We start from the raw sequence: 56,427 nt of genomic DNA on the forward strand, positions 1-56,427 counted from the left end.
CCCGCGCGCGGGCCGCGGCGGGGACGGTCCTGGCGCTCCTCGCCGGGTTCGCTGTCCTGTTGCTCGGCGCGGCCGGACCCGCCACCGCCGCCGACAACGGGCAGTGGTCCGTGCTGCCCGCTGCCAACAAGCTCGGGCAGCGCCCCTACTTCTACCTCTCCGCCGCCCCCGGGCAGACCGTCACCGACTCCGTCACCGTCGCCAACCGCACCGACCGGCCCCGCACCTTCCGCCTCTACGCCGCCGACGCCTACAACACCGCCCGCGACGGCGGTTTCGCCCTGCGCGGCCCCGACGAGCCGCGCACCGCCACCGCCGCCTGGACGAAGCTCGACCGGGAGCGGATCACCGTCCCGGCGAAGACCGCCCTCAGCGTCGGGTTCACCCTCGCCGTCCCCGACCGGGCCGAGCCCGGGGACCACCCCGGAGCCGTCGTCGCGCTGGAGGACCGGCCGGCCGGCACGGCAGCGCAGGGCATCGGCGTGCAGCAGGCCGTCGCGGCCCGGGTCTACCTGCGGGTCACCGGGCCCACCGCCCCCGCCCTCGCCGTCGAGGACCTCCGCGCCACACCTCGCGGCGCCGGCGGCGCGGAGATCACGTACACCCTCCGCAACCTCGGCAACGTCACCCTGCGCCCCCGCGCCGTCCTCACCGCCACCGGCGCACTCGGCCGCCCCCTGCTCTCCCGGACCCTCACCGGGCTGCCCGCCGAGCTGCTGCCCGGTCAGGAAGTCCGGCTCGAAGCCCGCTGGGAGGACCCGCCCGCGCTGGAATGGACGCAGGTCACGGTGGCGGCCGGAGCCGAGGGGGCCACCTCCCGGGCCGCCGTCGGACATGCCGCCCATCCCGCCCTGAACGGGCTGCTCGGGGCCGCTCTCGCCCTCGTGGCGGCGGCCTGGTCGGCGCTGGGAGCCGCATCGGGGAGAATGGCCCGTATGAGCGATCGTTCCCCCGAGACCACCAGCCCGCACCGTGCGGGCTTCGCCTGCTTCGTCGGCCGTCCCAACGCGGGGAAGTCGACCCTGACCAACGCGCTCGTGGGTACCAAGGTCGCGATCACCTCCAACCGGCCGCAGACCACCCGCCACACGGTCCGCGGCATCGTGCACCGCCCCGACGCCCAGCTCGTCCTGGTCGACACGCCCGGCCTGCACAAGCCGCGCACCCTGCTCGGCGAGCGCCTGAACGACGTCGTGCGCGCGACGTGGACCGAGGTCGACGTCATCGGCTTCTGCCTGCCCGCCGACCAGAAGCTCGGCCCCGGCGACAAGTTCATCGCCAAGGAGCTCGCGGGGATCAAGAAGACCCCCAAGATCGCCATCATCACCAAGACCGACCTCGTCGAGTCCAAGCAGGTGGGCGAGCAGCTCATCGCCGTGCACCAGCTCGCCGAGGAGCTCGGCTTCGAGTGGGCCGAGATCGTCCCCGTCTCGGCGGTCGGCGACAGCCAGGTCCAGCTGCTGGCGGACCTGATCGCACCGATGCTGCCGAAGAGCCCGCCGCTGTACCCCGAGGGCGACCTCACCGACGAGCCCGAGATGGTCATGGTCGCGGAGCTGATCCGCGAGGCCGCACTGGAAGGCGTACGCGACGAGCTCCCGCACTCCATCGCGGTCGTCGTCGAGGAGATGATCCCCCGGGAGAACCGCCCGGCGGACCGCCCGCTGCTCGACATCCACGCGAACCTCTACATCGAGCGGCCGAGCCAGAAGGGCATCATCATCGGCCCGAAGGGCGCCCGCCTGAAGGAGGTCGGGATGAAGTCGCGCAAGCACATCGAGGCCCTGCTCGGCACCCCGGTCTTCCTCGACCTGCACGTGAAGGTCGCCAAGGACTGGCAGCGCGACCCCAAGCAGCTGCGCAAGCTCGGCTTCTGACCTCGTGAGGCCCCTGCCCCGGCAAGATCCGAAAGGGATCGCCTAGGGCAGCCGCCGCACCTTCACCGCGTTGTCCGTACGGGTCCCGGGCCGGCCGTCAGGCTGGTTCTGGACCCGTACGTGTTCCTCCGCCAGGAGCACCTCCCAGGCGCCGGTCTCGAGCTCCAGCCGGGCGAGGACCTCGCCGGGGGTCGGCATGGCGATCTCCGGGCGGTCCTCCTGCCAGGGGGCCCAGCCCGCGTGGCCGACGACGAGGAGCATCCCGCCGGGGGCCACGGCCGCGGCGGCCCTCCGCAGGATCCGCTCGCGCGGGAAATCGCCGAAGGTGTGCAGGAAGCACGCGGAGACCAGGTCGTACTCCCCGGCCGGGAAGGACTCCGCGAGGTCGTGCCGCTCCCACGAGGTGCGCTCCGCGACACCGGCGTCGGCGGCGTGCGCCGCCGCCCGCTCCAGGGCGACCGAGGAGATGTCCGTCCCGGTGACGTGCCAGCCCCTGCGCGCGAGCCACACGGCGTCGCCGCCCTCTCCGCAGCCCAGGTCTAGGGCGCGCCCCGGAGCGAGCGAGGAGACCTCCCGCGCCAGGGCCGCATTGGCTTCGCCGCTCCAGATCTTCTCGCTCTCGCGGTAGCGGGCGTCCCAGTACTCCTCGCCCGCGAAGCCGGCGGACTCGGGGAACCGGTGGTGGTGCTCGTGCGACATGGCGGCCTCTTCCGGTCGGTGCGGTTGCCTGCCCCCGATGCTCGGGCCGCCCGCCCCGGCTCGCCAAACGACGTTGCCGTTCCGGCAACCCCGCCCTGTGAACCGCGCCGTCAGAACCGTTCCGTCGGAACCGCGCTCAGAACCGCGCCGTCCGGAATCGGAATATCACAGGGGGCGGTCCGCGATCAGGGCCGTGCCCGCCGGGCGGAAGCCGAGGCGGGCGTAGAGGCGGGCCACGTCCTCGTCACCCGCCGAGAGGAAGACCGTGCGGGCCCCGCGGGCCAGGGCGTCCGCGACCAGGGCAGCCGTCACCCCGAGGGCCAGGCCCCGGCGGCGGGCCGACGGGAGGGTGCCGACGCCGACGACCTCGGTGACGTCACCGACCGGGTTGTGCTGGCCGGAGCACAGGACCACGCCGTCGCGCGAGGCCGCCGCCAGGGCGGTGCGGCCCGACGCGATCATTGCGGAGACCCGGACCCGGCGGCCTTCCGAGGCCGGGTCCCGCTCCGCCACCGCGAGCTCCGCCGGGCCCGCCTCGCCCACCGCCGTGCCGGGCGCGGCGAAGGCCAGCATCGGCACTGTCACCGCCGCGCGCAGCAGCGGGTCGGCCGCGCCGAGTACGCGTACGTCGGGATGCACGGGGAGGCGTACCGCGGAAGGGTCGAGCACCATCAGCGGGTGGGCGTGGACCTGGAGCCCGGCGGCCTCCGCCGCGGCCCGCAGGGAGGGGGTGGTTTCGGCCACCCACTCGAAGGTCTCGGGGACCTTCAGCTCCCGCTGCCGGGCCAGCACCCGCTCCACGTCGGCCGGCGAGACGCCGCCGGCCGAAGCGCCGCCGAGCGCGGGCCGCGCGTAGTACGGCCAGCCCGCGCCCTCCTGGACGAACAGGGTCAGCGGACCGAAGTCCTCGGTGCGGGCCCCGCCCACCCGGGGTGCCGCGTCGTAGTAGCGCTCCAGCTCGGGCAGGCAGTCGGAAGTCGTAGTCATCCGGCCATCCAAGCAAGCGGTCCGCGGCTAAGCACCTTCTTTCAGGACGCGCGAGATCAGCGAGCGCTGCGCCTCCGTCAGGTGCGGGTCACGGCAGAGCACCGTCCGCCCGTCCACGGTGATCCGGTAGGAGAACCCGTCCCGGATCCGGTCCGCCGGATCCCCCGGTGGGCCGGGCCGCAGGGCCCGCTGGGCCATGGCCTGCCACTCGGCCTCCTCGGCGAGGCCCGAGGTGTCCACCTCGGCCCGTCGCTCGATCCCCGCGAAGCCGCCCGTCCGCACCACCTGAATCCGCATGACCGCCCTCCTACCCCACCCCGACCGCCGACCACGCCTTCTGGAGCGCCTGGTGTTCGGCGCCGCCCTCCCCGTACCGGGACACGGCCGAGGTGACGGTCAGGGCGGCGAACTCGGCGAAGTCGGCCCTCGGGCCGAGCTGCCCGCCGGTCAGCGTGTCGTACCAGATCCGCCCGGCCCGCTCCCAGGCCTTGCCGCCGAGCTCGGTGGCCACGATGTAGAAGGCGTGGTTGGGGATGCCGGAGTTGATGTGCACTCCACCGTTGTCGCGGGAGGTGCGGACGTAGCCGTCCATCGTCGCGGGCTGCGGGTCCTTGCCGAGCTCGTCGTCCTCGTACGCCGTCCCGGGGGCCTTCATCGACCGCAGGGCGGAGCCGCTGTCGACGGACGGACCGAGCAGCCCGGCGCCGATCAGCCAGTCGGCCTCCTCGGCCGTCTGGTCCAGCGAGTACTGCTTGATCAGGGAGCCGAAGACGTCGGACATGGACTCGTTGAGCGCGCCGGACTGGCCGTAGTACTCGAGGTTGGCGGTGTACTGGGTGACACCGTGGGTCAGCTCGTGCCCGATGACGTCGACGGAGACGGTGAAGTCGAGGAAGAGGTCCCCGTCGCCGTCGCCGAAGACCATCTGGCTGCCGTCCCAGAAGGCGTTGTTGTACAGCCGGTCGTAGTGGACGCTGGCGCTCAGCGGCAGGCCGGCGTCGTCGATCGAGTGGCGGCCGAAAGCCTTGAGGTACAGCTCGAAGGTGGCCCCGAGCCCGGCGTAGGCACGGTTGACGCTGGCGTCCTTGCTCGGGTCGCCGCCCTCGCCGCGGACCTTCTTCCCCGGCAGCCGGGTGTGGTGCTGCGCGTCGTGAATGGTCCGTTCGGGGGTGTCGGGGGCCGCCTCTCCCGGGGAGGGGAGGACCGCCATCAGGCGCCGGACGCGGTGGGAGGCGTCCAGCTCGAGGGTGCGCCGGGCGGCGGCCGCGCGGGCGGCGTCCTCGGACCGGGCGATCTTGTCCAGGAGGTGTGGGGGCACCACGGTGCAGAAGGCGGGGTGGCGGTGGGCGTGCGAGGCATCCATCCCGGCAATCTGGCAGCGAGTGATCGGAATGTCACTAGCGGCCACCATGATTCATTCGGTTGTCTGAAAGTGGCCGCGCCGCGTTGACGGATCACCCGGGCCCGGGGCGGGTCTCGCACGGGCGGGCGAGGCTTAGCTCACAAAGGGTACAAAACGGACCTGCCGGTCTTGCATACTGAAACAGGTCCCGGATTACGGGGCGGCTCGGTTAGGCTCGGCCCATCATGCGTTTCGGGCTGCTTCTCCTTAGCTGCCGCGGCGAGGGCCTGTAGTCGTAGGCCGACCCCCTCCCCGCGGAGTTTGGTGTTGCGGTTTTGCGACCGTCGTCGGCCGTCCCAGCGAACTACACGCGGACACGCGAGGAGCCCTACGTCATGAGCCAGCACACTTTTGTCGGTCGCCCCACGCCCATCACGAACGCGACCCACACCCAGAAGCCCTCCGGGATGCCGATCCACAAGTACGGCTCGTACGAGCAGGTGGACATCCCCGACCGCACCTGGCCCGAGGCCCGCGTCACCAAGGCGCCCCGCTGGCTGTCCACCGACCTGCGCGACGGCAACCAGTCGCTGATCGACCCGATGACCCCCGCCCGCAAGCGCGAGATGTTCGACCTGCTGGTGCGCATGGGCTACAAGGAGATCGAGGTCGGCTTCCCCTCCTCCGGCGAGACCGACTTCGCCTTCGTGCGCTCCATCATCGAAGAGGGCGCGATCCCGGACGACGTCACCATCTCCGTACTGACCCAGGCCCGCGAGGACCTGATCGAGCGGACCGTGGAGTCGCTGGCCGGCGCCAAGCGCGCCACCGTTCACCTGTACAACGCGACCGCGCCGACCTTCCGCCGGGTCGTCTTCCGCGGCTCCAAGGAGCAGATCAAGCAGATCGCCGTCGACGGCACCCGCCTGGTCATGGAGTACGCCGACAAGCTGCTGGGCCCGGAGACCACCTTCGGCTACCAGTACAGCCCGGAGATCTTCACCGACACCGAGCTGGACTTCGCCCTGGAGGTCTGCGAGGCCGTCTGCTACGTGTGGCAGCCGTCCGAAGGCCGCGAGATCATCCTGAACCTGCCCGCCACCGTGGAGCGCTCGACGCCCTCCACGCACGCGGACCGCTTCGAGTGGATGGCCCGCAACCTGACCCGCCGCGAGCACATCTGCATCTCCGTGCACCCGCACAACGACCGCGGCACGGCCGTGGCCGCCGCCGAACTGGCCCTGATGGCCGGCGCCGACCGCATCGAGGGCTGCCTGTTCGGCCAGGGCGAGCGCACCGGCAACGTCGACCTGATCACGCTGGGCATGAACCTGTTCTCGCAGGGCATCGACCCGCAGATCGACTTCTCCCAGATCGACGAGATCCGCCGCACCAGCGAGTACTGCAACCAGATGGAGGTCCACCCGCGCCACCCCTACGCGGGCGACCTGGTCTACACCGCCTTCTCCGGCTCCCACCAGGACGCCATCAAGAAGGGCTTCGACGCCATGGAGGCCGACGCGGCCGCCCAGGGCAAGACCGTGGACGACATCGAGTGGGCGGTCCCGTACCTGCCCATCGACCCCAAGGACGTCGGCCGTTCCTACGAGGCCGTCATCCGGGTCAACTCGCAGTCCGGCAAGGGCGGCATCGCGTACGTCCTGAAGAACGACCACAAGCTGGACCTGCCGCGCCGCATGCAGATCGAGTTCTCGCGGATCATCCAGGCGAAGACCGACTCCGAGGGCGGCGAGGTCACCCCCAAGGCGATCTGGGACGTCTTCCAGGACGAGTACCTGCCCAACCCCGAGAACCCCTGGGGCCGCATCCAGCTGCGTTCCGGCCAGACCACCACCGACAAGGACGGCACGGACACGCTGACCGTCGAGGCGGTCGTGGACGGCGTGGACACCGTGCTGAACGGCACCGGCAACGGCCCGATCTCGGCCTTCTTCGACGCACTGGCCGGCATCGGCATCGACGCCCGCCTGCTGGACTACACCGAGCACACGATGAGCGAGGGCGCCTCCGCCGTCGCCGCCTCGTACATCGAGTGCGCGATCGACGGCCGCGTCCTGTGGGGCATCGGCATCGACGCGAACACCACCCGCGCCTCCCTGAAGGCGGTCATCTCCGCCGTCAACCGCGCGGGCCGCTGAACCCCGTCCGGCTGATCCCCGTTCCGCCGGTCCCCGCCGTACGTGCGCTGAGATCCCCCGTCCCTCCTTCCGGAGGGGCGGGGTCACGCCGTTTTCGCCCGCCTTCGCACCCCTACCGGCAGGGGCGCAGATCGGCCAAGTACGGGGGGCCGGCGGATGTTGTCTTGTCACACGCCTGACGCATCCTCACCGATGTGGCTAACATCACGCCAACCCGGCGATGCTGCCGGAAGGTTACGGAGGTGCGACGTGCTGCCAGTTCGGGGTGGGGACGGCCGGAAGCTGACGGTCTGGGGCATCCGCACCACCTGGAGCACCGTGGGGGACGGAGAGTTCTTCTGCCCCGACTGCGGTGGGGACCGCAATTACCGCCGGCGCACCGGTCGCCGCCGGTTCACCGTCCTCGGGGTGCCGCTGCTGCCGCGCGGGCAGCAGGGCCCGGTCGTCGAGTGCCAGGGCTGCCGCGAGCGCTTCGCCACCGAGGTCCTGGACCACCTCACCGCCACCCGCTTCTCCGCGCTGCTGCGCGACGCCGTGCACACGGTGACGCTGGCCGTGCTGGCAGCCGGCGGGACGGCCTCGCGCAGCGCGCTGGAGGCCGCCGTGGGCGCCGTACGGTCCGCCGGGTTCCAGGACTGCACCGAGGAGCAGCTGGAGTCCCTCGTGGAAGCCCTGGCCACCGATGAGGGGCGGCTCGGGCTCTACGACGGACCGGACTGCTGCGGCGCCGCCCTCTCGATCGAGCTGCACGAGGTCCTGGAACCGCTGGCTCCGCACCTGGCCGCCCCCGGGCGCGAATCGATCCTGCTGCAGGGCGCGCGCGTGGCGCTGGCGGACGGCCCGTACATCCCCGCGGAGCGCGAGGTGCTCGCGACGGTGGGGGCGGCGCTGCGGATCGACGCGGACGAGGTGGCGCGGCTGCTGTCGGCGGTCCGGGCGCCGTAAGGACCTGCCGGGACGGGGCGCTGCGCCCGGGGCCGCCCCGCGGGACGGGCGAAAACGGCGCATTTCGAGATAACAATCAGGCCTCACGCCCCCGATTTCGCGCCTCCGGCGCGCTCGGTGAACCGCGGAGCCCTGTCATCCGTGTGCGGTGATTCCAGCAGGTGGACGGTCGGAGGGGCGCCGTCTCGTTTGCGGTGCCCCGCGGTGCGAAGTGTCGGCCCGCAGGTCATCCCGTAGGGCCTTCGCTTTCGCGTAGAGGAACCGGCCGTCCCGTGAGGTCTTGGCCATAGCCGACCCCGACGGGTGTCCGCCACTGGAGAAACCTCCAGATCGAACCCTCCCACGCGTCAACACTTTGTGGAAGTCGACGATATCTGTGAGCGGCCCCACAGGCGTTCAATTCCGGTCACACGACGAGACGCCGGCGGTAACACCGCGGGGCTTCGATTCACGTGAACGCACTGACAACCCCGGCGGACCAACGGGTTAGCGACCCACTCCGGCCAGGGACAACCAGCTTCCTCTCGGTTACCTACCTCATTGAAGGGCAAGGCAGAGATGGCACGTGTCGCCGCACCGCTTTCCGCCAACGGAGAGCAGAGCACGCACCCGGTCGACGAGGTGCTCCCCCTCCCCAAGCTCGCGCTGTACGGCTTCCAGCACGTACTCGCCTTCTACGCCGGTGCGGTGATCGTTCCGATCATCGTCGGTGGCGCCCTCGGGCTCACCACCGAGCAGCTGGTCTACCTGATCAACGCCGACCTCTTCACCTGCGGCATCGCCTCGATCATCCAGGCGTGGGGCATCGGCCGGATCGGCGCGCGGCTGCCCCTGATCCAGGGCGTCACCTTCACCGCGGTGTCCCCGATGATCGCCATCGGTCTCGGGGCCGGCGGCGGGACGGCGGGTCTGCTCGTCATCTACGGCGCGGTCATCACGGCCGGCATCGCCACCTTCGCCTTCGCCTGGCTGCCGCCCAAGGCCTTCCGTACCGTCATGAGGCTCTTCCCGCCGGTCGTCACCGGCACGGTGATCACGGTCCTCGGCATCGTGCTGATCCCCGTCGGTCTGGGCGACGCCGCGGGCGGCGTCGGCAGCCCCGACTTCGGTGACCCCAAGCACTTCGCCTACGCCGGCGGCACCATGCTCTTCATCCTCGTCCTGATGAAGCTCGGCAAGCCCTTCCTCAACAGCATCTCCATCCTGCTCGGCCTGGTGGGCGGCACCGTCGTCGCGTTCCTGCTCGGCGACGCCAAGTTCGGCGACGTGAGCAACTCGGACTGGATCGGCATCACCACCCCGTTCCACTACGGAGCCCCGAAGTTCGCGTGGTTCCCGATCCTGCTGATGCTCGTCGTCATGCTGATCACCATGGTCGAGACCACCGGTGACACGTACGCCGTCGGCGACATCGTCGGCAAGGAGATCGACAGCGAGACCGTGGCCCGCGCCCTGCGCGCCGACGGAGCCGCGACCGCACTGGGCGGCGTCCTCAACTCCTTCCCGTACGTGGCCTTCGCCGAGAACGTCGGCCTGGTCCGGATGACCAAGGTCAAGAGCCGCTTCGTCGTGGTCGCCGCGGGCGTCTTCATGATCGTGCTGGGCCTGATCCCGAAGGCCGCCGCGATCGTCGCCGCGGTCCCGCACGGAGTCCTGGGCGGCGCGGCGACGGTGATGTTCGCCATGGTGGCCCTGGCGGGCATCCAGACCCTGGCCAAGGTCGACCTCAAGGAGGAGAAGAACGCGCTCGTCGTGGGCGTCTCCCTGGCCTTCGCGCTGCTCCCCGCCACCGTCCCGGTGCTCTTCAAGGACCACATGGACGCGGACCTCTCCTCGCTCCTCAACAGCGGTGTGACGCTGGGCGCCACGGCCGCCATCGTCCTCAACCTGATCTTCAACGGCCTGGGCAAGGACGACGCCCACAGCGCCCCGCCGCCCGCCGCCGAGGCGGCGGCGGACGAGGCCACCGCAGCCATACCGGCCCAGTCGGCCGAGGGCGAGCACACCGCCCCGACGCCGACCGCCTGATCCTCCCGAGGCATGCCCCCGCCCGGCCCCCGCCCGGCGGGGGCCGCCGCCGTTCCGGGGACCCGTCCTGTCGGCGGGGTACGGGACAATGGGTCGCATGAGCCTGTTCCGCGACGACGGCATCGTGCTGCGCACCCAGAAGCTGGGTGAGGCGGACCGCATCATCACGCTGCTCACCCGGGGCCACGGCCGGGTTCGGGCCGTCGCCCGCGGGGTCCGGCGCACGAAGTCCAAGTTCGGCGCCGGGCTGGAACCTTTCTCCCATGCCGACGTGCAGTTCTTCGCGCGCGGCAACGAGCTGATCGGCCGCAGCCTGCCGCTCTGCACACAGACCCAGATCATCGCCCCCTACGGCAACGGCATCGTCACCGACTACGCCCGCTACACCGCCGGCACCGCGATGCTGGAGACCGCCGAGCGGTTCACCGACCACGAGGGCGAGCCGTCCGTGCAGCAGTACCTGCTGCTCGTCGGCGCCCTGCGCACCCTCTCGCGCGGCGAACACGCGCCGAACCTCATCCTCGACGCCTTCCTGCTGCGCTCGCTGGCCGTCAACGGCTACGCGCCCAGCTTCGAGGACTGCGCGAAGTGCGGGATCCACGGCCCCAACCGGCACTTCTCCGTCGCCGCCGGCGGGGTCATATGCGGCGACTGCCGCGTCCCCGGCAGCGTCGTACCCTCGTCGGAGGCCATCGCCCTGCTCAGCGCGCTGCTGACGGGCGACTGGGGGCATGCCGACGCGTGCGAGGCGCGTCACGTGCGGGAGGGCAGCGGGCTGGTCTCCGCCTACTTGCACTGGCATCTGGAGCGCGGGCTACGCTCCCTTCGATACGTCGAGAAATAGGAGCTGGGCACATGGCACGACGCGGGATTCTGGGACGCTCTCGCCGCGAGTACAAGGTTCCCGAGCCGCACCCGTCCGGTGAGCGCCCGCCGAAGATCCCCGGCGAGCTCGTCCCGAACCACGTCGCGGTCGTCATGGACGGCAACGGCCGCTGGGCCAAGGAGCGCGGGCTGCCGCGTACCGAGGGCCACAAGGTGGGCGAGGGCGTCGTGCTCGACGTGCTCAAGGGCTGCCTGGAGATGGGCGTCAAGAACCTCTCCCTCTACGCCTTCTCGACGGAGAACTGGAAGCGCTCGCCCGACGAGGTGCGCTTCCTCATGAACTTCAACCGCGACGTCATCCGGCGCCGACGCGACGAGATGAACGAGCTGGGCATCCGCATCCGCTGGGTCGGCCGCATGCCGAAGATGTGGAAGTCCGTCGTCCAGGAGCTGCAGGTCGCGCAGGAGCAGACCGTCGACAACGACGCGATGACCCTGTACTTCTGCGTCAACTACGGCGGCCGTGCCGAGATCGCGGACGCGGCGCAGGCGATCGCGCGCGACGTGGCGGCCGGCCGGCTCGACCCTGCGAAGGTCAATGAGAAGACCTTCGCGAAGTACATGTACTACCCGGACATGCCGGACGTCGACCTCTTCCTGCGGCCGAGCGGCGAGCAGCGCACCTCCAACTACCTGCTCTGGCAGAGCGCGTACGCCGAGATGGTCTTCCAGGACGTCCTGTGGCCGGACTTCGACCGCCGCAACCTCTGGCAGGCCTGCTACGAGTACGCCCAGCGCGACCGCCGCTTCGGCGGCGCGGTCCCGAACCAGGGGGAGCCGGGCACCTCGGCCTGAGCCTCGTCTACGCTCACGTGTCATGCATATGGGTGGAGATCGGGCGGAGCGGACGGAGCAGGCCGTATTCGTGTACCGGCCGGAGCTCGCGGATCTCCAGGGGGCCGTCCGGGCCCGCGCCCGCCGGACGGCAGCGGGCCGGGCGGAGACGGCCCTGATCCCGCTGATGACGACCGGCCTCGTGACGGCGTTCGGACTGCTCCGCGGAGTCCTGCCGGTCGTCCTCGTGGTCAGCGCGGTGCTGGGCCTGGGCGTCGGGCTCATCGGAGTCGCACGCGGCCGACGCGGCATGGCGCGCCGGATCCACGGCGTGGCGGCCCAGTACGGGCAGTGCCGCACGGTGGTCGACGAGCGGGGCACCGCGACGACCGGCGAGAGCATGTCGTACACGGCCGACTGGAAGCTCTTCAACGAGTACGTCGAGACGCCGGAACTCTTCGTACTGCTCGGGGGACCGCGCGCGATCTCCCTCGCGGCGCTGCCGAAGAGGGGAGCCCAGGAGCCCGCCGACGTCGACCGCCTGCGCGCGATCCTGGACCGGAACCTGCGCAGGCGCTAGGCGCCAGCGCTAGGCGGAGGCGGCCGCCGCGCAGTCCGCGCAGGTGCCGAAGATCTCCACCGTGTGGGCGACGTTCACGAATCCGTGCTCGGCCGCGATGGTCTCCGCCCACTTCTCCACTGCCGGGCCCTCGACCTCGACCGCCTTGCCGCACTTGCGGCAGACCAGGTGGTGGTGGTGGTCCCCGGTGGAGCAGCGCCGGTAGACGGACTCGCCGTCGCTGGTGCGCAGGACGTCGACCTCGCCGGCGTCCGCGAGGGACTGCAGGGTGCGGTAGACGGTGGTCAGGCCCACGGAGTCGCCGCGGTGCTTGAGCATGTCGTGGAGATCCTGGGCGCTGCGGAACTCGTCCACCTCGTCCAGCGCCGCCGCGACGGCGGCCCGCTGCCGGGTGGATCGTCCTCGTACTGGCGCGGTATTCGTCTCGCCAGGCGCAGTCGCCACCGGTTCCTCCTCGTTTCGGCCTCGGCCCATTGTGCCAGGCGGCCGTGGGCCTCAGGCCTTCAGACTTCCACACCTTCCCGCGTACAGGCTGCCTCGGTGGCGCGGGCGGCCTTCGCCCGGCGCCGCGCCAACGGGGTGGACAGGGCCGTCATGACCATGAAGACGGCGATGGCGAGCAGCACGATCGCGGCGCCGGACGGCGCGTCGATGTAGTAGGTGGCCGCCGTGCCGGAGAGGGAGACCAGGACGCCGATCACCATGGCCACCGTCAAGGTGGCGGTGAAGCCCCGGGTGACGCGCTGCGCTGCGGCGACGGGGATCACCATCATCGCGCTGACCAGCAGCAGGCCGACGATGCGCATCGCGACGGTGACGGTGACGGCGGCGGTCACGGCCATGAGCAGGTTCAGGAAGCGCACGGGCAGGCCGGTGACCCGGGCGAACTCCTCGTCCTGGCAGACCGCGAACAGCTGACGGCGCAGCCCCAGGGTGACGGCGACGACGAACAGGGCGAGGATCACGACGGCGGTGATGTCCCCGGCCGAGACGGTGGTGATGGAGCCGAAGAGGTAGCTGGTCAGATTGGCCGTCGAGCCGCCCGGAGCCAAGTTGATGATCATGACGCCGCCGGCCAGGCCGCCGTAGAAGAGCATGGCGAGCGCGATGTCCCCGCTGGTCTTGCCGCGCGAGCGGATCAGCTCCATGCCGACCGCGCCGATGACCGCGACGAGGGTGGCCATCCACACCGGGCTCGCGTTGAGCAGGAAGCCGAGTGCGACACCGGTCATGGCCACGTGTCCGATGCCGTCGCCCATGACGGCCTGGCGGCGCTGCACGAGGTACGTGCCGATCGCGGGGGCCGTGATGCCGACCAGGGCGGCCGCGATCAGCGCGCGCTGCATGAAGGCGTAGTCGAGGAGGTCCATCAGCTCAGCAGTCCCGTCCGCAGGGGCTCGGCGTCGTGCGCCGCGTGGGGGTGTACGTGGTCGTGGCCGGGCAGCGCGTGCTGGCCCACGGCCTCCGGGGGCGGGCCGTCGTGCGTGACGCAGCCGTCGCGCAGGACGACGGCGCGGTCGATGAGGGGCTCCAGAGGACCCAGTTCGTGCAGCACGAGCAGCACGGTGGTGCCGGCGGCGACCTGGGTGCGCAGGGCGTTCGCGAGGACCTCCTGGTTGGCCAGGTCCACGCCCGCCATCGGCTCGTCCATGATCAGCAGCTCCGGCTCGACGGCGAGCGCGCGGGCGATGAGCACCCGCTGGTGCTGCCCGCCGGAGAGGGCGTTGACGGAGGCGCCGGCATAGGAGCCCATGTCGACCAGGTCCAGCGCCCGCTCGACGGCGGCCTTGTCGGCCTTGCGCAGGACGCCGAAGCGGGTGCGCGCGAGGCGGCCGGCGGAGACGACCTCGCGGACGGTGGCGGGGACCCCGCTGGCGGCGGTGGTGCGCTGGGGGACGTACCCGATGCGCGACCAGTCGCGGAAGCGCTTGAAGTCGGCGCCGAAGAGAGACAGGGCGCCGTCGCTCAGCGGGACCTGTCCGACCACGGCGCGCACGGCCGTGGACTTGCCGGATCCGTTGGCGCCGAGGAGGGCGACGACCTCACCCCGGCGGACGGTCAGGTCGACGCCGCGCAGCACGGGGCGCGAGCCGAGCGAGGCCGTGGCCCCGCGCAGGGATATGACGGGCTGGTCCAGTGCCTGCTCTGGCTTGGACTCCATGGCTCGCGCCTCCGTTGCTGCTACTGCTGCCATTACTTGTCGCCGAGTGCCTTCTGGAGGTTCTTCAGGTTGGCCCGCATGACCTCGAAGTAGTCAGCGCCCTGGGACTTGTCGGTAATTCCCTCGAGGGGGTCCAGGACGTCGGTCTTCAGGCCGGTGTCGGCCGCGAGGGTCTTGGCCGTCTTGTCACTGGCCAGCGTCTCGAAGAACACCGTCGTCACATTGTCCTTCTGCGCGACGCTCTGGAGTTCCTTCATCCGTGCCGGGCTCGGCTCGGACTCGGGGTCGACGCCGGAGATGCCCTCCTGGTCGAGGCCGTAGCGCTCGGCCAGGTATCCGAAGGCGGAGTGGGTGGTGATGAAGGTCTTGGAGGCCGTGTTCTTCAGGCCGTCCTTGAACTCGGTGTCGAGCGCGCCCAGTTTGGCGACCAGCTCGTCGGTGTTCTTCTTGTAGTCCGCCGCGTGGCCGGGGTCGGCCTTCTCCAGGGCCGCGCCGACGCCCTTGGCGATCTCCGCGTACTTGACCGGGTCGAGCCAGACGTGGGGGTCCTCGCCGGCTTCGCCGTGGCTGTGGCCGTGGTCGTGGCCGTCGCCCTCGGTGTGGCCTTCCTCGGCGGCGTGGTCGTGGCCCTCGTGTCCGGAGGTGCCGTGCGCTTCCAGCGTGGTGAGGGTGGCGGCGTCGACGATGTTCTTCACGCCGGACTGGGCGACTGCCTTGTCGACGGCGGGCTGCAGCGTCTTGAGGTAGAGGACGACATCGGACTCGCCGAGCTGGGCGGTCTGCTTCGGAGTGATCTCCAGGTCGTGCGGCTCGACGCCCGGCTTCGTGAGGCTGTCCACCTTCACGTGGTCCTTGCCGATCTGCTCGGCGAGGAACTGCATCGGATAGAACGACGCCGTCACGCCGAGTCTGCCGTCCTTGTTCCCGTCGGCTCCGGCGGCGCCCGAGCAGGCGGTCAGGGCCGTGGCGGCGAGGGCTACGGCTCCGGCGAGGGTGGCGGTGGGTATGAGGCGTCGTACGTTCATGACATCCATTTTCATCAAAGATGGAAACGATTGTCAAAAACCCTGGTGGGGCGGGGTGCGGAGCGCCCGTGGACGGGGTCCCGATTTGAAAGGGGGGGTGCGGGCGCCGGTAACCTTGAGGCTTCGCCGTTCGTCCTCGTAAATGAAGAGAGCACCGTGGCCGCCGACAAGATCGAAACCATCGTCAGCCTGAGCAAGCGCCGTGGCTTCGTTTTCCCGTGCAGTGACATCTACGGCGGCTCTCGGGCTGCCTGGGATTACGGTCCGCTCGGTGTCGAGCTCAAGGAGAACATCAAGCGCCAGTGGTGGAAGGCGATGGTCACCGGGCGTGAGGACATCGTCGGCCTCGACTCGTCCGTGATCCTGGCCCCCGAGGTCTGGGTGGCCTCCGGTCACGTCGGCACCTTCTCGGACCCGCTGACCGAGTGCACCTCCTGTCACAAGCGCCACCGCGCCGACCACCTGGAAGAGGCGTACGAGGCCAAGCACGGCCGCACGCCCGCCAACGGTCTCGCCGACATCAACTGCCCCAACTGCGGCGTGAAGGGCCAGTTCACCGAGCCCAAGCAGTTCTCCGGCATGCTGGAGACCCACCTCGGCCCGACCCAGGACACCGGCTCCAAGGCGTACCTGCGCCCGGAGACCGCCCAGGGCATCTTCACCAACTTCGCCCACGTGCAGACCACCTCGCGCAAGAAGCCCCCCTTCGGCATCGCGCAGATGGGCAAGTCCTTCCGCAACGAGATCACGCCCGGCAACTTCATCTTCCGCACCCGCGAGTTCGAGCAGATGGAGATGGAGTTCTTCGTCAAGCCGGGCGAGGACGAGCAGTGGCAGGAGTACTGGATGCAGGAGCGGTGGAACTGGTACCGCGACCTCGGCATCCGCGAGGAGAACATCCGCTGGTACGACCACCCGAAGGAGAAGCTGTCCCACTACTCGAAGCGCACCGCCGACATCGAGTACCGCTTCAACTTCGGTGGCAATGAGTTCTCCGAGCTCGAAGGCGTGGCCAACCGCACCGACTTCGACCTCAAGGCCCACTCCGCCGCCTCCGGCCAGGACCTCGTCTACTTCGACCAGGAGACCAAGGAGAAGTACACCCCGTACGTCATCGAGCCGGCGGCCGGTGTCAACCGCGCCATGCTCGCCTTCATGCTCGACGCGTACAACGAGGACGAGGCTCCCAACGCCAAGGGCGTCATGGAGAAGCGCACCGTGATGCGCCTCGACCCGCGCCTGGCCCCGGTCAAGGTTGCCGTCCTGCCCCTGTCCCGCAACGCGCAGCTGTCGCCGAAGGCCAAGGGCCTCGCCGCCGACCTGCGCAAGCACTGGAACATCGAGTTCGACGACGCCGGCGCCATCGGCCGCCGCTACCGTCGTCAGGACGAGATCGGTACGCCGTTCTGCGTCACCGTCGACTTCGACACCCTCGACGACAACGCGGTGACCGTGCGCGAGCGCGACACCATGAAGCAGGAGCGCGTCTCCCTGGACCAGATCCAGAGCTACCTCGGCAGCCGCCTGCTCGGCTGCTAGTTCCCGCGGTGCGAAAAGCGGTGGCGCCCCCCGCGGTGGCGGCCGCCAGGGCCGCGGCCCTGGCCTGACCCTCGGCCTGCATCCGCTTCGAGAACCGGATGGTCCAGAAGATGAGCGAGATCAGAAAACCGTAGATCAGGACGGGGCTGATCACGACCATCGTGTCGACGCTCAGCTGGTACGTCAGCGCGATGCGCAGCGAGGCCTCCACCAGGTACGCGACGCCCCAGACGGTGGTCATCCGCCGCATCGCGCCGCGGAAGTCGGGGTACTGCCAGAGCCCGTTGAAGTACGCCACGCCCTCCTTCGTCCCGTCCGTGCCGAACTTCCGGCCGAAGTAGAACATCAGCGGCCGGGGGGTGATGAGGGTGGTCAGGCAGAGTGCGCCGAACAGAGCCGTCACCCCCGAGTCCTTGATGAGCAGGGCGCGCGCCGAGTGCGCGCCGATCAGAGTGACCAAGGCGGTGATCACCAGGAACACCAGGGTGACCACGGCGAATTCGTCGATCTTGCGTCGCCAGGCGAGGTGGACGGCGGAGTCGACCACCGGCCAGACACCGCTGGCCAGCAGCGCGGCGAACTCGCTCCAGCCCCGGTCGGTGAGCATGTTGTACGTGAGGATGGGTGCGACCACGTTGAACCCGATGGTCAGGATCCAACCGATCGCCGCGGCGGCTCCGGACCGGGCCGGTGGCCCGGACTGCGCTGCCGATGTTGCCTGAGCGGACAAAGTTCCCCCTGGAGCGGACCTAATGGTGTGCTGTAAAGGGAACGTAAGAACACGGCAGGGGCGCGACAAGGGCCCGGCGCCCCAAAAGATGATCAAGATCTCCGGAGTGTCCGATTCCGGACGTCAGGCGCGCAAGCCTCGGATGATCAAGGCCGAGACCGCCTCGAACTCCACGGTGATGTCCGGCGACAGCCAGTCCGCCGCGTACTGCGGATCGTGGAATCGGCCGGTGGCGTTGAACACCGCACGGGCCGCGGCCGGTACGTCGGGCGCGCTGAGCGATCCCTCCGCGACGCCCTCGCCGATGATCCGGGACAACTGCTCGATCAGCTGCGTCAGGTGGTGGTCGACCACACCGCTGTTCTCGGCGAGCAGCACCGTGTACGTCGCGAACAGTTCCGGGTCGTCACCCGCCTTGTGGCGCTTGGCCTCGAACAGGGCCTCCAGCCACGATTCCAGCTTCGAGGGGGCCGGCTCGGCGGGCGCCGAGGCGATCTCCTCCAGCATGCTCACGCTCTTGGTGAGCCAGCGGTCCGTGACGGCTTCGCGCAGCGCCGCCTTCGAGGGGAAGTGCCGGTACACGCTGCCGTGACTGACGCCCAGGGCTCGCGCCACGTCCACCACGGTCGCCTTGGTCGGACCGAAGCGGCGCAGCACCTCCTCGGTGGTTTCGAGGATGCGCTCGGGAGTGAGGGGCTCGGCAGCTGCGGGGGGCATGAGTACGACCGTACAGCCGGATCAGTGCTCGCTGTCCAGGTGGGCCATCTGCGCCGCCGGATACCGCTCGCCCGCCGCGGCCCCGGCGGGGACCGCCTCCTCGATGGCGGCAAGGTCGGCGGCGGTCAGCGTCATCTCCATGGCACCCAGTGCCTCCGTGAGCCGGTCGCGGCGGCGGGCGCCCACCAGGGGAACGATGTCCTCGCCGCGCGAGAGCACCCAGGCGATGGCGGTCTGGGCGACGCTGACGCCCTTGTCGTCGGCGACTTTGCGCAGGGCGTCGACCAGGTCGAGGTTCCGGTCGAGGTTGTCGCCCTGGAATCGGGGGCTCATCCCGCGGAAGTCGCCCGGGGCCAGAGCCCGCCCTCGGGCGAAGTGCCCGCTGATCAGGCCGCGGGACAGGACCCCGTACGCCGTGATGCCTATGCCGAGCTCGCGGGCGGCCGGCAGGATCTCCCGCTCGATGCCGCGCGAGATCAAGGAGTACTCGATCTGGAGGTCGGCGATCGGGGCCACGGCGGCGGCTCGGCGCAGGGTGTCCGCGCCGACCTCGGAGAGACCGATGTGCCGGACGTGCCCGGCCTCCACGGCCTCGGCGATGGCTCCGACGGTCTCCTCGATGGGGACGTCCGGGTCCACGCGGGCGATGCGGTAGACGTCGATGTGATCCCGGCCGAGTCGCTGGAGCGAGTAGGCCAGGAAGTTCTTGACGGCCTCGGGCCGCCCGTCATAGCCGGTGAAGCCGCCTTCGACTGTCCGCAGCGCGCCGAACTTCACGCTGGTCAGCGCCTGCTCGCGGGCCGCGGCGGGCGCGGTGCGCAGGGCTTCGTTGATGAGGAGCTCGTTGTGCCCCATGCCGTAGAAGTCGCCCGTGTCGAGAAGGGTGACGCCGGCGTCGAGTGCCGCGTGGATGGTGGCGATGGATTCGGTTCGGTCGGCATCGCCGTAGAGGGCGGACATTCCCATGCATCCCAGACCCAGCGGGAAGACCGAGGGGCCGGTGGTGCCGAGGGTGCGCTCCACGTGGGTCGGGGCCGTCGGGTAGGTCGTCGCGTAAGCGCTCTCGTTCGTCGTCATGAAACGAGAATGGCATGACGGGTGACAGATTTCAATATCTGTCACCCGTCCGTGTGTGGCGAGGCGTGCGTGTCGGTGTGATCGCAGAGGCCTTCAGGCCTCCGGGTGTGCCAGGCGGCTCAGGAGGGCGATGGCGTCATCGCGGGGAACCGGCCGGAAGAACTCCGTGTCGACCGCTTCGACGGCGGAGATGGCCCGCGGCGCCAGCTCGGCCCCCGCCTCGGTGACGCGCAGCCGCTTGGCGCGCGTGTCCGCGGGGTCGACCTCGCGTGCGAGCAGCCCCTTCTGTTCCAGGGTCCGCACCACCTGGGAGGTCATCTTCACGTCGGTGCCGGCCTGGCGCGCCAGCGCCTGCTGGTTGGGGTGCTCGCCCTGGCCGTTGAGCCACCACGCGCAGGCGAGGAGGACGAACTGCACATGGGTCAGGCCCAGCGGGCCCAGTGCCGCGGCGATGCCGCGCTGCCAGCGCAGGGTGGCGTGCCACAGCAGGAACCCGGGACTCTCGCCCGGCGCCAGGGCCATCAGGCCCGAGCCGCCGTCCGGACCAGCGCGGCCATGGTCTCGGGCCAGTCGGCGGTGACGGCCGGGCCGATCTGCGGGCCGGCTTCGGCGGCGCCCTCGCCGCTGATCTCCATCCGGTACACCACCCGGCTCAGGTCGGCACCGAGCCGGTCGATCCGGTGGCTGGTCCGCAGGACCAGCGCGCCGAAACGCGCCTCGTCGGCGAACACCTCGCCCTCGACCGCCTCGACGACGCGCAGTTCCACCGGGTCCTGGCCCGCCGGGGTCATGGTGATCTCCGCGCCCGCCGCGAAGGCGCCCCGGAGCTCGATGTTCTCGATGTCCGCGTTCCAGGCGCCCCAGCCCTCGACGTCGGCCCACAGGGACCAGATCGCCTCGGGCGCGGCGGTGGTCTCGACGCTGTGCTCGTACTCCCACATGGCTGCCTCCTGGTTGTTCAGATGTTCTGTGCGCAGACTATCTGCGCACAGAATAAATGTCCACGAGGTGGGACGCCGGGCGTGGGGCCGTCGTCGGGACGTCGCGCGCCGGTCGTCAGGACGTCGCGCGCAGGATCAGGGCGCCCAGCGCGAACGCGGTCAGGGCGGCCGCGGGGGCGAGCTCGCGATCCTTCGCGCGCAGGTGGGCGACGACCGCGCCGACGAAGTAGAGCGAGACGCCGGTGGCGGCGGCGATGCCCAGCGGCATCAGCCACAGGCCCGCGATCAGGCCGATCGCGCCCGCCGCCTTGAGGGCGGCCAGTCGCGGCAGCCAGGAGTCCGGGACCCCGACGTTCCGCATGCTCGCCGTGACCGCCGGGTTGCGCCGGAGCGTCAGGGTGGCGGACGCCGCGAGGGTGAGGGCGAGCAGGGTGGCGACGACGGCGTAGGCAGTGAACATGATGAACTCCAACAGTCGATAGTGGTGAATCATTGAATACCATCAACGATCGACAGGAGGCAATCATTTCCTCGTTGTTACGATGTGGCCATGACGGCGCCTCAGGACTCCCCGCACCCTCCGCAGCGGCTGGGCCTGCTGCTGGCCTGGCACGGATCGGTCACCCAGACCCGCATGAAGAAGGCGCTCAGCGCGGCCGGACTCACCCCGCGCCACGCGATGACCCTGATGCACCTGTCCGGCGGCCCCATCGGGCAGCGGGCCCTCGCCGAGCGGCTGGAAGTGGACCCGAGCGTGCTCGTCGGAATCCTCAACGACCTCGAGGGCGGCGGGCTCGCCGAGCGCCGCCGCGACCCGGCCGACCGGCGGCGCCACAACGTCGCCATCACCGACGCCGGAACGGACGCCCTGACCAAGACCAACGCGGCTCTCGACGCGGTCGAGCTCGGACTGTTCGCGGGGCTGTCCGAGCAGGACCAGGACGTGCTGCGGGGCCTGCTGGCACGGATCGACTCGCACGGCGACGACTTCGACTGCGCGGAGTAGCCGCTGCGGCGCGGCACAGGGCGATACGGCTCTCCGGCGCTACGGCGCGGCCAAGGGCGCTACGGCCCCCGCGTGCGCTCCGAGGCCTCGGCCCGGCGCGGCCCCTCGCGGGTGCGGCTCGGCTCTCCGGCCGCCTTCCCTTGTCCGCCTGATGATCACGGGTTAAGGTCCCCGGGCACGTATCGGGGGATCACAGCAGGTGGGGGGACATGGCCGACGATTTCGACGCGCCCAACAAGGGCGTGGCCGCGGTGGGGCAGGCCATTACGGCCCTGGCGCTGGTAGGGGGACTCGGAATCGGTTTCTGGACGACCGCGCAATCGTCGGCCGACACCAGTACGCCGCCGCCGCGGCCCGCCACCTGCTCGGGCGGGGAACCGGAGAAGCCGTCGGCGGAGTCCGGGGCCGCCCCGCGCGTCTCCGGGGCGCAGCTCTGCACGGCGCTGCACCGTCCCGACCTGGCGGAACTGCTCGGGACGCCGGGGGAGAGCGCGAAGAGCGCCGGCGGCAGCGAGGGCTCGTTCCGGCCCGCGGGGGGCGAGGAGATCGCCGCTCCTTCGGCCAGAGTCGAGTTCGGGACCTACACGGTGACGCTGAGGGTCGGCTACGACCGTTTCCCGGTGTCGACGACCGCCGCCCTCCTGGGGGAGGAAACGCCCGGTCGGATGGTTCTGGGCCGCCAGGCGGCCCTGTACTCGGACCGCACGATCAGCATCAGCTTCCGCCTCGACGGGAGCGACAGCCAAAGCCGCCCCGGCGTACCGGCCCGCGTCCTCGCCGTGGCCCGGGACGCACAGGACAGCGGCGGCTCCTACGACGTGACCCTGTGGCGAACGGACGGCTTGGTTCCGGACGACGCCGTGCTGCTCCGCGTCGCCGAGACGGTGCTGCCGACGATCCCGGGATGGTCCGCCGCGGGGTGACGGCCGTCGGCGTCGCCGGCAAGGCCCGGCCCCCGCCCCAGTCCGGCCCCCGCCCAGTCCGGCCCCCGCCCAGTCCCCCCGCCCCAGCGCCCCACGGAGCCCACCCCCTGCCACCCACGGCGCCCGGTCAGGCCTCCGGAGGCGTCTTGGAACGGCGCGCGGGCGCGGCCGAGGTCATGGAGAGGGCGTCAGCCGTGCGCAGGGCCGTGGCGTACGCCCAGGGGCCGCTCGTGGCCAGGCCCACCAGCAGGACCAGTACGCCGCAGGCCGTGATGATCCACCAGGCGGGCCGGGCCGCCGCGACGAAGTCGGACGGCGCGGCGGTCAGGCCGGCGGCCAGGACCGCGCCGACTATCGCCACGCCCAGGGTGCCGCCGGTCTGGCGGCTGGTGGAGGCCACCGCCGCGGCCACGCCCGCTTGGGCGCGCGGCATTCCGGAGACCGCGGTGTTCGTGATCGGTGCGTTGACCATGCCGAATCCGAGCCCGAAGAGCACGTACCCGGCGAAGAGGAGCGGATCCGAGGACTCCGCCGAGAACGCCGCGAAGAGCAGGCCGCTCGCCGCCATGCCGGCCCCCGCGACCGCGAGCGGCAGCCGCGGCCCCCGCGTGCCGACCAGTCGGCCCGACAGCGGGGCGCAGACGAAGGCCAGGGTCGCCATGGGCAGCATGTACAAGCCGGCGTCCAGGGCGTCGAGGCCCCGTGCCTCCTGGAGGTACAGGGTGTTCAGGAACAGGAACCCGGACAGCGCGGCGAAGGCGCTGACCGCGATCACCGTGGCGCCGCTGAAGGGGGCGCTGCGGAAGAACCGCGGGTCGATCAGGGGCTCCGCCCGCCTCGGTTCGTACACCAGCAGTCCGGTCAGGGAGGCGACGGCCAGCGCCGCGCAGCCGAGGATCAGCGGGGAGGACAGGCCGGCGGACGGGGCTTCGATGATCCCGTAGGTGAGGGAGCCGAGCAGGGTCATGACCAGCAGCTGCCCGACGGGATCGGGGCGGCGCGGGTGCTCGGCCCGGGACTCGGGGACGTAGCGCAGGGTCAGGACGAGGGCGAGCGCGCCGACGGGGAGGTTGACCCAGAAGATGGACCGCCAGCCGACGGAGTCCACGAGCAGGCCGCCGATCAGGGGGCCCGCGGCCATGGAGATGCCGACGACCGCGCCCCAGGCGCCGATGGCGCGGGCGCGCTCGCGCGGGTCGGTGAAGGTGTTGGTGATGATCGACATGGCGACCGGGTTGAGCATCGAGCCGCCCACGGCCTGGACCATCCGGAAGGCGATGAGCCACTCCAGGGTCGGCGCGAGCGAGCAGAGCAGTGAGCCGAGCGTGAAGAGGACCAGGCCGACGGTGAAGACCTTGCGGCGGCCGATCCGGTCCGCCGTGGAGCCGGACAGCATCAGGAGCGAGGCCAGGACCAGCGTGTAGGCGTCGATGGTCCACTGCATCCCGGCCACCGAGGCGTTCAGATCGCGCCGCATGGAGGGGAGGGCCGCGTTCAGGGCCGTGTTGTCGAGACTGACGATGAGCAGGCTCATGCAGCAGATCGCCAGGACGAGCGAGCGCCTCCTGGGGCTCAAGTCGGGCATGGTGCCGATAGTACGTCTAACTAAAGAAATATGACGTGCGGCTCGGCTGCGCGACAATGGGGGGATGACCACGCTCCCCCCTCCTCTCGCGATCGGCCCGCACACCGTGCAGCCCCCGGTGGTGCTCGCGCCGATGGCCGGCATCACCAATGCCCCGTTCCGAACCCTGTGCCGCGAGTTCTCGGGCGGCAAGGGGCTCTTCGTGAGCGAAATGATCACGACCCGGGCCCTGGTCGAACGCAACGAGAAGACCATGCAGCTGATCCACTTCGACGCGAGCGAGAAGCCGCGGTCGATCCAGCTGTACGGGGTGGATCCCGTGACGGTCGGCAAGGCGGTCCGCATGATCGTGGAGGAGGACCGAGCCGACCACATCGACCTCAACTTCGGCTGCCCGGTCCCCAAGGTGACCCGCAAGGGCGGCGGCTCGGCCCTCCCGTACAAGCGCAACCTGCTGCGCGCGATCCTGCGCGAGGCCGTGGCGGGCGCGGGCGGCCTTCCGGTGACGATGAAGATGCGCAAGGGCATCAACGACGACCACCTCACCTATCTCGACGCGGGCCGCATCGCCGTCGAGGAGGGCGTCACCGCCATAGCCCTGCACGGCCGCACCACCGCACAGCACTACGGGGGCACCGCCGACTGGGACGCCATCGCGCGGCTCAAGGAGCACGTGCCGGAGATCCCGGTGCTCGGCAACGGGGACATCTGGTGCGCCGAGGACGCGCTGCGGATGGTCCGCGAGACCGGCTGCGACGGCGTGGTCGTGGGACGCGGCTGCCTGGGGCGGCCGTGGCTGTTCAACGACCTCGTCGCGGCCTTCGAGGGGCGCCCCGAGGACTTCCACAAGCCGACGCTGCGCGAGGTCGCGCGCACCATGCTCCGGCACGCCGAGCTGCTGGGGGAGTGGATCGGCGACGAGGCGCGCGGGGTGATCGACTTCCGTAAGCACGTGGCCTGGTACACCAAGGGGTTCTCGGTGGGTTCGGAGATGCGGCAGAAGCTCGCCGTCACCTCTTCCCTGGCCGAGCTCGACGCTCATCTGAGCGAGCTCGATTTGGATCAGCCCTGGCCGGACAGCGCGGACGGTCCGCGCGGCCGGACGTCCGGAAACAACCGGGTTGTCCTGCCTGAGGGCTGGTTGAAGGATCCGTACGACTGCGCGGGCGTGGGCGAGGAAGCCGAACTGGACACGTCCGGAGGCTGAGAATTCACTGGCAAAACGCGCCAGCGGCGGCGTGACATACGCCACGCATGGGTGAGGTTTCGCTCAGATGAGCGCAATGGTCACGGGTAAGACTTTCAAAGGGTGGCACTGGGTGCCACCCTTTGTGTGTTCAAGACTTGAACGCAAATGTATCGATGATCGCTCATCGGAGCGACATTGAGCCTCGGTGGGGCTCTCATCCTTCGGAACGTGAAGGCTCTTCGTATGTTCGGGCTACTCGACAGTTACTTTCGATGTGCTGGCGCGTGGGTGGTTACGGGCGCATGACCGCCAAGTGGACGTACCCATAAGCCTTCGATCTGGGTATGTTCCTGGCCGTCAGGGCAGCCACCGAGCCTCGAGGAGTCGAGACCCGTGTCGGAAAACAAAGATCAGAAGTTCGTCTACGACTTCACGGAGGGCAACCGCGACCTCAAGGACCTTCTCGGTGGCAAGGGTGCCAACCTCGCCGAGATGACCAACCTGGGTCTGCCGGTCCCTCCCGGCTTCACCATCACCACCGAGGCCTGCAAGGTCTACCTCGACAGCGGCGAGGCCCCGGCCGAGCTGCGCGAAGAGGTCAGCGCGCACCTCGCCGCCCTCGAGGCGAAGATGGGCAAGAAGCTCGGCCAGTCGGACGACCCGCTCCTGGTCTCCGTGCGCTCCGGTGCCAAGTTCTCGATGCCGGGCATGATGGACACGGTCCTCAACATCGGCCTCTCCGACGTGTCCGTCACCGGGCTCGCCAAGCAGGCCGGCAACGAGCGCTTCGCGTGGGACTCCTACCGACGCCTCATCCAGATGTTCGGCAAGACCGTCCTCGGTGTGGACGGCGAGCTCTTCGAGGAAGCCCTCGACGAGGCCAAGGCCGCCAAGAAGGTCACGGTCGACACCGACCTCGACGCCGCCGACCTGAAGAAGCTGGTCACCCGCTTCAAGAAGATCGTCGCCAAGCAGGCCGGCCGCGAGTTCCCGCAGGACGCCCGCGAGCAGCTCGACCTCGCCGTCGAAGCGGTCTTCAACTCCTGGAACACCGACCGCGCCAAGCTCTACCGCCGCCAGGAGCGCATCCCGAGCGACCTGGGCACCGCGGTCAACATCTGCTCCATGGTCTTCGGCAACCTCGGCCCCGACTCCGGTACCGGCGTCGCCTTCACCCGCGACCCGGCCAGCGGCCACGCGGGCGTCTACGGCGACTACCTCCAGAACGCCCAGGGCGAGGACGTGGTCGCGGGCATCCGCAACACCGTCCCGCTGGCGGACCTGGAGTCGATCGACAAGACCTCCTACGACCAGCTCATGACGATCATGACGACGCTGGAGACCCACTACAAGGATCTCTGCGACATCGAGTTCACCATCGAGCGCGGCCAGCTGTGGATGCTCCAGACCCGCGTCGGCAAGCGCACCGCGGGCGCCGCCTTCCGCATCGCCACGCAGCTCGTGGACCAGGGCCTGATCGACGAGGCCGAGGCCCTCCAGCGCGTCAACGGCGCCCAGCTCGCGCAGCTGATGTTCCCGCGCTTCGACGAGGACGCCAAGACCACGCTGCTCGGCCGCGGCATCGCCGCCTCCCCGGGCGCGGCCGTCGGCAAGGCCGTCTTCGACTCCTACACGGCGGTCAAGTGGTCCCGCTCCGGCGAGAAGGTCATCCTGATCCGCCGCGAGACCAACCCCGACGACCTCGACGGCATGATCGCCTCCGAGGGCATCCTGACCTCGCGCGGCGGCAAGACCTCGCACGCCGCCGTCGTCGCCCGCGGCATGGGCAAGACCTGCGTCTGCGGCGCCGAGGACCTCGAGGTGGACACCAAGCGCCGCCGGATGACGGTCGGCGGCCAGGTCGTCGAAGAGGGCGACGTCGTCTCCATCGACGGCTCGACCGGCAAGGTCTACCTCGGTGAGGTACCCGTCGTACCGTCCCCGGTCGTCGAGTACTTCGAGGGCCGCATGCACGCGGGCGCCGACGACGCCGACGAGCTCGTCGCCGCCGTCCACCGGATCATGGCGTACGCCGACCGCGTCCGCCGGCTGCGCGTGCGCGCCAACGCCGACAACGCCGAGGACGCGCTGCGCGCCCGCCGCTTCGGCGCCCAGGGCATCGGCCTGTGCCGCACCGAGCACATGTTCCTCGGTGAGCGCCGCGAGCTGGTCGAGCGCCTGATCCTCGCGGACACCGACGAGGAGCGCGAGGCGGCGCTGAGCGCCCTCCTGCCGCTCCAGAAGAAGGACTTCGTCGAGCTGTTCGAGGCGATGGACGGGCTGCCCGTCACCGTCCGCCTGCTCGACCCGCCGCTGCACGAGTTCCTGCCCGACATCACCGAGCTGTCGGTGCGCGTCGCCCTCGCCGAGTCCCGCAAGGACGCCAACGAGAACGACCTGCGCCTGCTCCAGGCCGTGCACAAGCTGCACGAGCAGAACCCCATGCTGGGTCTGCGCGGTGTCCGTCTCGGCCTGGTCATCCCCGGCCTGTTCGCCATGCAGGTCCGGGCGATCGCCGAGGCCGCGGCCGAGCGCAAGAACGCCAAGGGCGACCCGCGCGCCGAGATCATGGTCCCGCTCGTGGGCACCGTCCAGGAACTGGAGATCGTCCGCGAGGAGGCCGACCAGGTCATCGCCGAGGTGGAGGCCGCCACCGGCACCAGCCTCAAGCTGACCATCGGCACCATGATCGAGCTGCCGCGCGCCGCCCTCACGGCGGGCCAGATCGCCGAGGCCGCGCAGTTCTTCTCCTTCGGCACGAACGACCTGACCCAGACCGTGTGGGGCTTCTCCCGCGACGACGTCGAGGCCAGCTTCTTCACCGCCTACCTGGAGAAGGGCATCTTCGGGGTCTCGCCCTTCGAGACCATCGACCGCGACGGCGTCGGCTCGCTGGTCCGCAGCGCCGTCGAGGCCGGCCGGGCCACGCGCCCCGACCTCAAGCTCGGCGTCTGCGGAGAGCACGGCGGCGACCCCGAGTCCGTCCACTTCTTCCACGAAGTCGGCCTCGACTACGTCTCCTGCTCGCCGTTCCGGATTCCGGTCGCGCGCCTGGAGGCCGGCCGCGCCGCCGCCGAGGCGAAGGGCAGCGACAGCCGCTGACCGCCCTCGGGCCCCCGGTACCGGGGCCCCACATGGACCGCGCCTGCCCCCGGGTTCCCTGACACCCGGCGGCAGGCGCACCTATTTCCCGGGCGCCGCGCGGCTTCCGACGGTTCCGGTTTCCGTGGCTTCCGCGTTGGCGTTCCCCGGCCGTCCCGTCTCGGCCGTCCGGCCGTTCCCGCCGACGCAGCCGGACGATATTCGTTCAATGTTGTTCCACACGCCTTAACGGCAACAGGCGGTGGACGGATCCCCACCCGTCCACCGCCTGTCGCCAATCCGCCGGACACGTCGGCGCTTCCCGGTGCGACCGACCGCCAGGCCCCGCAAAGCCCCCCACGGCCTTCGCGGAGCGTTTCGGTCGCGCCGGAGTGTGCCCGGCGGAGTACAGGATTTCGGTTGTCACGCCCCCGCCGAAAGGGGTTTCAACTGTGGCTGAAAGGCCATGGTGACCACGTGTGACGGCATGCATACTCATAGGGCGGGGGGATTGCGGTTGCACAGGTGGGGGTTCGGTGCTGCGTATCCATTTCACTGGAGTGGACCTGGCACGCGTACGGATGGCAGGGCGTCCCGATGCGTTGTGGGAAACGATTTTGAGTTTTCACCGATTAAGAGACCGGCGGGATGCCCGGCTCTTCGGTGATTGGCGTACGGAAACCCGGAGCAGGTTGAATGGTGAAACACGGCTTCTCGGCGCACTGATACCGAGCCGGGGATATTTCCCCGATTTCCTCACACCCGTCGAGGGGCAGTACGGATGGGACGTCGGCCTCGACGCCCTGCGCGCGCTGCGCCCCGAGCGGATGCGGCGCGAGCTCGTGCTGCTCGGCCAGGGCGCGGGAGCGGGCTCCGGCATGGCGGCCGCCTTCGGGATGCCCTCGGCGGCGGGCACGGGCGGCGGCGCCGACGGACCGGTCCCCAGGCGGCTGCGGGACTTCATGGAGGGCGCCACCGCGCACCTGCCCCGGCTCCTCGGAGAACTGCGCGGCTACCACCGCGCGGCCGTGGAGCCGTACTGGACCCGCATCCAGGCCCAGATCGAGGCCGAGCGGGCCGCGCGGGGCCGGGCGCTGCTCGACGGCGGAGCGGACGAGCTGCTCGACTCCCTGCCGTCGATGCTGCGCTGGAGGGCTCCCGTGCTGGAGTGCGACTACCCCGTGGACCGTGACGTACGGCTCCGGGGGCGCGGGCTCCTGCTCCAGCCGTCCTTCTTCTGCCGGCGCACGGCGGTGACCCTGCACGATCCGGAGCTGCCGCCGGTGCTGGTCTATCCGGCGGCGGCGGAGCTCGGCTCGGCCCAATCCGGCTGCGAGGCGACCCGCCCCGCGGAGGAGCGGCGCCAGTACCGCCAGCGCACCCTGGGCAAGCTCGTAGGGCACACCCGGTCGGTGGTGCTCGAGGCCATAGGCGACGGGGCCACGACGAGCGAGCTGGCCCGCCGCGCCGGGGTCTCGCTGGCCTCCGCGAGCCAGCACGCCGGGGTGATGCGGGAGGCGGGCCTGGTCACCACCCTGCGCCACGGGAACGCCGTGCTGCACACGGTGACCCCGCTCGGAGCCGCGCTGCTCAAGGGCGGGGCCGTGGCCTCGTGACGGCGGCCGCACCCCGACGGGACGAACCCGCCGGGGTGGGGGCCGCGCCCGCGGGTACGGCGCCGTCGCCCGGCCCCGCCACGACGGGCCTTAGGGGCCGGATCCGGTCAGACCCGGAACGGGCCGGTCACCTCGTAGGTGATGCCGCCGGTGGAGCTGCCGCTCGTGCCGCGCTGGCTGCTGAAGTAGAGCCGGTTGCCGGCCGGGGAGAAGGCCGGGCCGGTGATCTCCGAGGAGGACTGGCCGGTGACCCGCAGGAAGGGGGCGACCACGTCGTCCGGGGTGATCACGCAGATCTCCAGGTTGCCGCCGTCCTCGGCGACGTACAGGTCGCCGAAGGAGGACCCGGTGACGTTGTCGACGCCCGTCAGGGGGGCGGCGCCGCCCGGCACCAGGGAGTCGTCGTAAGCCAGCTCGTAGGTGCTGTTCACGAGGTCGAGCTGCCAGACGCGGTTGTCGCCCTTGGTCGTGAACCAGACGGTGTCGTTGGCGTAGTGGCAGCCCTCGCCGCCGCTGAACTTCTTGGCGCCGGAGACCTGGGTGCGGGTGGTCGCCGGGGAGCCGTCGGGGTCCGGGACGGTCTGCCAGGTGAAGGAGCCCGAGGCGGCCGTTCCGGCCTTGAGGACCTGGAGGGTGCCGGAGGACAGGTTGCCCCAGGTGGTGGGGATGAAGCGGTAGAAGCAGCCGTCGGTCTCGTCCTCGGTCAGGTAGACCACCCGGCGCACCGGGTCGGCGGCGGCCGCCTCGTGCTTGAACCTGCCCATCGCGGGGCGCTGCACCGCCGCGTTCACGCCGTACGGGTCGGTCTCGTACACGTACCCGAGGCTGACCTCCTCGCAGGACAGCCAGGTGTTCCAGGGGGTCTTGCCGCCCGCGCAGTTCTGCCGGGTGCCGGACAGGATCCGGTAGGCGCCGGTGACGGCGCCCGAGGAGTTGAACTTGACGGCGCTCGCGCCGCCGGAGGGGTTGATCTCCGAGTTCGACACGTAGATCCAGCCCGTGCCGTCGGCGAAGCAGGCGCCGCCGTCGGGGGCACTGTGCCACTTGTACGTGGTGGGGCCGACGTTCTGGCCGGAGCGGGCGATCACCCGGCTGCTGAAGCCGGCGGGCAGCATGATGCCGTTCGCGTCCGCCGCGCCGAGCGCCCCGTAGGGGCCCGCGCCGGGCTGGGCGGGGGCCGCGTAGGCCGCCCCGTGCATCAATGTGCCGCCGAAGGCGGCGGCCGAGGACCCGATGACGGCCCCGCGCAGGAAGGTACGACGTTCCACGGTCACTCCTGTGGGAGGAGAAGCTCCGCGCCCGGCCGGGCGGGGAGTCGCACTCGCGTGGAGGAACTTAGAAGCGCCGCGTTGCCGTGACGCCAATTCCACATGGCGCGGGGGCGACCGGCTCGGGGTCAATCCGAACGGTGGATTCCGGGAAATCGAGGTATCGGGGGACCTTCAGCCCTGGAGGGGGCCCGCGTGCGGGAGGATGGTGGACTCATGAGCCACCACGCCGCCGTCCACGACATCTCCGGCCGCGCCGACCTGGACGTCGTGCTGCGCCGCTTCTACACGGCCGCCTTCGCCGACCCGCGGATCGGGCCGTTCTTCACCGAGATCGCCGGCACCGACCTCGACGTGCACCTGCCCCGGATCACCGATTTCTGGGAGCGGGCCCTCTTCCGCAGCGCCGACTACCGGCGCGACGCCTTCGCCCCCCACGCCGGCCTCCACGCGGCCCGCGAGATGACCGCCGGGGACTTCGGCCGCTGGGTGCAGCTGTGGCGCGCCACGATCGACGGACTGCACCGCGGGCCCACCGCGGAGCGCGCCAAGGCGCAGGGAGAGCGGATCGCGCTGGCCCTGCACAAGCGGCTCGCCGGCGCGGACGCGGAGCTGCTGCGCGGCAGGGGCACGGTGGGCTTCGTACCGCTGGCGGCCCTGGAGCTGCGCTCCTTCGCCTGATCCCTGCCCGCCGCGCAGACCCCGCACGGGCGTCGGCGGACCAGTCCGACCTGGGGGTTCGTCGCGCAGCGAAGGACTTCGAAGAAATTCCGCCGGGAGCGATGAGTTCTCCGGGGCGCCCCGGTCTACCTCTCGAAAGCGACGGGAACACACCGAGAGAAGAGGGACCGCGATGTCCTCCACCATGATCTTCGTCAACCTGCCGGTCAAGGACCTCGACGCGACGAAGGCCTTCTGGGCCGGGCTCGGCTACTCCTTCAACGCCCAGTTCACCGACGAGAACTGCGCCTCGATGCCGATCAGCGACACCATCGTCGCGATGTTCCTGACCGAGGCCCGCTTCAAGGACTTCACCCACAAGGCCATCGCCGACACCGCCGCCACCACCTCGGTGCTGCTGTGTCTGAGCGCCGAGAGCCGCGCCGCGGTGGACGAGCTCGTCGACGGGGCCATCGCCGGCGGCGCCACCGAGCCCCGCGCCGCCCAGGACTACGGCACGATGTACGGCCGCGCCTTCGACGACCTCGACGGCCACACCTGGGAGATCATGTGGATGGATCCGGCGATGGTCCAGGCCTGAGCCTCACGCCGAGGTCGCGGCGGTGCGCACCGGGTAGGTGCGGACCGCCACCTCCTCGTCGTCCAGGCAGCGCCCCGTCTCCAGGTCGAAGCGCTGCTTGAGCAGCGGCGAGGCCACGAAGGTCCGTCCCTCGGCCGTGCCGAGCAGCCCGCGCGAGAGGACGTACGCCCCGGTGAAGGGGTCCCGGTTGGTGATGGCGTACGGGCGCCCCTTGCGGTCGAGGAACACCGCAGCCTGGCTCCCGTCGGGCAGCAGGGCCGCGACCCCGCGCCCGGGGACGAGCTCGGAGAGCTCGCACACCGTCAGCCAGCCTTCGTTCACCTGCAGTTCGACGGTCATCGGGTGCCTCCCAGGGATCCAACGGGCTCAAGGGTGAGGATGGTCAGGTCGGGCTTGACCTGGTCGCGTTCGGGGACGAACTTCACGGTCGGGTCCGGGGCGCCGGGAGCGTTGACGAAGGACACGAACCGGCGCAGCCGCTCCGGGTCCTCCAGGGTCTCGGCCCACTCGTCGCGGTAGTGCGCCACGTGGTCGGCCATCAGCGACTCCAGCTCCGCGCACAGCCCCAGCGAGTCGTGCACGACCACGTCGCGCAGGTGGTCGAGGCCGCCCTCCAGCCGTTCCAGCCAGGTGGAGGTGCGCTCCAGCCGGTCGGCCGTGCGGATGTAGAACATCAGGAACCGGTCGATGAGCCGGATCAGCTCGGCGTCGGACAGGTCCTGGGCCAGCAGGTCGGCGTGGCGCGGGGTGGCCCCGCCGTTGCCGCCGACGTAGAGGTTCCAGCCGCTCGCCGTCGCGATGACCCCGAAGTCCTTGCTCTGTGCCTCCGCGCACTCGCGGGCGCAGCCGGAGACCGCCGACTTGAGCTTGTGCGGGGCGCGCAGGCCCCGGTAGCGAAGCTCCAGGTCGATGGCCATCCGGACGGAGTCCTGGACTCCGTAGCGGCACCAGGTCTGGCCCACGCAGGACTTCACCGTCCGCAGGGCCTTGCCGTAGGCGTGCCCGGACTCGAATCCGGCGTCGACCAGGCGGGCCCAGATGCGGGGGAGCTGGTCGACGCTGGCGCCGAAGAGGTCGATGCGCTGCCCGCCGGTGATCTTCGTGTAGAGGCCGAAGTCGCGGGCCACCTCGCCGATCACGATGAGCTTGTCGGGGGTGATCTCGCCGCCGGGGATGCGCGGGACCACCGAGTACGAGCCGTTGCGCTGCATGTTCGCGAGGAAGTGGTCGTTGGTGTCCTGAAGGGCTGCCTGCTCGCCGTCCAGGACGTAGCCGCTCGCGCCGAGGGTCGGGGCGAGGGAGGCGATGATCGAGCCGATCGTGGGCTTGCACTGCTCGCAGCCGTCCCCGCCGCGCGCGCCCTCCCGGCCGTGGCTGTCCAGGAGCTGCTGGTAAGAGGTCACGCGCAGAGTGCGCACGATCTCGTAGAGCTCGGCGCGGGTGAAGGAGAAGCAGTCGCAGAGCCCTTTGTCGGCGGCGGGGGGCATCAGCTGCCCGATCACCTTCAGGCAGCTGCCGCAGCCGGTGCCCGCCTTGGTGCACTTCTTGACCTCGGGCACGGTCGCGTGGGCGGTGATGGCCTTCTTGGTGACGTTGTGGCAGGAGCAGATCACCGCGGTGTCGGGGAGCGAGGCCGGGCCCAGGGCGACGGGCGCGCCGGCGCCGGCGGGCAGCACCAGCTGCTCGGGGGTGACGGGCGGTACGGAGCCGGTGAGCGGGCGCAGCAGGCCGTAGGAGTCGGCGTCGCCGACCAGGACGCCGCCCAGCAGGACGCCTTCGGCGGAGACGACCACCTTCTTGTAGACGCCGGAGCGGGAGTCGGAGTAGACGACGTCGAGGCTGCCGGCGGTGGCGCCGTGCGCGTCTCCGAAGGAGGCCACGTCCACGCCGAGCAGCTTGAGCTTGGTGGAGAGGTCCGCTCCGGTGAACTCCTTCTCGCGGCCCAGCAGGTCCTCGGCGGCCGTCTCGGCCATCTCGTAGCCGGGCGCGACCAGGCCGTAGACGCGGCCGTCGGCGGCGAGGGCGCACTCGCCGATGGCGTAGACGTGCGGGTCGGAGGTGCGGCAGTGGGCGTCGACGGCGATGCCGCCGCGCTCGCCGACGCTCAGGCCGCTCTCGCGGGCGAGCTGGTCGCGGGGGCGGACGCCGGCGGAGAAGACGACCAGCTCCGTGGAGACGGTGGAACCGTCGGACAGCTTCATGCCGGTGACCGAGCCGTCCTCACCGGTGACGACCTCCTGCGTGCCGACGCCCGTGTGGACGGTGAGGCCCATGTTCTGGATGGTGCGCAGCAGGGCGGCGCCGCCGCCCTCGTCGACCTGGACGGGCATCAGCCGGGGCGCGAACTCCACGATGCGGGTGGCGAGTCCGAGGCCCTGGAGCGCACCGGCGGCCTCCAGCCCGAGCAGGCCGCCGCCGACGACGGCACCGTTCGTGCGGGTCTTGGCGTACTCCTCGATCGCCAGGAGGTCCTCGATGGTGCGGTAGACGAAGCAGCCGGGAGCGTCCTTGCCCGGGACGGGCGGCACGAAGGGGTAGCTGCCGGTCGCGAGCACGAGCACGTCGTACGGGAACACGCGCCCGGAGCGGGAGGTGACGGTGCGGGCCTCGCGGTCGATGGTCTCGGCGGGGTCGTCGAGGTGCAGGGTGATCCCGTGGTCCTCCATGAAGGAGGCCGGGGTCATCGAGAGGTCCTCGGGGGTGCTGCCGGAGAAGTACGAGGTCAGGTGCACGCGGTCGTAGGCCGGCCGCGGCTCCTCGCAGAGCACGGTGATCCGGTGCGTGGCGGTGGCGCCGCGCTCGGCGAGCGCCTCCAGGTAGCGCTGGCCGACCATGCCGTGGCCGATGAGCACGATGGCGGGGGTGGGCGTGGGCGTGGCTGCGGCCATGATCAGGAGCCTCCGTCGTCGGTGAGCAGGTGGTGCAAGTCGGTGAGGGTCTCGCCGTCCTCCCAGCTGCGGGCGAGGGCGCCCACGCTGGAGAGCTCGCCGAGGAGGACCCCGCCGACGAGTCGGTCGCCGCGGACGACGACCTTGCGGTAGGTGCGGCGGGTGGCGTCGGTGAGGCGGACCACGTCGTCGCCGGGGAGCGGGGTGGTCTCGCCGAAGGCGGCGAGGTCCAGGGGCCGGTCGCCGCCGGCGGTGAGGGTGAGCCGCGTCAGGGCCCGCGTGCCGGTGTACCCCGTGGCGCCGACAGGGGCGGTGGCGGTGGAGGTGATGCCCTCGCCGGTTCCGAGGAGGACGTCGGCGAGGGCGTCGGCCTGTTCGAGGGCGGGGCCGGCCAGGCCGTACACCCGGCCCGCGTGCTCGGCGCAGTCGCCGATGGCGTGGATGCGGGGGTCGCTGGTGCGCAGCCGGTCGTCGACGACGATGCCCCTGCGGACGTCGAGCCCCGCGGCCAGGGCCAGGCCGGTGCGCGGCCGCACCCCGCAGGCGAGCACGACGATGTCGGCGTCGAGGCGGAAGCCGACGGCGAGCTCCACGCCGGTGACCCGGCTCTGGCCGGGCCGCGGGACCTGCGGGGTGGTGCGGGGTGCCGCCGGGCCGGTGACGGCGCGGGATTCCCCGGCCGGGCCCGTCGTCGTGAGGCCGCGGACCCGGCACTCCGTGTGGATCTCGACGCCGAGCGCGGTCAGGTGCGTGTGCAGCAGGGCCGAGGCGTCCGCGTCGAGCTGGCGCTCCATCAGGCGCTCGCCCTGCTGCGCCAGCACGACCTGCGCGCCGCGTTCGGCGAGTGCGCGGGCCGCCGAGACGCCGAGGAGGCCGCCCCCGATCACCACGGCGCGCACGCCGGGGCGTACGGCGGCGGACAGGGCCAGGCAGTCGTCCATGGTGCGGAAGGCGTGGACCCCGGAGGGGAGTTCCCGTCCCTCGGGTTCGAACAGGCCGCGCAGGGCGGGGAGGACCGGGTTGGACCCGGTGGCCAGCACCAGCGTGCCGTAGGGCTCGACCGTCCCGTCGTCGCAGTGCACCACCTGCTCGGCCCGGTCGATGCGCACCGCCCGCACGCCCCGGCGCAGCGCCGGACCGGCGGCCGGCAGGGCCGTCACCTCCGGCGCGTACCGCCCGGCCAGGACCTCCGCGAGCAGGACCCTGTTGTACGGGACGTGCGGCTCCTCGCCGAGGACTGTGACGTTGCCGCCCAGCCGAGCGGCGAGCCGCAGGCCCGCGAGGCCGCCGCCGATCACCACTACGCGCTGCTGTTCCGAGGTCATGACACGAGCGTGCGGCGCTGCTGTTTCCCTTCCGCATCGCCTTTGTTACCCGGACGGAACGCCGACCTCAGCATCCGGGTTAAGGGTCCGTGAGGCCTCCCTCAAGGCCGCCTTAAGGATCACCCGCCGGACCCGGCGGCCGTGCGGACCGCCCTTAGCGTGGCCCGTATGCGAGATGCGGCGGTGCGGGTCAAGGGCGGGGTGCTGGGCGGGGCGGGGGCCGTGACCCTGCTGTGGGCCGCCCAAGTGCGGCCCTCGGCCCGCATCGACGCGCTGTTCGCGACCGCCGCCCACCTGTCCGGGCTGCTCGCCGGGTACGGAGTCCTGGTGCTGTTGTTCCTGATGGCCCGGGTACCCGCCGTCGAGCACGGGGTGGGCGCCGACCGGCTCGCCCGCTGGCACGCGCTGGGCGGCCGCCACGTCCTGCTGCTCTGTTTCGGGCACGGCCTCTTCGCGCTGTGCGGGTACGCCGTCCACGAGGGGGCCGATGTGCTCTCCGCCGTCCGGGAGCTGCTCGGCTACCCCGCCGTGGCCGCCGCGGCGGCCGCGACGGCCATCCTGGCCGCCGTCGGCATCACCTCCGCCCGCTCCGTACGCAGCCGCGTCCCGTACGAAACCTGGCGCGGCGCGCACCTGGCGGCCTACCTCGCCGCGGCCCTGGCCTTCGGGCACCAGCTCGCCGGGCCCGACGTGACCCCGGTCGCCTGGTTCTGGGCCCTCGCCCACGCCGTCGTCGCCGTCCTGCTCGTCTGGTACCGGGCGGTGGTCCCCGTCCGCCAGGCCCTGCGGCACAGCCTGCGGGTCTCGGAAGTCCGCGTCGAGGGACCCGGGGTGGTTTCCGTCGTCGTCTGCGGTGAGCACCTCGCGGAGCTCGGCGCGGAGCCGGGCCAGTTCCTGCGCTGGCGGTTCCTGCGGCGCAGGCTGTGGCGCACCGCGCTGCCGTTCTCGCTGTCGGCTCCGGTCCGCGGGGACACGCTGCGCATCACCGTGAAGGCGCTGGGCGGCCATTCCCGCCGGATCCGCAGGCTGCGCCCGGGCACGCGGGTGATCGCCACCGGCCCCTTCGGGGCGCTCACCGCGGCCCGCCGGACCCGGACCAAGGTCCTGCTGATCGCCGGCGGAGTCGGGATCACCCCGCTGAGGACCCTCTTCGAGACCCTGCCGGGCGGTCCGGGGGACATCACCCTGCTCTACCGGGCCGCGGCCGAGGAGCACCTCGTCCTGCGCTCCGAGCTGGAGGCCATAGCCGCCGAACGGGGGGCCGGGCTGCACTACCTGCTCGGGCGCTCGGACGCCGCCCCGGGGCACCTCCCGGCGGTGACCGGGGGAGATCCGCTGGCCGCACGGGCGCTGCTCGCGCTGGTCCCGGACCTGACGGAGCACGACGTGTACCTGTGCGGGCCGCCCGGGATGGCGGACTCCACGCGGGCAGCGCTGCTGCGGGCCGGCGTACCGGGCGGGCGGATCCACACCGAGTGCTTCAGCTTCTGAGTCGCTGCGGCCGCGGAGCCCGCCGGCGCCCCAGTTCCGCGCGTCCGATTCCGCGGTCCGCTTCCCGCATCTTCCGCGCCTCCGAGCCGCCGCCGTTCCCGAGCCCGAGCCCGCTCCGCCTCCGAGAGGTCGCACCATGCGCCACCCGCTGCACGTAGCCGTGCCCGTGTCCGTACCGGCCGGGGCGGCTCCCCCGGCCGGGGCCCTGCCCGTGACCGGCGCGGCCCGCCATCGCAGGCCGCGTACCTCCCCGGCGCGTACGGTGCTGGCCGTGCTGGCCCGCGTACCGCCCCCGCGGCGGCTGGCGGCCGGGCTCGGGCTGGCCAGCGTGCTGGCGGCCAGCGCGCTGACGACGGCGGTGGACCCGGCGGCTCCGGTGGCGCCGGACCGCGTTCCGGCCCGGCAAAGCTCAACCTTTGCGCAAGTTTCCGGGGAATGATGGCTGATGCACCCACCTGCTCCGTAGGGTCGGTGCCGTGCCTGACATATCGACCACCATGATCATCATCCTGTGCGTGGCCGCCGCCGCCGCGGGTTGGATCGACGCCGTCGTGGGCGGTGGCGGCCTGCTGCTCCTGCCGGCCCTCCTGCTCGGCCTGCCGAACGCCCACCCCGCCACCGTCCTCGGCACCAACAAGGCCGTGGCCATCGTCGGGACCTCGGGCGCGGCCGTGACCTACCTGCGCAAGACCCGGGTGGACGTGAAGCTCGCCGTCCGCATCGGCCTGGCGGCGCTCGTCGGCTCGATGGGCGGGGCCGCGCTGGCCGGCGGGATCAGCAAGGACGCGCTGCGACCGATGATCATGGTCGTCCTGGTGATCGTCGCCGGCTTCGTGCTCTTCCGGCCCGCTTTCGGCACCGCCCCCGGCGCGACGCCCGTCAGCCGGCAGCGCGTCCTGCTCGCCATCGCCCTGGCCGGCCTCGGCATCGGCTTCTACGACGGCCTCATCGGCCCCGGCACCGGCACCTTCCTCGTCCTGGCCCTGACGGCCCTCCTCCACCTCGACCTGGTCACCGCCTCCGCCACCGCGAAGATCGTCAACGTGTGCACCAACGCCGGTGCGCTCGCGATGTTCGCGTACCAGGGCATGGTGCTGTGGCAACTGGCCGCGCTGATGGCGGCCTTCAACCTGGCCGGCGCGATGATCGGCGCCCGCATGGCCCTGAGGAAGGGCAGCGGGTTCGTACGCGGTGTCCTCCTGACGGTGGTCGGCGCCCTCGTGCTCAAGCTGGGCATCGAGCAGTGGGGCTGACGCGCAGCGTAAAGTTCCCGTCGTGCCCCACCTCGAGATATCCGACCTGATCACCGTCACGGACCCGCGCACCGGGGAGCGGCTTCCGGTCCGCCGCAGCGAGGTGATCCGCAGGCTCCAGGAGGCCGGGGACCGACGTGCGGCCCGCATCGTCGCCCGGCTGCCGGCCGGCGCCGACGACGTGCTCGACCCGGCCGCCGTGGACCGCCTGATGATCGGCGTCCACACCGAGATGCAGCGGCTCAGCGAGGAACTGCGCATCGACGAACGACTGGTGCACGTGATCGGTCCCCTCTTCGAAGCCATCCGCGAGATCGCAGGCCGGCGCGGCCGGTTCCGGCTCGTCGACATCGGCTCGGGACTCGGCTACCTGATCCGCCGACTCGCCGCCACCGGCGCCCTGGGCCCAGGCGTCGAGCTCATCGGTGTCGACCTCGACGCCGCGCTGGTCGGCGAGGCCGACCGGCTGGCCCGAGCGGAGGGGCTCGACTGCCGGTTCGTCCACGGCAACGCCTTCGACCTGCCGGAGGTCGCCACCGTCTACGTCTCCACCGGGGTGCTGCACCACTTCCGCGGCCCCGCTCTCGGGGAGTTCTTCGAGGCCCAGGCCGACTCCCCGGCCCTCGCCTTCTGCCATTTCGACATCGCCGCCACCGGACTGGCACCCGTCGGCGCCTGGATGTTCCACCGGGCCCGGATGCGCCATCCGCTCGGCCGTCACGACGGAGTCGTCTCCGCCCGCCGCGCCCACACCGACGAAACCCTGCTTCGCGCGGCGAGCGTGCCGGGCATCCGGCCCCTGGTCTACGAGCCCCGGACCCTGGCCAACCCCTTCTGCACCACGCTGCGCCCCATCATCGGGGTCCGGCCCGAGCTGGAGGAGCCGCTGCGCCGGGCCCTCGGCCGCGACTCCCGCCGGCTCGTCGGCGCGGAGCGGGTGACGCCCGGGCTCCGGCCCGGCGCAGGGCTGTCCGGCGCCGCCGGCGCCGGTTCCGCGACCGGAGCCGCCCTCGGGTCCGCACGGTGAACCCGGCCCTGCCGCTGGCCGTCCTCGGCCTCGTCGACGCGGCGTTCAGCGGCTTCCGCGCCTACGCCGGCCGGGACGCCCGGATCCGCAAGCACCGCGCCGTCACCCGCGCCGCCCTGCGCGGCCTCGGAGTCGGCGCGGTCGTGCTGCTCGCCCCCGCACTCACGGCCTGCGGCGTCCTGCTGGCCGCCGACGACCCGGACCGGGCCTACCGCGCCCTCGCCGACGGCGGCGCCGGCTTCCTCGTCCCGCTCGCGTTCTACGCCCTCGCGGTCGCGCTCTCGCTCGCGGCCTACTTCGCCCTGCCGTTCCGGGCCAGCACCCTCGCGATGGTGATCGGCCTCGGGCCGCTGACCCTGGCGCGGCCGCTGTTCGTGGCCGCCGCCTGCGCGGGCGCGTTCCTCGCAGGGGGCGGCTGGACCTCGCTCCTCGTGGGCGCCGTCGCCGGCGCCGCCGTCCTGTGCGTCGAGCCGTACGTCCACCGCCGCTGGTACGCGCCGTCGTTCTGAGACCGGTCCGCCCGGGGGCCGGCCCGGCACGGAGCTCAGTACGTTCCCGTGAGGTGGGCGAAGACGACGACGTTGCCCTGGTAGCCGGTGCGCGGGGTGAAGCCGCCGCCGCACGTGATGACGCGGAGCTCGGCGCGCGGCGAGGACCCGTAGACGCGGGTGTCGGGGAAGGCCCTGGCGTCGTAGACCTCCACCGCGTGGACGGTGAACACGGCGGTGCGCCCGTCCGCGCGTGAGACTTCGATCAGTGCCCCCCGGCGCAGCGCCCCGAGGTGGTAGAAGACCGCCGGGCCGGTCGCGTCGTCCACGTGCCCGGCGACGACCGCGGTGCCGGTGGCGCCGGGGGTGGTCCCGTCGCGGTACCAGCCCGCGAGGTCCCGTCGGGCCGGCGGTGGCACGTCGAGGCTGCCGTCGGACCGCAGGCCGAGCCCGGCGAGCGGGGCGTCCACCCGGATGGCGGGGATCTTGATGCGGGTGGGTCGCGAACCGGGGAGCGGGGCGATGGCCCCGGGGTACTGGGCGTGGGCGCTCAGCGCCTCGCCGGGGGAGGGCAGCGGAGGCCGGACGGGCTCGGAGGAGCCGCTGCCGACGAGCCAGACGCCGACGCAGGCGGCGAGAGCCACGAGCCCGCCGGAGCGGGCTCGGCTTGCGTCCATCGCGGGCCCCCTAGTGCTGTGGCCGGGAAGGTGTGCCGGGTCGCGGTGTTCGGTGCGGTGCCCCGGCTACCGCGGGGGCCCGGGGTGGAAGGCCGCCGCTCGTGCGGGCGTACGTGCGCGGTCCGGCGACGCGGCGAGGTGCCGTGCCGGGCGCCGCTGGCCGCCTCGCGGGTCGAGGCACCAGCCGTCGCGCCCGCGTTCCTTGCGTGGTGACTGGCCGTCGCCCGGCCCCGCGAACGGGGGGGACCTCGCGGGGCGGGCGACGGGGGACGGTACCGGTCGGACCGCGGTCGGAGCCGCGGTGGGCGTCCGTCAGCTCCGCGTGCCGCTCGCCCGGCGACGCAGGAGCCAGGTACCGCCGACGGCGGCCGCGGCCAGCACGGCCGCTCCCGCCGCGATCTTGGCGGGGTCGGCGGTGGTGGTCGTGCCACCGCCCACCCCGGTCCGCACGAGGCCCTGGGGGCCGCGGTCGTGCTCGGTGACGATCAGGTCGCCGGTGGCGAACTTGCCGTTCGCGCAGGTGGCGCCGATGCCGTAGGTGCCGGGAGGAGTGCCGCGGGTCACCTGGAACTGCCCCACGACGACCTCCTTGCGGGTTCCCGAGGAGAGCTTGAAGCGGCCGCCCCCGACGGTGGTGGCGTCGCCGTCGGCGTGGCTTCCGGGCCCGCAGGCGTTGGTGTTCACCGTGACGGTCGTGCCGGGGCCGGCGGACTTCGGCCAGACCTCCAGCGGGGCGAAGTCCCCGGCCGAGAAGCTCGCCATGCCGAGTTCCGCTGCGGCGACCGCACCGGCCACCGGGCCGGTGAACGCGGCGGCGGTCAGCGCGGTGGCGGTGAGCACGTGGGCTGTGCGTCGGCGCATGGCAGGTCTCCTGTGGGCACGGGGTCGTGTTTCCGAGGTAACCGGGGGCGGCGGCCACGCGCCTGCTGATGCGGTGTCAGATTGGCCTGAGGGGTGTGGGCAGCCGTGCCGTTTCCGCAGCTCAATGGGCACGAGGGGCCATCCGTGGGCCCCCACCCCGTCCGGGTGACGGTGGTCCGGTCAGTGGGGCCGACGCGCGTACGGGGTGCCGCGGCGCGGGGCCGTGCCCGCCCGGCCGGCCGGAAGGCGGGCGGGTCGTGTCGTGCGACCGAACCGACGGGTGGCGGGAGGGGGTGTCGGGGGAGGAGGCAGACTGGCGGTGGACGGCGTCGGCCACGGGCGCCGGAAGCTCGCGCGGCAGCGGTGGGTCTGCCGGCTTCCCCCGCCGCACCGGGGACTTCAGGCCCGGTGGCGGTCGGTGGAACCCCGGGCGGACGGCCCACTGCGAAGCGAGGGAGGGCCGCATGACATCGGCCGATCGGCCGGAGGGCCACGGCGGCCACGGCGAAGGAACGATTCCTCAGGTGGAGGAGCTGCCCTTCTTCGTCTACGGGACCCTGCGGCCCGGCGAGGTCAACCACGACCTGTTCCTGCGCGGCCGCACGGCCGCCGAGGAACCCGCCCGGCTGCCGGACGCGGCGCTGTACGAGGGCCCCGGCTACCCCTTCGCCGTCGCCCGCGCGGGCTCCGCCGTGGCCGGGGAGTTGATCACACCGGTCCCGGGGGCCTACGGGGAACTCCTCGTCGCACTCGATCTGCTGGAGGAGTACGAGGGCCCCGGGAGCCCCGTCAACACCTACGACCGCATCGCCCGCGAGGCCCTGCGCCCCGACGGCACCCCGATCCGCGCCTGGGTCTACCTGGCGGCGCCACCGCTGGCCCGGCGCCTCGCGCACTCGGGAAAGCGGATCCCCGGCGGTGACTGGCTGCGCCGGTAGACCGTCCCGTCCTCCGTCCGGCACGACGAGAACCCGACACCCCCACCATCCCGCCGCCCCGGAGAGCGGGCGGGGGCCGCAGGGGGGATCGTGGAAGGAGACCCCGAACGCGGTTGCCCACGCCTCCCCTCCCGAGCGCCGCCCGGACGGCGACGTCCGCAGCCGCACCACCGATCCGGGAGGCACGCCATGCGCAAGGTCATGGACTGCAGGGACTACCCCAGCGAGGCGAAGTGCTCGCTGATGATCGTGGGCGAGGAGGAGGAAGTGGTCCGGGCGGCCACCGAGCACGCCGTGTCCGTGCACGGCGAGTCCGACACCCAGGAGTTCCGCGACTCACTGCGGACGATGCTGAAGGACGAGGTGCCGCAGCACGCCTGACCCCCGACCCGCCTCCTGACCCCCGACCCGCTCACAGACCTTCCGCGCCCCGGTTGCGCAGCCGCTGCCCGTACTGCTGGAGGACCCACAGCTCCTCCTGGACCGCGGCCAGCTGCTCCGGCGGGGCCTGCGGGCCGAGGCGGGCCATCGTGCCCTGGACCTCCTGCACCCGACGGTCGACCGCGCGGAGCCGGACCTGCACGAGCTGGACCCCGGCGTAGACCTCGTCGACGGTCTTCGCGTGGATCGCCTCGACCGCGAGCTCGGTGACCAGCGCGCGGACGGTGTCGTTCGGCGCGGCCGCGCGGACCCGGGTCAGATAGTCGTCGGTGCCGAGGGAGGCGCCGCCGGCGTCCTGGACGGCCTGGCGGACGGCCGCGTAGGGCGGGGCGGTGAACTCGTCGATCCCGTACGCGTCGAAGGCGGGGGAGACGAGGGCGGGCCGTTGCAGCGCGAGCTTGAGGAGTTCGCGCTCGGTGCGGTGGGCCGGGCTGCGCAGGTTCAGCGCGGGACCGCCCGCCGGACCGGCAAAGGGCGCCGGCGCGGCCTCGTAGGACCGGCCGCGGCCCTGCTGGGGGCCGCCGGGACCGCCCTGGCCGCCCCGGTCGCGCGCCCAGCGGGCGAGCTGCGCGACCCGCTTGACCACGAACTGCTCGTCGCGGATGCCGAGCATGCCGGCCAGCTGGACGGCCGACTCGTGCTGGATCGCGACGTTCTTGATGTTGGCGACGACCGGGGCGGCCTCGTCCAGCGCGGCCGCGCGGCCGGCCGGATTCTCCAGGTTGTGCCGGGACACGATGTGCCGCAGGGCGAACTCGAACAGCGGGGTGCGGGCCTCGACCAGCCCGGACACGGCCGCGTCGCCCTGCGCGAGGCGCAGGTCGCAGGGGTCCATGCCGCCCGGGGCGATGGTGATGGAGGTCTCCGCGGCGAACTTCTGGTCGTCCTCGAAGGCGCGCAGCGCGGCCTTCTGGCCGGCCGCGTCGCCGTCGAAGGTGAAGATCACCTCGGCGGTCGCGTTGTCCATGAGCAGCCGGCGCAGGATCTTGATGTGGTCGCCGCCGAAGGCGGTGCCGCAGGTGGCGATCGCGGTCGTGACCCCGGCCATGTGGCAGGCCATCACGTCGGTGTAGCCCTCGACCACGACGGCCCGGGAGGTCTTGGCGATCTCCTTCTTGGCCAGGTCGATGCCGTACAGGACCTGGGACTTCTTGTAGATCGAGGTCTCGGGGGTGTTCAGGTACTTGGGGCCGTTGTCGTCGTCGCGCAGCTTGCGCGCGCCGAAGCCGACGACCTCGCCGCTGATGTCGCGGATGGGCCACATCAGCCGGCCGCGGAAACGGTCGATGGGCTTTCCGCTGCGGCTGTCCTGGGCCAGGCCCGAGGTGATCAGTTCCTTGTCGCTGAAGCCCTTGCCGCGCAGGAAGCGGGTCAGGTGGTCCCAGCCGGCCGGGCTGTATCCGACGCTGAAGTGCTCGGCGGCGGCCTGGTCGAAGCCGCGCTCGGCCAGGAACCTGCGGCCGATCTCCGCTTCGGCGCTGCCCAGCTGGTCCCTGTAGAAGTCGGCGGCGGCCTTGTGCGCCTCGACCAGCCGGATGCGCTCTCCGCGGCCGCTGGTGCCGGCGGTGTAGCCGCCCTCCTCGTACCGCAGGGTGATGCCGGCCTGGCCGGCGAGCCGCTCGACCGCCTCCGAGAAGGAGAGGTGGTCGATCTTCATGATGAAGTCGAGGGTGTCCCCGCCCGCCTGGCAGCCGAAGCAGTGGTAGAGACCCTTGCTGGGGCTGACCTGGAAGGACGGGGACTTCTCGTCGTGGAAGGGGCACAGGCCCTTGAGGTTGCCGCCGCCCGCGTTGCGCAATTGGAGGTAGTCGGAGATCACGGCGTCGATCGGGACCGCGTCCCGTACCGCCTTCACGTCGTCGTCGTTGATCCGTCCTGCCACGCGTGAAGTCTACGGCCGGGGACCGACAAACCCGTCAGGCCCCTTCCGCCGGTACCAGGGCGGAAAGCGGAACCGAGGGATCCGCCAGTTTGTCGCGGTCCACGGGCACCTTCGACCTGATCAGGGCCTGGATGTGCTCGGTGACGTCCCACACGTTCACGTTCATCCCGGCCAGGACGCGCCCCTCCGAGAGCCAGAAGGCGATGAACTCCCGCTTGCCCGCGTCACCGCGGATCAGCACCTGGTCGTAGCCGCCCGCCGGGGCGTAGCCCGAGTACTCCAGCCCCACGTCGTACTGGTCGGAGAAGAAGTACGGCACCCGGTCGTAGGAGACCTCCTGCCCGAGCATCGCCCGCGCCGCGGCCGGACCCCCGTTGAGGGCGTTCGCCCAGTGCTCCACCCGCAGCCGGGTCCCCAGCACCGGGTGGTGCGCGGCCGCCACGTCACCGACCGCGAAGACGTCGGGGTCCGAGGTGCGCAGCGAGGCGTCCACGGCGATCCCGCCGCCGTGCTCCCGGTCCACCAGGGCCAGGCCCGAGGTCTCGGCGAGCGCGGTCCGCGGCGCGGCCCCGATCGCCGCGAGGACCGCGTGGGCCGGGTGCTCCTCGCCGTCGTCGGTGCGGGCCGCCAGGACCATGCCGTCGTGCCCGACGATCTCGGTCAGCCGGGCCCCGAAGTGGAAGCGGACCCCGTGATCGGCGTGCAGGTCGGCGAAGAGGCGGCCGATCTCCGGACCGAGCACCGTGTGCAGCGCGGTCGCCTCCGGCTCGACCACGGTGACCTCGGCCCCGTACCCGCGGGCCGCCGCGGCGACCTCCAGGCCGATCCAGCCCGCGCCCGCGATCAGCAGGTGCCCGTTGTCGCGGCCCAGGCCCGCGAGGACCTTGCGCAGCCGCTCGGCGTGCGCGAGCCGGCGCAGGTGGTGCACCCCGACCAGCCCGGTCCCCGGGATGTCGAGCCGACGCGGTTCGGCGCCGGTGGCGAGGAGCAGCTTGTCGTAGGGCAGCGCCGTGCCGTCGCCGAGGACCACCTTCTTGGCGTCCCGGTCCAGGTGGACCGCGGGCTGGCCGAGGTGGAGCTCGATGTCGCAGGCCGCGTACCAGGACGCCTCGTGGACGAAGACGCTCTCGCGCTCCTCCTTGCCCGTCAGATAGCCCTTGGAGAGCGGGGGCCGCTCGTAGGGATGCTCGCGCTCGTCGCCGATCAGGATCACCCGCCCCGTGAACCCCTCCGAGCGCAGCGTCTCGGCTGCCTTGGCCCCGGCGAGCCCTGCGCCGACGATGACGAACGTCCGGTGTGCGTCGACCACCTGATGCCTCCTCATAACCTCTGCGCCACATGCGGCCACATGCGAGCGTCCCGCACTGAGCCTGCCGCGTGAAGGGGGAGTGGCCCGATCAGCTCACCCTTCGGCGCGTCGCGTGCGCAGCGTGAGGCGGGCGTGAAGGGAGCGCGCGGAAGCGTCCGTGAGCGCCGCGATCTGGTCGACGACCGCGCGTTTGCGGGCCTTGTCGTCCGGGGCCGCGTCGAAGACCGCCCGGATCTGCGGGTCCAGGCCCTCGGGCGCCCGTGCGCTGAGCGCCTCCGCGAGCTCGGCCAGGACGATGCGCTGATCGGCTCGGATCCGCTCCTGCTCGTCGCGCTGCATCACGTACAGGTCGGCGACCGCCTTCAGCACGGCGCACTCGTTGCGCGCCTCGCGCGGGACCACCAGCTCCGCCGCGTACCGGGTCAGCCGGCCGGTGCCGTACGCCTGCCGGGTGGCCCCCTCGGCGGCCAGGCAGAAACGGCCGATCATCTGACTGGTGGCGTCCTTCAGCCGGGCCTGCGCCACGGCCGAGCCGTCGTACCCGTGCGGCCACCATTCCTGCTCCATCAGCCGGTCCAGTGCCTCGCGCAGTTCCTCGGGCTCGGTGTCGGAGGGCACGTACCGGCCGATGGCGACCCGCCAGATCGCCGCGCGCTCGGGCTCGGCGAACAGGAGGTTCGGGTCGAGGTGGCCGGCGTGCAGTCCGTCCTCGAAGTCGTGGACGGAGTACGCCACGTCGTCCGACCAGTCCATGACCTGCGCCTCGAAGCACTTGCGGTCCGCGGGTGCGCCGCGGCGCAGCCACTCGAAGACCGGCAGGTCGTCGTCGTACGCGCCGAACTTCACCGAGTCCGGTTCGGTCGGGTGGCCCCCGCGCGCCCAGGGGTACTTGGTGGCCGCGTCCAGAGCGGCCCGGGTCAGATTCAGCCCGACGCTGACCAGCTCGCCCGTCGCCGGGTCGGGGACGAACCGCTTGGGCTCCAGCCGGGTCAGCAGGCGCAGCGACTGGGCGTTGCCCTCGAATCCGCCGCAGTCCTTGGCGAACTCGTTCAGCGCCTCCTCGCCGTTGTGGCCGAAGGGGGGGTGGCCCATGTCGTGAGAGAGGCAGGCGGCCTCGACGAGGTCGGGGTCGCAGCCGAGCGCCGCGCCGAGCTCGCGGCCGACCTGGGCGCACTCGAGGGAATGGGTCAGGCGCGTACGGGGACTCGCGTCCCAGTCGTAGGAACGCGTCCCGGGGGTGACCACCTGGGTCTTCCCGGCGAGCCGGCGCAGGGCGGCGGAGTGCAGCACGCGGGCGCGGTCGCGCTGGAAGGCGGTGCGGCCCGGCCGTTTGTCGGGCTCGGTGGCCCAGCGCTCGGTGTCGGCGCTCGCGTACGGCTCGCCGGGCTGGTCGGGGCGGACGGGTGCGGTGGTGCCTTCCATGCCTTCCATGCCCAGAACGGTAACCGCACCCGCCGACAAGACGAGACAATCCGAGCAATCCGAACCAACCCGGCCTTACGCGGTGGCCAGTTCCCGCGGGTGCCCTTGCCGTGCCGGGACCGCGAAGGCCGCGCGGGCTTCGTCGTAGCGCCGCAGGACCAGCCGGGCCAGCGCCGGATGGTCCCCCAGCGGGGCGGCGGCCGGACCCGGCGCGGCGGCGGCGCACTGCGTGGCGAAGCGGCCCGGGGCGGTGAAGTAGGAGGCGACCGCGACCCGGTGGTGTCCCCGCGCGGCCAGCGCCCGTACCGCGTCGGGCACGGTGGGCGAGGCGGCCGAAGCGTAGGCCGGTACGACGGGCACCCCGCCGAGCCGTTCGCCGAGCAGGGCGGCGGTGGCCCGGGCGTCGGCGGCGGAGCCGGGGTCGCGGGACCCGGCGGAGGCCAGCACCACCGGCGACCCGGTGCTCCAGCCGGCCTCCACGAGCCGCTCGTAGAGGGCTTCGACGAGCAGGGGGTGCGGGCCGAGCGGGGCGGCGATCCGGATCCGCAGGTGCTCCGCGCGGGCGGCGGAGGCCGGCAGGTCCCGCTTGACGTGGGTGCCGCGCCCGAGCAGCAGCGGCACCAGGACGGCGGCTCCGGCGGCCCGGTCGAGGGTGTCGTCCAGCAGGGGGTGGTTCAGCTCGATGTGCCCGAGCCGGACGTCGAGGCCGGGGCGGAGCTCACGGACCCGCTGGAGGAGGGCTTCGACGGTGCGCGGTGCGCGCGGGTCACGGCTGCCGTGGGCCACGGCGACGAGGATGGGCTGCATGGGGGGACTCCGAGGTGTCGGGGGCGCAGGCCGCTGAGCTGCGTGCCGAGCTGGGCGGTGATCCGGGTCAGCAACTCCGCCGTGGTGGCGGGCGGAAGGGGAAGCGGGAGGGGCAGGGACTCGGGAGGGTGCGCCGGCTCCGTCATGAACAGATCCTGCGCGCCGCAGGTTGCCGCCGCGTTGCGCCGGGGTGACGGGTGTTTACCGGCTGCTCACAGGGGGGCGGGCGCGGGAGGTGCGCAGAGGCCGGGGCCGCCCGCCCGGAAACCGCCGGGACCGCACGCGCGTCCGTAGTCGACAGGACCAACAGGGGGTATGGATGCGCGCAGCGGTACGGGGCCTGCTCGGGGCGGTACGTCGCCCGCCGGTGGCGGCGCGGGACGGTCGCGGGGCCCCGCGGGACGGTCGCGGGGCCCCGCGGGGCGGCCGTGGGCCCGCCGGGGACCGGCGCCGGGGCGTGCGGGGCCCGGTGCCCCGGACCGTCCGGGCCCGGCGGCGGGCCGTGCGGGTGGTGGTGGCCGGCTGCGTGCTGGCACTGCTGCCCTCGGCGTGGACGCACGCGGCGGCCGGACCGCGGCTGCGCACGACCGCGGGGGCGCCCGCCGCCGAGGTGGCGGTGGTCTTCGGGGCCGGGCTGTGGAACGGCCGCCCGACCCCCTATCTCGCGAGCCGCCTCGACGCCGCGGCCGAGCTCTACCGCGCCGGCAAGGTCAAGGTCGTCCTCGTCACCGGGGACAACAGCCGCACCGAGTACGACGAGCCCGACGCGATGCGCGCGTACCTGACGGGCCACGGGGTGCCGGACGCCCGCATCGTCAGCGACTACGCGGGCTTCGACTCGTGGGACTCCTGCGTCCGGGCCCGGGAGATCTTCGGGGTGCGCCGGGCGGTGCTGATCAGCCAGGGCTTCCACATCCGCCGCGCCGTCGCCCTGTGCCGGGCCGCGGGAGTGGACGCGTACGGGGTCGGCGTGGCCGAGACGCACGACGCGACCTGGTACTACGGCGGCGCGCGCGAGGTCTTCGCCTCGGGGAAGGCGGCGCTGGACGCGGTCTTCAAGCCGGAGCCGCGCTTCTTGGGGCCGAAGGAGGAGGGGGTGTCGCGGGCCCTCGCTCTGACGGACTGAAGGGGCACCGACCCGGCCCCGGCGCCCCTGCGGCCGTGCTCCCGCCCCGCCGGGGCGCCGGGCCTCACCGGAGCCGACCGGCCGCGCTGAGGGTGAACACCCCGGGCTGTAACGCGCGGCGGCGGCCGGCGTAACACCGCCGAAGCATGCTGGGCCCCATGCACACCCCGGGAGCCGCACCGGCCGATACCGCCTCCTCCGCCGTCACCGCCACGCACTGCCCGTACTGCGCGCTGCAGTGCGGGATGAACCTCCGCCCCGAACCGGGCGGAGCCGGTGTGGCGGTGGAGGAGCGCGCGGACTTCCCCGTGAACCAGGGCGCACTGTGCGGCAAGGGCCGCACCGCTCCCGCCGTGCTCTCCTCCCGGGTGCGCCTGACCCAGCCGCTCGTCCGCACCCACGCCGGGCAGCTGGAACCGGCCACCTGGGAGGAGGCCCTCGACGCCGTCGCCGAGGGCCTCGCCCGGGCCCGCCGCTCCCACGGGGCGGACGCGGTCGGGGTGTTCGGCGGTGGCGGGCTGACGAACGAGAAGGCCTACGCCCTCGGGAAGTTCGCCCGCGTCGCCCTGCGGACCTCGCAGATCGACTACAACGGCCGGTTCTGCATGTCCTCGGCCGCCGCCGCGCACCAGCGGGCCTTCGGGCTCGACCGGGGGCTGCCCTTCCCGCTGGAGGACATCCCCCGGACCGGCTGCGTCATCCTTGTCGGCTCCAACCCTGCCGAGACCATGCCGCCCGCCCTGCGCTTCTTCCGGGAACTCAGGGAGAACGGCGGCACGTTGATCGTCGTGGACCCGCGCCGCACGCGGACGGCCGAGCAGGCCGACCTGCACCTGGCGCCGCGCCCCGGCACGGACCTGGCGCTCGCGCTCGGCATGCTGCACCTGGTGGTGGCCGGCGGGCACACCGACGAGGAGTTCATCGCCGAGCGCACCACGGGCTGGGAGGCGGCCCGGGCGGGGGCGATGGCGCACTGGCCGGAGCTCGTCGAGCGCATCACGGGCGTGCCCGTGCCCAAGCTCCGCGAGGCGGTCCGGATGTTCTGCGAGCCGTCCTCCGCCATGGTGCTCACCGCACGCGGCCCCGAGCAGCAGTCCAAGGGCACCGACACCGTCGGCGCCTGGATCAACCTCTGTCTGGCCACCGGTCGGGCCGGCCGCCCGCTCTCCGGCTACGGCTGCCTCACCGGCCAGGGCAACGGCCAGGGCGGCCGCGAACACGGCCAGAAGGCCGACCAGCTCCCCGGCTACCGCAAGCTCACCGACCCGGCGGCGCGGGCACACGTCGCCGGAGTCTGGGGCATCGACCCCGCCGATCTCCCCGGCCCGGGCCGCAGCGCCTACGAACTCCTCGACGCGCTGGGCTCCGAGGTCAAGGCCCTGCTCCTGATGGGCTCCAACCCGGTGGTCTCCGCCCCCCGCGCCGCCCACGTCGAGGAGCGCATCCGCTCCCTGGACTTCCTCGCCGTCGCGGACGTGGTCCTGTCCGAGACCGCCGCCCTGGCGGACGTGGTCCTCCCGGTCACCCAGTGGGCGGAGGAGACCGGCACCACGACCAACCTGGAAGGCAGGGTGCTGCTCCGCCGCCAGGCACTGACCGCCCCGCCGGGCGTCCGCTCGGACCTGGAGGTCCTGCACGGACTGGCGGCCCGGATGGGCATGCCGAAGGCCTTCCCCACCGCCCCCGAAGAGGTCTTCGAAGAGCTGCGCCGCGCCTCGGCGGGCGGCCCGGCGGACTACTCGGGCATCAGCTACGCCCGGATCGAAGCCGAGCAGGGCGTCTTCTGGCCCTGCCCGGCGGATTCCCCGTCAGACTCCCGGCCCGACTCCCCGTCGGGGCCGGCCGGCCCGCAAGAGCCCCACCCCGGCACTCCCCGCCTCTTCCTCGACCGCTTCGCCACCGAGGACGGCCGGGCCCGCTTCGTCCCCGTCACCCACCGCGACGCCGCCGAGGTCCCGGACGCGGAGTACCCGCTGCTGCTCACCACCGGCCGGGTGGTCGCCCAGTACCAGTCGGGCGCGCAGACCCGCCGGGTGGACGAGCTCAACGAAGCCGCCCCCGGCCCCTTCGTGGAGCTCCACCCCCGCCTCGCCGCCCGCCTCGGCGTGACCGACGGCGCCCCCCTGGCCGTCACCTCCCGGCGCGGCCGCGCGCTCGCCCCGGCCCGCATCACGGACACCATCCGCGCGGACACGGTCTTCATGCCCTTCCACTGGCCGGGCGAGGGCCGCGCCAACACCCTGACGAACCCTGCCCTGGACCCCACGTCCCGCATGCCGGAGTTCAAGGTCTGCGCGGTCCGCGTCGAGCCGGCCTGAGCCGTCCCGAAGGGGGCCTCGGCCTTCTCGGACATCCGTCCGATCCGCATCGGGGTTCTGGTCCGGGGGTAACCATGGGTCACGCACCGGACTCAGAAAGTGCTCGCACGCCCCTCGTGGCAGCGATGTGCCGTACGCCACACTGAGGTCCGGAGCCCCCGTCCTCGGAGCCCTGTGGAGGTCGCCCCCGTGCAGACCCAGAGCTTGACCGTCAGCGTCAGTCCGCCCGGAAGCGCCGCAGCCGATGCCGAAGCCGGCGCGGCCGAAGAGCCCGGGGCCGACGTGGACGAGGAGGAGCCCGGGACTCCCGAGCTGGTCGAGCACGTGCCCGTGCAGCGCAAGCGCCCCGGTGAGGGCTCCGCCGGGGCGGGCCCGTCCGCCGACCTCTTCCGGCAGTACCTGCGCGAGATAGGCAGGATCCCGCTTCTCACCGCCGTCGAGGAAGTCGAGCTCGCGCGGCGCGTGGAGGCGGGACTCTTCGCCGAGGAGAAGCTCGGCAGCGGCGCCGCGCTCGACCTGCAGCTCACGCTCGATCTGGACAAGCTCGTCGTCATGGGGCGCATGGCCAAGCGCCGCCTCATCGAGTCGAACCTGCGGCTCGTCGTCTCCGTCGCCAAGCGCTACGTCGGCCGCGGGCTCACCATGCTCGACCTGGTCCAGGAGGGGAACCTCGGGCTGATCCGGGCCGTCGAGAAGTTCGACTACGCCCGCGGCTACAAGTTCTCCACCTACGCCACCTGGTGGATCCGCCAGGCGATGTCCCGGGCCCTCGCCGACCAGGCCCGCACCATCCGGGTACCCGTCCACGTCGTCGAGCTGATCAACCGCGTCGTCCGCGTCCAGCGCCGCATGCTGCAGGAGCGCGGGTACGAGCCCACCGCCGAAGAGGTCGCCGTCCACCTGGAACTGACGCCCGAGCGGGTCCTGGAGGTGCTGCGCCTCGCGCAGGAGCCGGTCTCGCTGCACGCCCCCGTCGGCGAGGAGGACGACGTCGCGCTCGGCGACCTCATCGAGGACGGGGACGCCGCCTCGCCCGTCGAATCGGCCGCGTTCTTCCTGCTCCGCGAGCACCTGGAAGCGGTCCTCTCGACCCTCGGGGAGCGGGAGCGTAAGGTCGTGCAGCTGCGCTACGGGCTCGCCGACGGGCGGCCGCGCACCCTGGAGGAGATCGGCAGGATCTTCGGGGTGACCCGCGAGCGGATCCGCCAGATCGAGTCCAAGACGCTGAACAAGCTGCGCGACCACGCCTTCGCCGACCAGCTGCGCGGATACCTCGACTGAGCACGGGAAAGGGGCGCCCCGAAGGGGGCGCCCCTGGGCCTGGGCCACGGCCCCGGGCCGGCTAGTCGACCTCGGCCACCGCCTGCGCGAACTGCGCCGCGTACAGCCGCGCGTAGGCGCCGCCCGACATCAGCAGCTCCTCGTGCGAGCCCTGCTCCACGATCGAGCCGCTCTCCATCACCAGGATCAGGTCGGCGTCGCGGATCGTGGACAGGCGGTGCGCGATCACGAAGGACGTGCGGCCGTGCGCGAGGCGCGCCATGGCCTTTTGGATCAGCACCTCGGTACGGGTGTCCACCGAGCTCGTCGCCTCGTCGAGCACCAGGATCACCGGGTCGGACAGGAACGCCCGCGCGATGGTGATCAGCTGCTTCTCGCCCGCGCTGACGCCCGCGCCCTCGTCGTCCAGCACCGTGTCGTAGCCGTCGGGCAGGGTACGGACGAACCGGTCGGCGTGGGCCGCCCGGGCGGCCTCCTCGATCTCGGCGCGCGTGACCTCGCGCGCAGCACCGTAGGCGATGTTCTCCGCGATGGTGCCGCCGAACAGCCAGGTGTCCTGGAGGACCATGCCTATGCCGCCGCGCAGGTCCTCGCGGGTCATCTTCGCGATGTCCACGCCGTCGAGGGCGATCTCGCCGCCGGTGACCTCGTAGAACCGCATCAGCAGGTTGACCAGGGTGGTCTTGCCGGCGCCGGTCGGGCCGACGATCGCGACCGTCTGCCCCGGGTCGACGCTGAGCGAGAGGTTCTCGATCAGCGGCTTGTCCGGTTCGTAGCGGAAGGCGACCTTGTCGAAGGTGACCTGTCCGCGCAGTTCCTCCGGACGCTCCGGGACCTCGGCGTCCGCGTCCTGCTCCTGCGCGTCCAACAGCTCGTAGACCCGCTCGGCCGACGCGACGCCGGACTGCACCAGGTTCGCCATGGAGGCGACCTGCGTGAGCGGCATCGAGAACTGGCGCGAGTACTGGATGAAGGCCTGGACGTCACCGATGGACAAGGTGCCCGAGGCGACGCGCAGTCCGCCGACGACCGCGACGAGCACGTAGTTGATGTTCGAGATGAACAGCATCACCGGCTGCATGATCCCGCTGACCAGCTGCGCCTTGAAGGAGGCCCGGTACAGCGCCTCGTTCTGCTCGGCGAAGAGGGCGGCGGACTCCTTCTGCCGGCCGAAGACCTTGACCAGCGTGTGGCCCGAGTACATCTCCTCGACGTGCGCGTTCAGGGCGCCCGTGGACTTCCACTGCGCCACGAACTGCGGCTGCGACCTCTTGCCGATCTTCGCGGCGACGTATCCCGAGACGGGGATGGTCACCAGCGCGACCAGCGCCAGCAGCGGGGAGATCCAGAACATCATCGCCAGCACGCCGACGATCGTCAGGATCGAGTTGAGCAGCTGTCCCATCGTCTGCTGGAGCGTCTGCCCGATGTTGTCGATGTCGTTCGTGGCGCGGCTGAGCACCTCGCCGCGCTTCTGCTGGTCGAAGTACGACAGCGGCAACCGCGCCAGCTTCGCCTGCAGCTGCTCGCGCATCCGGTACACGGTGCCGTTCATGATGTGGTTCGACAGCCGCGTCGCGACCAGCATCAGCAGACCGGCGAGCGTGAAGACGGCCAGCGCCCACAGCGCCACGCCCCCGACCGCGCCGAAGTCGATGCCCTTGCCGGGCGTGAAGTCGGTCCCGGACAGCATGTCCGCCATCCCGCCCTCGCCGCCGGCGCGCATCGCCTCGAGCGCCTGCTCCTTCGTCGCCCCGGGCGGCAGGTCCTTGCCCGCCTCCCGGCCGACGATCCCCGCGAACACCAGGTCGGTGGCCTCGCCGAGGATCTTGGGGCCGGTCACCGACGCGGCGACGCTGCCCACGACCGCGAGGACCATGCCCCACAGCTTGGCCCGGTCGCGCGCCAGCTCGCGCAGCAACCGCTTGCCCGAGCCCTTGAAATCCATGGTCCGCGTCGTCGGCGGACCCATCATCATCCGTCCTCCGGGCCCGCTCATGCGGCCTCCGCCTCCGTCAGCTGGGAGAGCACGATCTCCCGGTAGGTCTCATTGCCGGCCATCAGCTCGTGGTGGAGGCCCTCGCCCACCACCAGCCCTTCGTCGAGGACGATGATCCGGTCGGCGTCGCGGATCGTGGAGACCCGCTGGGCGACGATGACCACGGTCGCGTCCTCGGTCTCGCGGGCGAGCGCCGAGCGCAGCGCCGCGTCCGTCGCGTAGTCCAGGGCCGAGAAGGAGTCGTCGAAGAGGTAGATCTCCGGGCGCTGCACGAGCGTGCGCGCGATCGCGAGCCGCTGGCGCTGCCCGCCGGAGACGTTGGTTCCGCCCTGGGCGATGGGCGCGTCGAGCCCGCCCTCCAGTTCGGACACGAAGCCCTTGGCCTGCGCCACTTCCAGCGCGTGCCACAGCTCTTCGTCGGTGGCGTCGGGACGCCCGTAGCGCAGGTTCGTCGCGACCGTGCCGGAGAAGAGGTACGGCTTCTGCGGGACCATGCCGA

The 56,427-nt window shown here is 72.0% G+C and carries 51 protein-coding genes and 2 pseudogenes (1 of these 53 only partly in view); 26 read left to right on the forward strand and 27 right to left on the reverse strand.

The genetic code is table 11. The annotated features are described in order from the left end of the window. Positions 1–110 precede the first annotated feature (110 nt). Together ACFWBY_RS07340 and era are read left to right on the forward strand one after the other, a co-directional pair. Positions 111–422 (forward strand): annotated as a pseudogene (locus ACFWBY_RS07340) (WxL protein peptidoglycan domain-containing protein); the annotation flags it as partial. 504 nt (positions 423–926) lie between these two features. After that, positions 927–1,877 (forward strand): GTPase Era, encoded by a 951-nt coding sequence (era, locus tag ACFWBY_RS07345; RefSeq protein WP_385339077.1) that lies wholly within the window; start codon positions 927–929, stop codon positions 1,875–1,877. 42 nt (positions 1,878–1,919) lie between these two features. Here the strand turns inward: era and ACFWBY_RS07350 are convergent, their stop codons facing one another. From ACFWBY_RS07350 to ACFWBY_RS07365, 4 genes are all read right to left on the reverse strand, one after another. Then, entirely contained in the window at positions 1,920–2,576 is a 657-nt protein-coding gene (locus ACFWBY_RS07350; RefSeq protein WP_385338936.1) for a class I SAM-dependent methyltransferase, read from the reverse strand. A 165-nt stretch (positions 2,577–2,741) separates the two neighbouring features. Beyond that, positions 2,742–3,563: a GNAT family N-acetyltransferase gene (locus ACFWBY_RS07355; RefSeq protein WP_385338939.1), complete on the reverse strand. Its 822-nt coding sequence runs from the start codon at positions 3,561–3,563 to the stop codon at positions 2,742–2,744. A gap of 27 nt (positions 3,564–3,590) precedes the next feature. Further along, on the reverse strand, positions 3,591–3,860 hold the full coding sequence (locus ACFWBY_RS07360; protein WP_385338942.1) for a protealysin inhibitor emfourin: 270 nt from the start codon (positions 3,858–3,860) through the stop codon (positions 3,591–3,593). Between the two features lie 10 nt (positions 3,861–3,870). Further along, positions 3,871–4,926, reverse strand: a complete 1,056-nt coding sequence (locus ACFWBY_RS07365; protein ID WP_385338945.1) for a M4 family metallopeptidase — start codon at positions 4,924–4,926, stop codon at positions 3,871–3,873. Positions 4,927–5,300: 374 nt separating this feature from the next. Here ACFWBY_RS07365 and leuA point away from each other — a divergent pair, with 374 nt between their 5' ends. The 6 genes from leuA (at position 5,301) to ACFWBY_RS07395 (ending at position 12,276) form a co-directional block, all read left to right on the forward strand. After that, positions 5,301–7,064, forward strand: coding sequence for a 2-isopropylmalate synthase (gene leuA, locus ACFWBY_RS07370; RefSeq protein WP_385338948.1), 1,764 nt, complete (start codon positions 5,301–5,303; stop codon positions 7,062–7,064). A 249-nt stretch (positions 7,065–7,313) separates the two neighbouring features. After that, positions 7,314–8,009: a TerB family tellurite resistance protein gene (locus ACFWBY_RS07375; RefSeq protein WP_385338951.1), complete on the forward strand. Its 696-nt coding sequence runs from the start codon at positions 7,314–7,316 to the stop codon at positions 8,007–8,009. A gap of 558 nt (positions 8,010–8,567) precedes the next feature. Next, positions 8,568–10,037, forward strand: coding sequence for a nucleobase:cation symporter-2 family protein (locus ACFWBY_RS07380; RefSeq protein WP_385338954.1), 1,470 nt, complete (start codon positions 8,568–8,570; stop codon positions 10,035–10,037). Positions 10,038–10,134: 97 nt separating this feature from the next. Next, the gene (gene recO / locus ACFWBY_RS07385) at positions 10,135–10,881 is read left to right on the forward strand and encodes a DNA repair protein RecO (RefSeq protein WP_385338956.1); all 747 of its coding nucleotides are present in this window, start codon (positions 10,135–10,137) and stop codon (positions 10,879–10,881) included. 11 nt (positions 10,882–10,892) lie between these two features. Continuing rightward, complete coding sequence (locus tag ACFWBY_RS07390) at positions 10,893–11,717, forward strand: isoprenyl transferase (RefSeq protein ID WP_385338959.1); 825 nt, start codon at positions 10,893–10,895, stop codon at positions 11,715–11,717. A 22-nt stretch (positions 11,718–11,739) separates the two neighbouring features. Next, positions 11,740–12,276 (forward strand): YcxB family protein, encoded by a 537-nt coding sequence (locus tag ACFWBY_RS07395; protein WP_385338962.1) that lies wholly within the window; start codon positions 11,740–11,742, stop codon positions 12,274–12,276. A 9-nt stretch (positions 12,277–12,285) separates the two neighbouring features. Here ACFWBY_RS07395 and ACFWBY_RS07400 read toward each other — a convergent pair whose 3' ends face one another. The 4 genes from ACFWBY_RS07400 to ACFWBY_RS07415 are packed head-to-tail and all read right to left on the reverse strand — an operon-like array spanning position 12,286 to position 15,462. Then, positions 12,286–12,720 (reverse strand): Fur family transcriptional regulator, encoded by a 435-nt coding sequence (locus ACFWBY_RS07400; RefSeq protein WP_385338965.1) that lies wholly within the window; start codon positions 12,718–12,720, stop codon positions 12,286–12,288. Positions 12,721–12,779: 59 nt separating this feature from the next. Continuing rightward, entirely contained in the window at positions 12,780–13,646 is an 867-nt protein-coding gene (locus ACFWBY_RS07405) for a metal ABC transporter permease (protein WP_385338968.1), read from the reverse strand. After that, on the reverse strand, positions 13,646–14,437 hold the full coding sequence (locus tag ACFWBY_RS07410; protein ID WP_385338971.1) for a metal ABC transporter ATP-binding protein: 792 nt from the start codon (positions 14,435–14,437) through the stop codon (positions 13,646–13,648). Before ACFWBY_RS07410 ends, ACFWBY_RS07405 begins: the two co-directional genes overlap by 1 nt. Before the next feature lie 32 nt (positions 14,438–14,469). Beyond that, positions 14,470–15,462 carry a metal ABC transporter substrate-binding protein gene (locus ACFWBY_RS07415; RefSeq protein ID WP_385338974.1) on the reverse strand — a complete coding sequence of 331 codons (993 nt, stop codon included), beginning with the start codon at positions 15,460–15,462 and terminating at the stop codon, positions 14,470–14,472. A 156-nt stretch (positions 15,463–15,618) separates the two neighbouring features. On the opposite strand from ACFWBY_RS07415, the gene ACFWBY_RS07420 reads away from it, so the two are divergent. Further along, positions 15,619–17,001, forward strand: a complete 1,383-nt coding sequence (locus ACFWBY_RS07420) for a glycine--tRNA ligase (RefSeq protein ID WP_385338977.1) — start codon at positions 15,619–15,621, stop codon at positions 16,999–17,001. 109 nt (positions 17,002–17,110) lie between these two features. On the opposite strand, the pseudogene ACFWBY_RS07425 reads toward ACFWBY_RS07420, so the two are convergent. The 6 genes and pseudogenes from ACFWBY_RS07425 to ACFWBY_RS07450 all read right to left on the reverse strand — a co-directional run. Next, positions 17,111–17,827: pseudogene (locus tag ACFWBY_RS07425) on the reverse strand (VC0807 family protein); the annotation flags it as partial. Between the two features lie 27 nt (positions 17,828–17,854). Beyond that, positions 17,855–18,448, reverse strand: a complete 594-nt coding sequence (locus ACFWBY_RS07430) for a TetR family transcriptional regulator (protein WP_385338980.1) — start codon at positions 18,446–18,448, stop codon at positions 17,855–17,857. A gap of 21 nt (positions 18,449–18,469) precedes the next feature. Continuing rightward, entirely contained in the window at positions 18,470–19,525 is a 1,056-nt protein-coding gene (locus ACFWBY_RS07435; protein WP_385338982.1) for an aldo/keto reductase, read from the reverse strand. Between the two features lie 93 nt (positions 19,526–19,618). Beyond that, positions 19,619–20,047: a MarR family winged helix-turn-helix transcriptional regulator gene (locus ACFWBY_RS07440; protein WP_385338985.1), complete on the reverse strand. Its 429-nt coding sequence runs from the start codon at positions 20,045–20,047 to the stop codon at positions 19,619–19,621. After that, positions 20,047–20,466: an SRPBCC family protein gene (locus ACFWBY_RS07445; RefSeq protein ID WP_385338988.1), complete on the reverse strand. Its 420-nt coding sequence runs from the start codon at positions 20,464–20,466 to the stop codon at positions 20,047–20,049. The genes ACFWBY_RS07440 and ACFWBY_RS07445 overlap by 1 nt, the downstream gene beginning before the upstream one ends. 115 nt (positions 20,467–20,581) lie before the next feature. Continuing rightward, positions 20,582–20,926, reverse strand: a complete 345-nt coding sequence (locus ACFWBY_RS07450) for a DoxX family protein (protein ID WP_385338991.1) — start codon at positions 20,924–20,926, stop codon at positions 20,582–20,584. A 90-nt stretch (positions 20,927–21,016) separates the two neighbouring features. Between ACFWBY_RS07450 and ACFWBY_RS07455 the strand changes: the two genes are divergently transcribed. Next, positions 21,017–21,472, forward strand: coding sequence for a MarR family winged helix-turn-helix transcriptional regulator (locus ACFWBY_RS07455; protein ID WP_385338994.1), 456 nt, complete (start codon positions 21,017–21,019; stop codon positions 21,470–21,472). Between the two features lie 209 nt (positions 21,473–21,681). Further along, complete coding sequence (locus ACFWBY_RS07460; protein ID WP_385338997.1) at positions 21,682–22,395, forward strand: DUF6215 domain-containing protein; 714 nt, start codon at positions 21,682–21,684, stop codon at positions 22,393–22,395. 127 nt (positions 22,396–22,522) lie between these two features. Here ACFWBY_RS07460 and ACFWBY_RS07465 read toward each other — a convergent pair whose 3' ends face one another. After that, positions 22,523–23,980: an MFS transporter gene (locus ACFWBY_RS07465; protein WP_385339000.1), complete on the reverse strand. Its 1,458-nt coding sequence runs from the start codon at positions 23,978–23,980 to the stop codon at positions 22,523–22,525. Between the two features lie 64 nt (positions 23,981–24,044). Between ACFWBY_RS07465 and dusB the strand changes: the two genes are divergently transcribed. The 3 genes from dusB to ACFWBY_RS07480 all read left to right on the forward strand — a co-directional run bounded on the left by dusB (position 24,045) and on the right by ACFWBY_RS07480 (position 29,866). Then, positions 24,045–25,187 (forward strand): tRNA dihydrouridine synthase DusB, encoded by a 1,143-nt coding sequence (gene dusB / locus ACFWBY_RS07470; protein ID WP_385339003.1) that lies wholly within the window; start codon positions 24,045–24,047, stop codon positions 25,185–25,187. Between the two features lie 375 nt (positions 25,188–25,562). Continuing rightward, positions 25,563–28,271, forward strand: coding sequence for a pyruvate, phosphate dikinase (gene ppdK / locus ACFWBY_RS07475; protein WP_385339006.1), 2,709 nt, complete (start codon positions 25,563–25,565; stop codon positions 28,269–28,271). A gap of 515 nt (positions 28,272–28,786) precedes the next feature. After that, entirely contained in the window at positions 28,787–29,866 is a 1,080-nt protein-coding gene (locus ACFWBY_RS07480; RefSeq protein ID WP_385339008.1) for a helix-turn-helix domain-containing protein, read from the forward strand. 107 nt (positions 29,867–29,973) lie between these two features. Here the strand turns inward: ACFWBY_RS07480 and ACFWBY_RS07485 are convergent, their stop codons facing one another. Further along, a complete protein-coding gene (locus ACFWBY_RS07485) occupies positions 29,974–31,134 on the reverse strand; it encodes an alkaline phosphatase PhoX (protein WP_385339011.1) in 1,161 nt (386 codons plus the stop codon). Positions 31,135–31,350: 216 nt separating this feature from the next. On the opposite strand from ACFWBY_RS07485, the gene ACFWBY_RS07490 reads away from it, so the two are divergent. Continuing rightward, entirely contained in the window at positions 31,351–31,815 is a 465-nt protein-coding gene (locus ACFWBY_RS07490; protein WP_385339014.1) for a group III truncated hemoglobin, read from the forward strand. A 172-nt stretch (positions 31,816–31,987) separates the two neighbouring features. Next, complete coding sequence (locus ACFWBY_RS07495; RefSeq protein ID WP_385339017.1) at positions 31,988–32,395, forward strand: VOC family protein; 408 nt, start codon at positions 31,988–31,990, stop codon at positions 32,393–32,395. Positions 32,396–32,398: 3 nt separating this feature from the next. Here the strand turns inward: ACFWBY_RS07495 and nirD are convergent, their stop codons facing one another. From nirD to ACFWBY_RS07510, 3 genes are read right to left on the reverse strand one after another with little or no spacing between them, the layout of a single operon-like run. Continuing rightward, entirely contained in the window at positions 32,399–32,734 is a 336-nt protein-coding gene (gene nirD / locus ACFWBY_RS07500) for a nitrite reductase small subunit NirD (RefSeq protein WP_385339019.1), read from the reverse strand. Then, a complete protein-coding gene (gene nirB / locus ACFWBY_RS07505) occupies positions 32,731–35,283 on the reverse strand; it encodes a nitrite reductase large subunit NirB (protein WP_385339022.1) in 2,553 nt (850 codons plus the stop codon). The genes nirD and nirB overlap by 4 nt, the downstream gene beginning before the upstream one ends. 2 nt (positions 35,284–35,285) lie before the next feature. Further along, a complete protein-coding gene (locus ACFWBY_RS07510) occupies positions 35,286–36,608 on the reverse strand; it encodes an NAD(P)/FAD-dependent oxidoreductase (RefSeq protein WP_385339024.1) in 1,323 nt (440 codons plus the stop codon). Between the two features lie 168 nt (positions 36,609–36,776). Between ACFWBY_RS07510 and ACFWBY_RS07515 the strand changes: the two genes are divergently transcribed. The 5 genes from ACFWBY_RS07515 to ACFWBY_RS07535 all read left to right on the forward strand — a co-directional run bounded on the left by ACFWBY_RS07515 (position 36,777) and on the right by ACFWBY_RS07535 (position 40,888). Then, entirely contained in the window at positions 36,777–38,099 is a 1,323-nt protein-coding gene (locus ACFWBY_RS07515) for a ferric reductase-like transmembrane domain-containing protein (RefSeq protein WP_385339027.1), read from the forward strand. Between the two features lie 136 nt (positions 38,100–38,235). Continuing rightward, positions 38,236–38,538: a hypothetical protein gene (locus tag ACFWBY_RS07520; RefSeq protein ID WP_385339030.1), complete on the forward strand. Its 303-nt coding sequence runs from the start codon at positions 38,236–38,238 to the stop codon at positions 38,536–38,538. Positions 38,539–38,575: 37 nt separating this feature from the next. Then, entirely contained in the window at positions 38,576–39,352 is a 777-nt protein-coding gene (locus ACFWBY_RS07525; RefSeq protein ID WP_385339033.1) for a sulfite exporter TauE/SafE family protein, read from the forward strand. A gap of 22 nt (positions 39,353–39,374) precedes the next feature. Beyond that, a complete protein-coding gene (locus ACFWBY_RS07530) occupies positions 39,375–40,379 on the forward strand; it encodes a class I SAM-dependent methyltransferase (protein ID WP_385339035.1) in 1,005 nt (334 codons plus the stop codon). After that, positions 40,376–40,888 carry a hypothetical protein gene (locus tag ACFWBY_RS07535; protein ID WP_385339037.1) on the forward strand — a complete coding sequence of 171 codons (513 nt, stop codon included), beginning with the start codon at positions 40,376–40,378 and terminating at the stop codon, positions 40,886–40,888. The genes ACFWBY_RS07530 and ACFWBY_RS07535 overlap by 4 nt, the downstream gene beginning before the upstream one ends. A 35-nt stretch (positions 40,889–40,923) precedes the next feature. Here ACFWBY_RS07535 and ACFWBY_RS07540 read toward each other — a convergent pair whose 3' ends face one another. Further along, the gene (locus ACFWBY_RS07540) at positions 40,924–41,544 is read right to left on the reverse strand and encodes a class F sortase (protein ID WP_385339040.1); all 621 of its coding nucleotides are present in this window, start codon (positions 41,542–41,544) and stop codon (positions 40,924–40,926) included. Between the two features lie 312 nt (positions 41,545–41,856). Continuing rightward, positions 41,857–42,405, reverse strand: coding sequence for a hypothetical protein (locus ACFWBY_RS07545; RefSeq protein WP_385339042.1), 549 nt, complete (start codon positions 42,403–42,405; stop codon positions 41,857–41,859). A gap of 464 nt (positions 42,406–42,869) precedes the next feature. On the opposite strand from ACFWBY_RS07545, the gene ACFWBY_RS07550 reads away from it, so the two are divergent. Together ACFWBY_RS07550 and ACFWBY_RS07555 are read left to right on the forward strand one after the other, a co-directional pair. Next, positions 42,870–43,343, forward strand: coding sequence for a gamma-glutamylcyclotransferase family protein (locus ACFWBY_RS07550; protein ID WP_385339045.1), 474 nt, complete (start codon positions 42,870–42,872; stop codon positions 43,341–43,343). A 189-nt stretch (positions 43,344–43,532) separates the two neighbouring features. After that, complete coding sequence (locus tag ACFWBY_RS07555; protein WP_385339048.1) at positions 43,533–43,724, forward strand: DUF1059 domain-containing protein; 192 nt, start codon at positions 43,533–43,535, stop codon at positions 43,722–43,724. A gap of 31 nt (positions 43,725–43,755) precedes the next feature. On the opposite strand, the gene dnaG is transcribed toward ACFWBY_RS07555, so the two are convergent. The 4 genes from dnaG to ACFWBY_RS07575 form a co-directional block, all read right to left on the reverse strand. Beyond that, entirely contained in the window at positions 43,756–45,666 is a 1,911-nt protein-coding gene (gene dnaG / locus ACFWBY_RS07560; RefSeq protein ID WP_385339051.1) for a DNA primase, read from the reverse strand. Positions 45,667–45,700: 34 nt separating this feature from the next. Beyond that, positions 45,701–46,975 carry an NAD(P)/FAD-dependent oxidoreductase gene (locus ACFWBY_RS07565; RefSeq protein WP_385339054.1) on the reverse strand — a complete coding sequence of 425 codons (1,275 nt, stop codon included), beginning with the start codon at positions 46,973–46,975 and terminating at the stop codon, positions 45,701–45,703. Positions 46,976–47,068: 93 nt separating this feature from the next. Then, entirely contained in the window at positions 47,069–48,406 is a 1,338-nt protein-coding gene (locus ACFWBY_RS07570) for a deoxyguanosinetriphosphate triphosphohydrolase (protein WP_385339056.1), read from the reverse strand. Between the two features lie 66 nt (positions 48,407–48,472). Then, the gene (locus ACFWBY_RS07575; protein ID WP_385339059.1) at positions 48,473–49,204 is read right to left on the reverse strand and encodes a sirohydrochlorin chelatase; all 732 of its coding nucleotides are present in this window, start codon (positions 49,202–49,204) and stop codon (positions 48,473–48,475) included. A 469-nt stretch (positions 49,205–49,673) separates the two neighbouring features. On the opposite strand from ACFWBY_RS07575, the gene ACFWBY_RS07580 reads away from it, so the two are divergent. The 3 genes from ACFWBY_RS07580 to ACFWBY_RS07590 all read left to right on the forward strand — a co-directional run bounded on the left by ACFWBY_RS07580 (position 49,674) and on the right by ACFWBY_RS07590 (position 53,929). After that, on the forward strand, positions 49,674–50,330 hold the full coding sequence (locus ACFWBY_RS07580) for a vancomycin high temperature exclusion protein (RefSeq protein WP_385339061.1): 657 nt from the start codon (positions 49,674–49,676) through the stop codon (positions 50,328–50,330). A gap of 158 nt (positions 50,331–50,488) precedes the next feature. Continuing rightward, on the forward strand, positions 50,489–52,648 hold the full coding sequence (locus ACFWBY_RS07585; RefSeq protein WP_385339064.1) for a molybdopterin oxidoreductase family protein: 2,160 nt from the start codon (positions 50,489–50,491) through the stop codon (positions 52,646–52,648). Positions 52,649–52,747: 99 nt separating this feature from the next. Beyond that, positions 52,748–53,929, forward strand: coding sequence for an RNA polymerase sigma factor (locus ACFWBY_RS07590; RefSeq protein ID WP_385339066.1), 1,182 nt, complete (start codon positions 52,748–52,750; stop codon positions 53,927–53,929). Positions 53,930–53,990: 61 nt separating this feature from the next. Here ACFWBY_RS07590 and ACFWBY_RS07595 read toward each other — a convergent pair whose 3' ends face one another. Both ACFWBY_RS07595 and ACFWBY_RS07600 read right to left on the reverse strand, forming a co-directional pair. Continuing rightward, entirely contained in the window at positions 53,991–55,928 is a 1,938-nt protein-coding gene (locus ACFWBY_RS07595) for an ABC transporter ATP-binding protein (RefSeq protein ID WP_385339069.1), read from the reverse strand. After that, positions 55,925–56,427, reverse strand: the end of a protein-coding gene (locus ACFWBY_RS07600) for an ABC transporter ATP-binding protein (RefSeq protein ID WP_385339072.1). The gene runs 1,231 nt beyond the window's last position; 503 of the gene's 1,734 nt are visible here — the last part of the coding sequence; its start codon lies beyond the right edge, outside the window — the gene reads right to left on this strand; its stop codon occupies positions 55,925–55,927. The genes ACFWBY_RS07595 and ACFWBY_RS07600 overlap by 4 nt, the downstream gene beginning before the upstream one ends.

It is taken from the genome of Streptomyces sp. NPDC060049, from assembly GCF_042736715.1.
GTDB lineage: Bacteria > Actinomycetota > Actinomycetes > Streptomycetales > Streptomycetaceae > Streptomyces.

Bases quoted from the DNA above. Each gene is read 5' to 3' on its own strand.
- ACFWBY_RS07510 (WP_385339024.1), bottom strand. From the start codon at position 36,608: ATGACCTCGGAACAGCAGCGCGTAGTGGTGATCGGCGGCGGCCTCGCG.
- ACFWBY_RS07520 (WP_385339030.1), top strand. From the start codon at position 38,236: ATGCGCCACCCGCTGCACGTAGCCGTGCCCGTGTCCGTACCGGCCGGG.
- ACFWBY_RS07450 (WP_385338991.1), bottom strand. From the start codon at position 20,926: ATGTTCACTGCCTACGCCGTCGTCGCCACCCTGCTCGCCCTCACCCTC.
- ACFWBY_RS07570 (WP_385339056.1), bottom strand. From the start codon at position 48,406: ATGGAAGGCATGGAAGGCACCACCGCACCCGTCCGCCCCGACCAGCCC.
- ACFWBY_RS07550 (WP_385339045.1), top strand. From the start codon at position 42,870: ATGACATCGGCCGATCGGCCGGAGGGCCACGGCGGCCACGGCGAAGGA.
- ACFWBY_RS07440 (WP_385338985.1), bottom strand. From the start codon at position 20,047: ATGGCCCTGGCGCCGGGCGAGAGTCCCGGGTTCCTGCTGTGGCACGCC.
- nirB (WP_385339022.1), bottom strand. From the start codon at position 35,283: ATGGCCGCAGCCACGCCCACGCCCACCCCCGCCATCGTGCTCATCGGC.
- ACFWBY_RS07465 (WP_385339000.1), bottom strand. From the start codon at position 23,980: ATGCCCGACTTGAGCCCCAGGAGGCGCTCGCTCGTCCTGGCGATCTGC.
- ACFWBY_RS07445 (WP_385338988.1), bottom strand. From the start codon at position 20,466: ATGTGGGAGTACGAGCACAGCGTCGAGACCACCGCCGCGCCCGAGGCG.
- ACFWBY_RS07455 (WP_385338994.1), top strand. From the start codon at position 21,017: ATGACGGCGCCTCAGGACTCCCCGCACCCTCCGCAGCGGCTGGGCCTG.
- ACFWBY_RS07435 (WP_385338982.1), bottom strand. From the start codon at position 19,525: ATGACGACGAACGAGAGCGCTTACGCGACGACCTACCCGACGGCCCCG.
- ACFWBY_RS07365 (WP_385338945.1), bottom strand. From the start codon at position 4,926: ATGGATGCCTCGCACGCCCACCGCCACCCCGCCTTCTGCACCGTGGTG.
- dusB (WP_385339003.1), top strand. From the start codon at position 24,045: ATGACCACGCTCCCCCCTCCTCTCGCGATCGGCCCGCACACCGTGCAG.
- ACFWBY_RS07355 (WP_385338939.1), bottom strand. From the start codon at position 3,563: ATGACTACGACTTCCGACTGCCTGCCCGAGCTGGAGCGCTACTACGAC.
- ACFWBY_RS07515 (WP_385339027.1), top strand. From the start codon at position 36,777: ATGCGAGATGCGGCGGTGCGGGTCAAGGGCGGGGTGCTGGGCGGGGCG.
- ACFWBY_RS07410 (WP_385338971.1), bottom strand. From the start codon at position 14,437: ATGGAGTCCAAGCCAGAGCAGGCACTGGACCAGCCCGTCATATCCCTG.
- ACFWBY_RS07360 (WP_385338942.1), bottom strand. From the start codon at position 3,860: ATGCGGATTCAGGTGGTGCGGACGGGCGGCTTCGCGGGGATCGAGCGA.
- ACFWBY_RS07395 (WP_385338962.1), top strand. From the start codon at position 11,740: ATGCATATGGGTGGAGATCGGGCGGAGCGGACGGAGCAGGCCGTATTC.
- recO (WP_385338956.1), top strand. From the start codon at position 10,135: ATGAGCCTGTTCCGCGACGACGGCATCGTGCTGCGCACCCAGAAGCTG.
- ACFWBY_RS07415 (WP_385338974.1), bottom strand. From the start codon at position 15,462: ATGAACGTACGACGCCTCATACCCACCGCCACCCTCGCCGGAGCCGTA.
- ACFWBY_RS07490 (WP_385339014.1), top strand. From the start codon at position 31,351: ATGAGCCACCACGCCGCCGTCCACGACATCTCCGGCCGCGCCGACCTG.
- ACFWBY_RS07495 (WP_385339017.1), top strand. From the start codon at position 31,988: ATGTCCTCCACCATGATCTTCGTCAACCTGCCGGTCAAGGACCTCGAC.
- ACFWBY_RS07575 (WP_385339059.1), bottom strand. From the start codon at position 49,204: ATGCAGCCCATCCTCGTCGCCGTGGCCCACGGCAGCCGTGACCCGCGC.
- ACFWBY_RS07460 (WP_385338997.1), top strand. From the start codon at position 21,682: ATGGCCGACGATTTCGACGCGCCCAACAAGGGCGTGGCCGCGGTGGGG.
- ACFWBY_RS07390 (WP_385338959.1), top strand. From the start codon at position 10,893: ATGGCACGACGCGGGATTCTGGGACGCTCTCGCCGCGAGTACAAGGTT.
- ACFWBY_RS07350 (WP_385338936.1), bottom strand. From the start codon at position 2,576: ATGTCGCACGAGCACCACCACCGGTTCCCCGAGTCCGCCGGCTTCGCG.
- ACFWBY_RS07545 (WP_385339042.1), bottom strand. From the start codon at position 42,405: ATGCGCCGACGCACAGCCCACGTGCTCACCGCCACCGCGCTGACCGCC.
- era (WP_385339077.1), top strand. From the start codon at position 927: ATGGCCCGTATGAGCGATCGTTCCCCCGAGACCACCAGCCCGCACCGT.
- ACFWBY_RS07405 (WP_385338968.1), bottom strand. From the start codon at position 13,646: ATGGACCTCCTCGACTACGCCTTCATGCAGCGCGCGCTGATCGCGGCC.
- ACFWBY_RS07555 (WP_385339048.1), top strand. From the start codon at position 43,533: ATGCGCAAGGTCATGGACTGCAGGGACTACCCCAGCGAGGCGAAGTGC.
- ACFWBY_RS07380 (WP_385338954.1), top strand. From the start codon at position 8,568: ATGGCACGTGTCGCCGCACCGCTTTCCGCCAACGGAGAGCAGAGCACG.
- ACFWBY_RS07540 (WP_385339040.1), bottom strand. From the start codon at position 41,544: ATGGACGCAAGCCGAGCCCGCTCCGGCGGGCTCGTGGCTCTCGCCGCC.
- nirD (WP_385339019.1), bottom strand. From the start codon at position 32,734: ATGACCGTCGAACTGCAGGTGAACGAAGGCTGGCTGACGGTGTGCGAG.
- ACFWBY_RS07430 (WP_385338980.1), bottom strand. From the start codon at position 18,448: ATGCCCCCCGCAGCTGCCGAGCCCCTCACTCCCGAGCGCATCCTCGAA.
- leuA (WP_385338948.1), top strand. From the start codon at position 5,301: ATGAGCCAGCACACTTTTGTCGGTCGCCCCACGCCCATCACGAACGCG.
- ACFWBY_RS07585 (WP_385339064.1), top strand. From the start codon at position 50,489: ATGCACACCCCGGGAGCCGCACCGGCCGATACCGCCTCCTCCGCCGTC.
- ACFWBY_RS07595 (WP_385339069.1), bottom strand. From the start codon at position 55,928: ATGAGCGGGCCCGGAGGACGGATGATGATGGGTCCGCCGACGACGCGG.